This is a genomic window from Pseudomonas oplopanacis (genome assembly GCF_057128725.1).
In genome coordinates this window covers 1-56,557 of the sequence record NZ_JBSKHV010000011.1, presented here as the reverse complement: position 1 = coordinate 56,557, position 56,557 = coordinate 1, and the positions used below count along the sequence as shown (strand labels likewise).

The window sequence follows — 56,557 nt, the reverse complement described above, 5'->3', positions numbered from 1 at the left end:
GCCATTGACCCTGCTCAAGCACTACTTCCGCCAGTACCCGGATCCCTACATTGCGCAACAGGTTTACCTGCAACCGCATCCGGAAAACCTCAGCCTGCGAAACGCGATCTAAATGAAATCCAAACTCGACACCAGCGCCAGCGAAGACCTCGGCGACGACTTTAAAAAGGCGCTGGACGACGGCTGGCTGCCGATCCGCGAGGTGGCGCGCCAGACCGGTGTCAACGCCGTGACACTGCGCGCGTGGGAACGGCGCTATGGCCTGGTCGTTCCGCATCGCACACCCAAGGGCCATCGGCTGTTCTCTGCCGAACACGTTCAACGCATCCTGACGATCCTCACCTGGCTCAACCGCGGCGTTGCCGTCAGCCAGGTCAAGCAACTGCTGGACACGCCGCAAGCATTTAGCGAACCCGTTGAAAACGATTGGCAGGTGTTGCGCCAGACACTGCTGCACGCGGTGTCACACCTGAACGAACGCACCCTCGATGACACCGTCAATCAAGCCATGGCGCTATACCCACCGCGCACCTTGTGCGAGCTCCTGTTGATGCCGTTGCTGGCAGAACTGGACCAGCGCTGGCAGGGTCAATTCGGCGCGCAGATGGAGCGGGCGTTCTTTTATTCCTGGTTACGCAGCAAATTCGGCGCACGCATCTACCATAACAACCGTCAATTGCGCACCGCGCCCCTGTTGCTGATCAATCACTCGGATGTGCCACTGGAACCTCATCTGTGGCTCACCGCCTGGCTGATCAGCAGCGCCGATTGCCCGGTGGAGGTGTTCGACTGGCCGCTCCCCGCCGGCGAACTGGCGATGGCGGTCGAACACCTGCAAGCCCGCGGCGTGCTGCTGTATTCCAGCAAAGCCATGAACCTTTCGCAGCTGCCAAAACTACTGAATGGAGTCAGTTGCCCAAAAATGATTGCCGGACCAACGGTATGCATCCACCACGCCGAGTTGTCCGTAAGAACGACTGAAATCGCTGATTTGTCCTTCGCCGAAGACCCGTTATCGGCGCATCAGGATCTGGTTCAGCGTGGGCTAATTTAATGAAACGTGCGGACTCCACCATGCAATTGATCTGGCTGCGTAGCGACTTGCGCCTACACGACAACACCGCCCTCACGGCTGCCGCGGCTCGCGGCCCTACGGTGGCGGTGTATCTGTTGAGTCCGCAGCAGTGGCTGGAACACGACGATGCGCCATGCAAAGTGGATTTCTGGCTGCGCAACTTGAGCGAGTTGAGCCACGCGCTGGGCGAACTGAACATTCCCTTGCTGATCCGCACGGCATCCCGCTGGGATGAAGCGCCGAAAGTGCTGCTCGAGCTGTGTCAGCAATTGAAGGTCGACGCCGTTCACGCCAACGAAGAGTACGGTGTTCACGAAAGCCGTCGTGATACGGCTGTGGCCCAGGCGCTCCAAGCCAATGGCATCGACTTCCATAGCTACCTTGACCAGTTGCTGTTCAAACCGGGCACCGTGCTCACCAGGACCGGCACTTACTTTCAGGTCTTCAGCCAGTTCCGCAAGGTCTGCTACGACAGACTGCACGGTGCCCTGCCGAGCCTGATCACTGCACCCGCCGTGCAGGCGCCACTGACAATCAACAGCGAGAACATTCCCTCACGCGTCGACGGCTTCGATACACCGAGTGAAAGCCTGCGCACGCTCTGGCCTGCCGGTGAAGCCGAAGCCCGTCGCCGTCTCGACACCTTCGCCGATGCCCAGATCGACTACTACAAAGACGAACGGGACTTCCCGGCCAAGCCCGGCACCAGCCAGCTGTCGGCCTATCTCGCCGCAGGGGTGATTTCCCCGCGCCAATGCCTGCACGCCGCCCTGCAAACCAATCAGGGGGAGTTCGAAAGCGGCAAGGTCGGCGCTGTCACCTGGATCAACGAATTGCTCTGGCGCGAGTTCTACAAACACATTCTGGTGGGTTACCCGCGGGTCTCCCGCCACCGTGCCTTTCGCCCGGAAACCGAAGCCCTTGCCTGGCGCAACGCTCCGGAAGAACTGTTGGCCTGGCAGCAAGCGCGCACCGGACTGCCGATCATCGACGCAGCCATGCGTCAATTGCTGGAAACCGGCTGGATGCACAACCGGCTGCGCATGGTAGTGGCGATGTTCCTGACCAAGAACCTGCTGATCGACTGGCGCGAAGGCGAACGCTTTTTCATGCGGCATTTGATCGACGGCGATCTGGCGGCGAACAACGGTGGATGGCAATGGAGTTCGTCCACCGGCACCGATTCGGCACCCTACTTCCGGATTTTCAACCCGCTGAGCCAGTCGGAGAAATTCGACGCCGAAGGCGTATTTATCAAGCACTGGTTGCCAGAACTGGCCGGGCTCAATAAAAAGGAAGTTCACAATCCGGCCAACCTTGGCGGGTTGTTCGGCGTGGCGGATTATCCATCGCCGATCGTCAACCTGAGTACATCACGACAACGGGCGCTGGCCGCGTTCAAGGACCTTCCATCGCGACAGCAAGCAGGGGGTCTCCATGAGTGATTTCCTGCGGCGTTTTGCCCAGCAGTTTGCGACCCTGGATAAGGACAACCTGCAGCACCTCGATCAGCTCTACAGCGATGACGTGCACTTCACCGATCCACTGCATGAAGTACAGGGTCTGGTGCAGCTGCGCAGCTACTTCACCGAGCTCTATATCAATGTCAGTGATCTGCGTTTCGATTTTCACGGTTTCGATCAGATCCGTGAGGGCGAAGGCTATCTGCGCTGGGTTATGAGTTACCGCCACCCGCGCCTGGCCAACGGCCAGTTGATCCGTGTGGACGGCTGCTCGCACCTGCTTTGGCGCGACAAGGTTTATCGACATCGGGATTACTTCGATGCCGGTGCGCTAATTTACGAACACCTACCCGTATTGGGTCGGGCGATTGCCTGGCTGAAAAGGAGAATGGGATGAGTCTTACACCTCCCCGGCGCTATTGGTTAACCGGCGCCAGCAGCGGTATTGGCGCCTCGCTGGCCGAAGAAATACTGAAAACCGGTGCTCACCTGGCCGTCAGTGCACGCTCGGTAGCGGTGCTGAAAGTCTTGTCCCTGCGCTATCCCGGACAAGTGCTGGTGGTGCCCGGTGACCTGACCAACAGCCAGTGCGTGCGCGAGATCGGCGAGCAGATCGCTGCAGAATGGGGCTCGCTGGACACGGTCATTCTCAACGCGGGCACCTGCGAATACATCGACGTCCAGCAATTTGATTCATCGATTGTCGAACACGTCGTGCGCACCAATTTGCTCGCCAGCGCCTACTGCATCGAAGCGGCGTTACCGTTGCTACGCAAAGGCACAGCGCCGCACCTGGTCGCCGTGGCGAGCTCCGTGACGTACCTGGCGCTGCCGCGCGCCGAAGCTTATGGCGCGTCGAAGGCTGGGCTACGTTACCTGTTTGAATCGCTGCGCATTGATCTCGCTCCGGAAGGCATCGAAGTCACGATCGTCAGTCCGGGCTTCGTCGAGACACCGCTGACGGCCAAGAATGACTTCCCGATGCCGCTCAGTTGGCCAGTGGGTAAAGCGGCACGGTACATCTTCGCCAAACTCAAGAACCGGCCATTGGAGATCGCGTTTCCGGGACTGTTCATGGCGATGCTGTGGCCGCTGTCGAAAATGCCCAACGCGGTGAAACTGGCCATCGGCAAGCGCATGGTGCGCAGCCCTGCGCCGATTCGGGATATCCCATGAACATCGCCATCATCGGCAGCGGCATCTCGGGGCTGACCTGCGCCTACCTGCTTAATCGCAGGCATGCGATCACCCTGTTCGAGGCCAGCGACCGGGCGGGCGGTCACACCCACACGGTCGACGTGTCGGTCGATGGCCAGCACTATGCGGTAGACACCGGTTTCATCGTCTTCAACGACAGGACCTACCCGAATTTCATCCGCCTGCTGGGCCAGCTCGGGGTAGGTTTCAAACCGACTGAAATGAGTTTCTCGGTGACGGACCCGGACACTGGTCTTGAGTACAACGGCAATAACCTGAACAGCCTGTTCGCCCAACGTCGCAACCTGTTGTCGCCAGGATTCTGGGGCATGGTGCGTGACATTCTGCGCTTCAATAAAGAAGCCCAGAGCGACCTGGCCCAAGGGCGCATCACCGCCGACACCACGCTGGACGACTACTTGAAGGCCGGACACTACGGCGAGCGTTTTATCCTGCATTACATCGTGCCAATGGGCGCGGCTATCTGGTCGATGTCCATGGCGGACATGCTCCGCTTCCCATTGCAGTTTTTTGTCCGGTTTTTCAAGAATCACGGGCTGCTGTCCATCAGCAATCGTCCGCAATGGTGCGTGATAGAAGGCGGATCGAATGCCTACCTCGGACCGCTGACCGCCTCATTTCGCGAGAGGATTCGTCTCAACTGCCCTGTGACGCGTGTCGAGCGCGATGACACGGGCGTGGTTATCCACAGCGCCGCGGGTAGCGAACGTTTCGATAAAGTCGTCTTCGCCTGCCACAGTGATCAAGCGCTGGAACTGTTGGCCAGCCCGAGCGATGCCGAACAGGCAATCCTCGGTGCCCTGCCCTACGCCGATAACGAAGTGGTGCTGCACACTGATACGCGCTTGCTGCCCGTGCGCAAACGGGCGTGGGCCAGCTGGAATTATCGCCTCGGGGGCGCCGGTCACACACTGGCCGCCGTCACCTACGACATGAACATCCTGCAAGGTTTGCAAAGCGATACGACATTTTGCGTCAGCCTCAACCAGAGCGCCGGCATCAGCCCGCACAAGGTGCTCGGCACATTCACCTACGCCCATCCGCAATACAGCCTGGCAGCCGTCGCCGCGCAAGGTCGCTGGGATGAACTGGATGGCACGCACCATAGCCATTTTTGCGGCGCTTATTGGGCCAACGGTTTCCATGAGGACGGCGTCGTCAGCGCCTTGCGAGTCGCCCGCTCCTTTGGAGAAGTGCTGTGAACAGCGCCCTTTACAGCGGCTGGATTGCCCACCGGCGGTTTGCCCCAAGGCACCACGAATTCCGCTACCGGATCGGCCTGCTGTACCTGGACCTAGACGAGCAAGACAGCGTGCTCGGCTTGTCGCCCCTGTCCGGCAGCAGCCGCTTTGCGCCTTTCTCGTTTCGCGAATCGGACTACCTGAAAACCTTTACCGGCAAGGGCATGCGCTTGATCGATGCGGTTCGCCAGCAAGTCAGCGAAGCCATCGGCCATGCGCCGCAAGGGTCGATCTGCCTGCTGACACAGGCCCGCAGTTGGGGCCTGTCGTTCAACCCGGTGAGTTTCTTCTATTGCCATGAAGCCGATGGGCAATTGGCGGCGATTGTCTGCGAAGTCACTAACACACCGTGGCGAGAACGCTTTCTCTATGTATTGCCAGCGAGGTCGCCTGAGAACCGGTTCGATTTCCATCAGCATTTCGTGGTGCCCAAGGCGTTTCATGTGTCGCCATTTTTACCGCCGGATCTGGAATACCGAATGAGCTTCAGCCCTGTCGCCAATAAGCTCGCGGTGCACATGGCGGACTGGCAGGGCGAACTGAAACTCTTCGACGCCACGCTTAACCTGCATCGCGAAGCGTTAAACCGCAGCAGCCTGCACCGTTATCTGCGGCAGTTTCCGTGGATGACCGCGAAAACCTGCCTGGCGATTTACTGGCAGGCGCTACGCCTTTTTCTCAAGCGCGCCCCGGTCTTTGCTCATCGGGTTGCCGTTGGCAGCTTTCAAACCGCCACCGCTTCCTCCAAGGATCGCCGTCATGAAATCCCTTAGCATTTTGGCCAAAGCCACTCTACCCGGCACTCACGGCTTGACCGGAGCGTTACTGCGTCGCGGCGTGCTACGACAACTTGCGGCGCTTAAACATGGGCAACTGGTGGTTATCGAAGACAGTGAACGGCATGTCTTCGGCACGCCCGGCAGCCAATTGATGGGGGAGATTCATATCCTCGACGCCGCAGCATGGGGATGGGTAGCGAGCAACGGTTCGATTGGCGCGGGTGAAGCGTTCATCCACGGTTATTGGAGTTCGCCGGACCTGACCGCCGTAGTGCGCGTGTTCGTCAGCAACCTCGACGTGCTGGATGCGCTGGAAAGCGGCCTGGCGAAACTCGGACGACCTTTCGTTCAAGGACTGCACTGGCTCAATCGCAACACCCGCAAGGGCTCGCAGAAGAACATCGCCGCCCATTACGACTTGGGCAATGACCTGTTCGAGCAGTTTCTCGATCCGACCATGATGTATTCCGCCGCGCAATTCCTGAGCCCCGAAGACAGCCTCGAACAGGCGCAGTTAAACAAACTCGAACGGATCTGCCAGAAACTTGCCTTGAAACCCAGCGATCACCTGCTGGAAATCGGCACGGGCTGGGGCAGCATGGCGCTGTACGCCGCGCAGCATTACGGCTGCAAGGTCACCACCACCACGCTCTCCAAAGAGCAGTTCGCGTTTACCGCGCAACGAATCGAAAGCCTTGGCCTGCAAGGCCAGGTCACGCTGCTGCTCAAGGATTACCGCGACCTCTGCGGCCAGTACGACAAACTGGTGTCGATCGAAATGATCGAAGCGGTCGGTCACCGCTTTCTGCCGACTTACTTCAAGCAATGCGCGCACTTACTCAAGAGCAACGGCTTGATGCTGTTGCAGGCCATCACCATTCGCGAACAACGCTACGAACAGGCCAAGGGCAATGTCGACTTCATCCAGCGTTACATCTTTCCGGGCGGCGCCCTGCCCTGCGTGCAAAAAATGCTCGAGATCGTCAGTCGCGACACCGACATGAACCTGCTGCACATGGAAGATTTCGGCTTGCACTACGCCCGGACCCTGCGCCTGTGGCATGAAAACTTTCGACGCGCCCAGGGCCGTTTGAGCGAGTTGGGCTACGACGACTATTTCCTGCGATTGTGGGAGTTTTACCTGTGCTACTGCGAAGGCGGCTTTCTGGAGCGCACCATCGGCACGGCACAATTGCTATTGGCCAAACCGTCGGCGATCACCGCGCCGCTGCTGGGCCGTTTTGATGCTTGAACGCGTGGCGAATGCCGTGTTGTTTCAGCTCGGCTGGTTTGCCTGCGTGCTCGGCGGCAGCGGCCCGTGGTTGCTGGTGGCACTCGCAGTGCTGGTGATTCATCTGCTGTGGATAAGTCACTGGAGCGATGAAGGTCGATTGATCCTCAGCGTGGTGCTGCTGGGCACCACCATCGACAGCACATTGCGCTGGCTGGGCGTATTCGATTTCAACGACGCCGCGCCATTGATTCCGTTTTGGCTGATTCTGTTGTGGGCACTGCTGGCAACGACGTTGCGCCATTGCCTGGCGTGGACCACCAACCCCTGGTGGCTTGGCAGCGTGCTCGGTGCCGTCGGCGGACCACTGGCGTATTACGCAGGCGGACAACTGGCGGGAGTGCAGTTTCCGTATGGACAATGGCCGACCTTGACCGGCATCGGTCTACTCTGGGCGGCGCTGTTTCCTGCACTTCACTTCATGGCCCAGCGGCTAGCCTCAGACACCCGCGACTGAGCGTCCGTCCGGCCTTTAACACAGCATCGGCCCACTGCCTTACACTGCGCGCCATGAAAACCATTCCCCACACGCAAATCGCCGAGCCGGCCGTGACGTGCTCGACCTGCGCGGCTTGCTGCTGTCAGCTTGAAGTGATGCTGATCACCGACACGGGCGTACCCGAACGCTATATCGATACCGATGATTGGGGCGGGGAAGTCATGCTGCGTCTGGACGACGGCTGGTGCGCGGCGCTGGATCGCAACAGCATGATGTGCACCATCTACGAAAAGCGCCCGCTGATCTGCCGGGAGTTCGAGATGGGCGCACCGGAATGCATCGAAGAGCGTCAGGGAATCAGCACGGCGTATCGCTGATTCCAAAATCACCCGAATACACATGTGGGAGCGAGCCTGCTCGCGATAGCGGACTGTCAGTCAATATTGATGCTGACTGACACACCGCATTCGCGAGCAGGCTCGCTCCCACTTGTTTACAACGGCATTGTGTAGTGCAGCGAGTAGCTTTCTACGCCGTCGTTGTGACTGCTCATACCGGCGTTGGAATAGTGCGTCGCACGAATCCCGACTTCATGCCCACCGGTAAAGCGCAGGCCAAATCCGAAACGGTCTTCGAACTGGAAGGCCTGGCCAAGGTTGTTGTCTTCAACTTCAGTGTGGGAGAACACCGCCACACCAATCCCCGCCTCGAGGTAAGGTTTGACGGACTGGCCGGCAAACTCGTAAACGAACACCGGCGAGAACGACAGGCTGTTGTTGCTGGAGCTCTTGTCGCCATCCCAATAGGTGTAGGCGCCACTCCAGTAACCGGTCAGGCGACCCACGTCGCTTTGCCACCAGCTCTGATCCCAATCGAAGACCATGCCCAATCGATAGGTCATGGTTGATTCGGTGGTCTGACCGACCCCGAATTCCACGCCTGCCGCCTGTGCGGTGAAACTTTGCCCCATCAAAGCGGCCGCAATCGCGGCCAAGCAGAATAGTCGCTTCACTAGAAACATCCTTTTCCGAACGATTTCGTATGGTTTTTTTGTAACTCAACGCTATAGAAGTCGACGCTTAATCAGAAGTTCACCCCAATTACCCGCACTGCCCCAACTTTTTAGTCAACGCTCGAAGCTTCTCACAACGCCGGACGTATTCCACAGTATCGGCAAGATATTTCTGAAATGAACCGGATCGGCACTCGTCCAGAACTCGGCGGCACGCGCCGGCCCGTCAGCGAGCAATTCACGCTCGGCCAACAGACGCTGAAGTTGTCGCGCAACAGCCGCCCCCGTGTCGATCAGGCTGATGTCATCCGGGATCATCTGCTTGAGCAAAGGCTTCAGGAAGGGGTAATGCGTACAGCCGAGAATCAAGGTGTCGCAGCCGGCGCCAAGCAGCGGCTCGACATACCTGGCCAGCAACTGGCGCAGTGCCTCGCTGTGCAAATCGCCGTTTTCAATCAGCTCGACCAGGCCGGGGCACGGCTGAGTGATGACGCGCACATCGGTGGCGAAACGGTCGAGCAAGGCGGCGAACTTGGCGCTCTGCAAGGTGCCGGTGGTGGCGAGCACGCCGACCACGCCGCTGCGGGTCGCGGCTGCAGCCGGTTTGACCGCCGGCTCCATGCCGACGATGGGCCAGTGCGGGTAATCGCGACGCAAGTCGGCAACGCCAGCGACGGTCGCGGTGTTGCACGCCAGCACCAGGGCTTTGGCGCCCTGCTGCTGGAAAAAATCGGCCATGACGCTGCAGCGCTGACGGATGAATTCCGGGGTTTTCTCGCCGTAGGGAATGTTCCCGCAATCGGCGACGTACAGCAGCGACTCGTTGGGCAGCAGACGCTGGATCTCGGCCAGCACCGAAAGCCCACCGACGCCGGAGTCGAACACGCCAATCGGCGCTTCACGCATGTGTCGAACCACAGACGCTACAGCCCGGATCACGCTTGACCCGCAATTCACGGAATCGCGAGCCCAAAGCATCGATCAACAGCAGACGCCCCACCAGCGGTTCGCCGAAACCGACCAACAGTTTCAGGGCTTCCAGTGCCTGAAGGCTGCCGACCAGCCCCACCAACGGACCGACGACACCGGCCTCGCTGCACGTCAGTTCGGCTTCACTGCCATGCCCGTACAAACAGTGGTAGCACGGGCTTTCCGGGCGGCGCGGGTCGAACACCGACAATTGCCCTTCGAGGCGAATCGCCGCGCCGCTGACCAGCGGTTTGCGGGCGACGACGCAGGCAGCATTGACCGCTTCGCGGGTAGAGAAGTTGTCGGAGCAGTCCAGCACCAGATCCACCGCGGCAACTGCCGCGGCCAGGGAATCTTCGTCCAGCGCAGTGCGGTGGGCGATCAATTGAATCTCGGGATTGATGGCGGTCAAACGGCGAATCGCCGAATCAACCTTGCTCAGGCCGACGCTATCGGTGTCGTGAACGATCTGGCGTTGCAGGTTGGTCAGGTCGACCGTGTCGAAGTCGGCGAGGTGCAGCTCACCCACTCCCGCCGCGGCCAGGTACAGCGCAACCGGTGAGCCGAGCCCGCCGAGGCCGACGATCAACACGCGGCTTTCTTTCAGTCGCAACTGGCCGTCGATGTCGACGTGCTGCAACAGAATCTGTCGACTGTAGCGCAACAATTCCTGATCATTCAGCACGGCAGGCGCCCCAGGCTGATACGTTCGTGTCCACCCAGATCAATTCGGCTGTGGACATTTTCAAAGCCGCGAGTCAGCAGCAAATCGCGCACGGCACTCGCTTGATCGTAGCCGTGTTCGAGCATCAGCCAGCCGCCCGCTTCCAGATAATCCGGCGCCTGGGCGACGATCAAGCGCAGATCGTCGAGCCCGTCGACACCGGCCACCAGAGCACTGGCCGGCTCGAAGCGCACATCGCCTTCCACCAGATGCGGATCGGAAGAAGGGATGTAAGGCGGGTTGCTGATGATCAGTTGGAAACGCTGACCTGCCAGGGCGCTGAACCAATGACTGCTCAGCACCGTGGCGTTATTGAGGTGCAGGCGCTGGCGGTTGCGCTCGGCCAGGGCCACGGCTTCCAGCACGCGATCCACCGCCGTGACCTTCCAGGCCGGACGCTCGCTGGCCAGGGCCAGGGCGATGGCGCCGCTGCCGGTGCCGAGGTCGAGGACCTTGGCCGGGGTGGCCGGCAACAGCTCAAGCGCGGCCTCCACCAGCAATTCGGTGTCAGGACGCGGGATCAATGTGTGCGGCGCCACTTCCAGGTCGAGCTTCCAGAACCCTTGCTGCCCCAGAATGTAAGCCACCGGCTCGCCGCCACGACGACGCTGCAAATAGCTGGCGAACGTCAGCGCCGCTTCACTGGGAACGATGCGCTCCGGCCAGGTGTGGAGAAAACTGCGCGGCTTGCCCAATGCGGCAGCCAGCAACAACTCGGCATCCAGACGCGCGGTGGGCGAGTCGGGCAAGTCGGCGGCGCGCAATAAACTGGCAATGATCGTCATTTACTCACCTATCGCCGCCAATTGATCGGCCTGGTATTCGGCGAGCAACGGCTCGATTACCGCATCGACCCCGCCGGCGAGAATTTCGTCGAGCGAGTACAGCGTCAGGTTGACCCGATGGTCGGTGACCCGGCCCTGGGCAAAGTTGTAGGTACGAATCCGCTCCGAGCGATCACCGGAACCGACCAGCAACTTACGCTCGCTGGCGATGGCATTGGCCGCAGCGCTGGTTTGCTGATCATTGAGTTTGGCCGACAGCCAGGACATCGCCCGGGCGCGGTTCTTGTGCTGGGAACGTTCTTCCTGGCACTCCACGACAATACCGGACGGCAAGTGCGTGATGCGGATCGCCGAGTCGGTCTTGTTGACGTGCTGACCACCGGCGCCGGAGGAGCGATAGGTATCGACCCGCAGGTCCGCCGGGTTGATCTCGATCGCTTCCTGCTCGTCCGGCTCGGGCAACACCGCCACGGTGCAGGCCGAGGTGTGGATGCGGCCCTGGGATTCAGTGGCCGGCACCCGTTGCACGCGGTGCGCGCCGGATTCGAATTTCAGCTTGCCGTAAACGTTGTCGCCTTCGACCCGGGCAATGACTTCTTTATAGCCACCGTGTTCGCCCTCGTTCTCGGAGAGGATTTCCACCCGCCAGCCGCGACGCTCGGCGTAACGCGAATACATGCGGAACAGGTCGCCGGAGAAAATCGCCGCCTCGTCGCCGCCGGTGCCGGCACGGATTTCGAGAAACACGTTGCGCCCGTCGTTCGGGTCTTTCGGCAGCAGCATGCGTTGCAGGCTGGCTTCGAGTTCGATCAATTGCTCCTTGGCTTCGCGGACTTCTTCCACGGCCATTTCGCGCATGTCCGGGTCGCTGTCCTTGAGCAGTGCCTGGGCACCTTCGAGGTCGCCTTGCACTTTGAGCAACTGTTTATAGGTGCTGACAATCGGCTCGACTTCCGCGTATTCCTTGGAATAGGTGCGGAATTTGGTCTGGTCGGAAATGACTTCGCCATCGCCAAGCAAGGCGGTCAATTCCTCGAAACGGTCCTGGAGGATGTCCAGCTTATTGAGCAGTGAAGCTTTCATTGCGGTTTTTTATCCGAAAAGCTATCCGATGAGCCCTCATTCAGGGCAAAGAGCTCTTGAGCCATGGCCAGCGCATCGAGGCGGCCTTCGGCAGAGAGCTTTTTCAATTGCACGCTGGGTGCGTGCAACAGTTTGTTGGTAAGGCCGCGCGCCAGCTGCACCAGCACGTCTTCGGCGCTGGTGCCGTTGGCTAGCAGCCGCTGGGCTTTCTGTAATTCTTCGTCGCGCATGCGCTCGCTTTGCTGACGATAAGCCTTGAGCACATCCACCGCCGCCAGTTCGCGCAGGCGCACCATGAAATCTTCGGCGCCGACCGAGACCATCTCTTCGGCCGCCTGGGCTGCGCCCTGGCGACTCTTGAGGTTCTCGGCGACCACTTCGTGGAGATCGTCGACGCTGTACAGGTAAACGTCGTCGAGTTCGCCGACTTCCGGCTCGATATCGCGCGGAACGGCGATGTCCACCATGAAGATCGGCTTGTGCTTGCGCAGTTTCAGCGCGCTTTCCACCGCGCCTTTGCCAAGGATCGGCAACTGGCTCGCGGTGGAGCTGATGACGATGTCGCTGCGCACCAGTTCGGCCGGGATGTCCGAGAGCAACACGGCGTGAGCACCAAACTGCTCGGCCAGAATGCTCGCGCGCTCCAGCGTGCGGTTGGCGACGACGATGCGTTTCACACCCAATTCGTGCAGATGACGGGCGACCAGGGTGATGGTTTCGCCGGCGCCGATCAACAAGGCCTGGCTGCGTTGCAGGTCGCTGAAAATCTGTTTGGCCAGGCTGACCGCGGCAAATGCCACGGACACCGGGTTTTCGCCGATGGCGGTGTCGGTACGCACCTGCTTGGCTGCGTTGAACGTCGCCTGAAACAAGCGCCCGAGCAATGGACCGATGGTGCCGGCTTCACGCGCCACGGCGTAAGCGGATTTCATCTGGCCGAGGATCTGCGGCTCGCCCAATACCAGCGAATCAAGCCCGGAGGCGACCCGCATCATGTGACGAACTGCCGCATCATCTTCGTGCACATAACTGCTCGCACGCAGCTCTTCGAGGCTCAAATGGTGATAATCGGCCAGCCAGCGCAACACGATGTCGGCCGAAAGGTGATCCTGCTCTATATAAAGTTCACTGCGATTGCAGGTGGAGAGGATTGCAGCTTCGCGGCTGTCGGTGAGGCGGCAGAGCTGCTGCAAGGCCTCCACCAGCTGCTCAGGGGTAAAGGCCACGCGCTCGCGCACGTCTACTGACGCAGTCTTGTGGTTGATACCGAGTGCAAGGAAGGCCATTCAAGGTCGCTGATGGTGACGTGAAGCCGGCAATTGTCCTACTTCGCCACAGACAGAACAACTACCGCTGACTATTGTCCCAATGTCCTGCCTCTATAAAGGCCTCGATTGAGACTCGGTTATGTTTGGCCGAAGGCTTGTGTCATGATGATCCGACCGCAGGTTAGTCGTCCTCTTCCTATATGAATAGATCTTCCGCGTTGCTCCTCGCTTTTGTCTTCCTCAGCGGCTGCCAGGCCTTGGCACCCTCGTCGCCGGACGGTTCGTCGCCGGTTGAAGACAGCACTCCGGCCCCTGAAAAGCCCAAGGTCTACAGCTCATTCAGTGAAGAAACCGTCTTCAGCCTGTTGAGCGCCGAACTGGCTGGCCAGCGTAATCGTTTCGACATTGCGCTGGACAACTACGTGACCCAGGCCATCAACACCCAGGATCCGGGCATCTCCGAGCGGGCATTTCGCATTGCCGAGTACCTGGGCGCCGATCAGGCCGCCCTGGACACCGCGCTGATCTGGGCAAAAAACGCCCCGAACGACCTCGAAGCGCAACGCGCAGCGGCCGTGCAACTGGCGCGCGCCGGGCGTTATGACGACTCCATGGTCTACATGGAGAAAGTCCTGCAAGGCAAAGGCGACACGCATTTCGATTTCCTTGCCCTGTCCGCGGCCGACACCGACCAGGACACGCGCAACGGTTTGATGAAAAGTTTCGACCGCTTGTTGCAGCGCCATCCGAAAAACAGCCAGCTGATCTTCGGCAAGGCCTTGCTGATGCAACAGGACGGTGACGCCAAAGGTGCGCTGACCCTGCTGGAAGACAATCCGCCAGACGACGGCGAAATTGCCCCGATCCTGTTGCGCGCGCGCCTGCTGCAAGTGCTCAACCGTGGCGACGAAGCCTTGCCGCTGCTGCAAAAAAGCATCAAGAAGTACCCGGACGACAAGCGCCTGCGCCTGACTTACGCGCGGATGCTGGTTGAGCAAGACCGCATGGCAGACGCCAAAGCCGAGTTTTCCAGCCTGGTGCAGCAATACCCGGAAGACGACGAACTGCGTTACTCCCTGGCATTGGTCTGCCTGGAAGCCAAGGACTGGGACGAGGCCAAGAGCCTGCTCGAAGACCTTATCGCCCGCGAAAGCCACGTCGACTCTGCTCACCTGAACCTCGGCCGTATCGCCGAAGAGCGTAACGATCCTCAGGGTGCGCTGATCGAGTACGCCAAAGTCGGCCCGGGTAACGACTACCTGCCGGCCCAATTGCGTCAGACCGACATCCTGATCAACAACGGCAAGACCGGCGAAGCCCAACGCCGCCTGGCCGCCGAGCGCGACGAGCAGCCGGATTACGCGATTCAGTTGTACCTGATCGAAGCCGAAACCCTGTCCGCCAATAATCAGGGCGACAAGGCCTGGGCTGTCCTGGACAAAGCCTTGAAGCAGTATCCGGACGATCTGAACCTGCTGTACACCCGCGCCATGCAGGCGGAAAAACGCAATGACCTGGCGCAGATGGAAAAAGACCTGCGCCTGATCATCAAGCGCGACCCGGACAACGCCATGGCACTCAATGCGCTTGGCTACACCCTGTCCGACCGCACCACGCGCTATGTCGAAGCCAAGGCCTTGATCGAACAGGCCCACCAGATCAATCCGGAAGACCCGGCGGTGCTCGACAGCCTCGGCTGGGTGAACTTCCGCCTGGGTAATCTCGATGAAGCCGAGCGTTATCTGCGCCAGGCACTGGAGCGCTTCCCCGACCAGGAAGTGGCCGCCCACTTGGGTGAAGTGCTGTGGGCCAATGGCAAACAGCGCGAAGCCAAACAAGTCTGGGGCAAATTCCTCAAGGAACAACCCGACAGCCCTACCCTGCGCGGCACCATCAAGCGCCTGACCGGATCAGAGACTCTTTAAGATTATGTTTTTGCGCCACATCATCGTTTTCAGTTTTATCGCCCTGCTCGCCGGTTGCGCGGGCTTCGGCGCTCGTGAATCCGTCGAAGGCCACGGCAACCCGGCCCAATGGCGTGAACACAAACAGCAATTGACCGCCCTCGATGGCTGGCAGATCAACGGCAAGATCGGCATCCGCGCCCCCAAGGATTCGGGCAGCGGCACCCTGTTCTGGCTGCAACGTCAGGATTACTACGACATCCGCCTGTCCGGCCCGTTGGGTCGTGGCGCGGCACGCCTGACCGGCCGACCTGGCAAGGTCTCGCTGGAAGTGGCCAATCAGGGGCGCTTTGACGCACCGAACCCGGAAGTCCTGCTGGAAGAACAACTGGGCTGGAAATTACCGGTATCGAACCTGGCCTGGTGGGTCCGCGGGCTCCCGGCGCCGGACAGCAAAAGCAAGCTGAACCTGGATGCCGACAGCCGCCTGGCCAGTCTGGAGCAGGACGGCTGGCAGGTCGAATACACCAGTTACACGCAACAAAACGGTTTCTGGCTACCTGAAAAGATCAAGCTGCACGGCACCGACCTTGATGTCACGCTGGTGATCAAGGAATGGCAACCACGCAAGCTGGGGCAGTGAACATGACCGCCCCCCGCTTGACGTTGCCCTCCCCGGCCAAACTCAATCTGATGCTGCACATCCTCGGTCGCCGTGAAGACGGTTATCACGAGTTGCAGACGATTTTTCAGTTCCTCGATTACGGCGATGAAATCACCTTCGCCGTGCGCGACGATGGCGTGATCCGGTTGCACACCGAGTTCGACGGCGTTCCCCACGACAGCAATCTGATCGTCAAGGCTGCGAAGCAACTTCAGGAACAATCCGGTTGTGCGCTCGGCATTGATATCTGGATCGAAAAAATCCTGCCCATGGGCGGCGGCATTGGCGGCGGCAGTTCCAATGCCGCGACCACATTGCTCGGCCTGAATCATCTCTGGCAACTGGGCTGGGACGAGGATCGACTGGCCGCGCTGGGCCTCAAGCTGGGCGCTGACGTCCCGGTTTTCGTGCGTGGCCACGCCGCTTTTGCCGAAGGCGTTGGGGAGAAACTGACCCCTGTAGACCCCGAAGAACCGTGGTATGTCGTGCTGGTACCGCAAGTATCTGTAAGTACAGCAGAAATTTTTTCCGATCCGCTGTTGACACGTAACTCTCCTCCCATTAAAGTGCGCCCCGTTCCCAAGGGAAACAGTCGTAATGACTGCTTGCCAGTAGTAGCAAGGCGTTATCCAGAGGTACGTAACGCGTTGAATTTGTTAGGTAAATTTACTGAAGCAAAACTCACTGGCACTGGAAGTTGTGTGTTTGGGGGCTTCCCAAGCAAAGCTGAAGCTGATAAAGTCTCGGCCCTTCTTACAGAGACCCTTACAGGGTTTGTAGCAAAAGGAAGCAACGTTTCGATGTTGCATCGCAAGCTGCAAAGTCTGCTCTAAAGGAACCGATTACTGGGTAATCGTTGCAACAGATACAGGGGCGTCGCCAAGCGGTAAGGCAGCAGGTTTTGATCCTGCCATGCGTTGGTTCGAATCCAGCCGCCCCTGCCATTTTCCTATACTCATCCAGGTTACCCTCAGCCTTCAGGTACTGCGCGTGTCCAAGATGATGGTCTTTACGGGGAACGCTAACCCCGATCTGGCTCGACGTGTCGTACGTCAGCTGCATATCCCTCTCGGTGACATTTCTGTCGGTAAGTTTTCCGACGGCGAAATTACAGCCGAGATCAATGAAAACGTCCGCGGTAAAGATGTCTTCATTATTCAGCCGACTTGCGCTCCGACCAACGATAACCTGATGGAACTGGTAGTGATGGCTGATGCCTTCCGCCGCTCCTCGGCTACTCGTATCACTGCTGTTATTCCTTACTTTGGTTATGCCCGTCAGGATCGCCGTCCGCGTTCCGCACGTGTGGCTATCAGCGCGAAAGTCGTTGCTGACATGCTTACCGTAGTCGGCATCGACCGTGTTCTCACGGTTGATCTGCATGCTGACCAAATCCAGGGTTTCTTCGATATTCCGGTAGATAACATCTACGGCTCCCCGGTTCTGGTGGATGACATTGAAGATCAGCGCTTCGAAAACCTGATGATCGTGTCCCCGGACATTGGTGGCGTCGTGCGTGCACGTGCTGTTGCCAAATCCCTGGGCGTGGATCTCGGGATCATCGACAAACGCCGTGAGAAAGCCAATCACTCTGAAGTGATGCATATCATCGGTGATGTCGAAGGGCGTACCTGTATTCTGGTCGATGACATGGTCGATACCGCCGGCACTCTGTGCCACGCGGCAAAGGCTTTGAAAGAGCATGGCGCTGCCAAGGTTTTCGCCTACTGCACACACCCTGTGCTGTCCGGTCGGGCGATCGAAAACATCGAAAATTCCATGCTGGACGAACTGGTGGTGACTAACACCATCCCGTTGTCCGCTGCTGCACAAGCCTGCTCGCGTATCCGTCAACTGGATATCGCGCCGGTAGTTGCCGAGGCGGTCCGCCGCATCAGCAATGAAGAATCGATCAGCGCGATGTTCCGCTAAGGGCCCTGCCCTTCTCGAATGTCTCGTTGACGAAAAGCGCCCCGCCCCGGCATTCCTGTCGGGGCGGGGCTTTTTTGCCCATATCGCCTTTAGCGCTGGTCGCAAACGCTGGGGCGAATGTGGTTATTTTGGAGATACAACATGAACGATTTTACTCTGAATGCTGAAGTGCGTTCCGACCTGGGGAAAGGTGCGAGCCGCCGCCTGCGTCGTCTCGCAAGCCTGGTACCAGCTGTAGTTTACGGTGGCGAAAAAGCCCCTGAATCCATCAGCATGCTGGCTAAAGAAGTTGCCAAACTGCTCGAAAACGAAGCGGCTTACAGCCACATCATCGAGCTGAACGTTGGCGGCACCAAGCAAAACGTAATCATCAAGGCTCTGCAACGTCACCCGGCTAAAGGCCACGTGCTGCACGCTGACTTCGTTCGCGTAGTTGCCGGCCAAAAGCTGACCGCTATCGTTCCTGTGCACTTCATCAACGAAGCTGCTCCAGTGAAGAAAGGCGGCGAGATTTCGCACGTTGTTGCTGAAATCGAAGTGACCTGCCTGCCAAAAGACCTGCCTGAATTCATCGAAGTTGACCTGGCTAACGCCGAAGTCGGTTCGATCATTCACTTGTCCGACCTCAAAGCCCCTAAAGGCGTTGAGTTTGTTGCTCTGGCACACGGTGATGACAAGGCTGTTGCCAACGTCCACGCTCCACGTGTTGCTCCAGAAGCTACCGAAGAAGGCGCTGCAGAGTAATTTCACTCTGTACGCCGGAGTGATTGGAACATCGCGGACTGGAACGTAGCGAGAAAGCGGGCGAGAACGCGGAGTTTACATAATGGTAAATGAGCAATTTTCGTCCACTTTCGCCGCACACACTGATTGCAGCGATGTCATCCACCACTCCAAGGAAGGGCCCCTATCGTGACTGCCATTAAACTGATCGTTGGCCTGGGAAATCCAGGCGCTGAATACGAACAGACCCGGCATAACGCAGGGGCCCTTTTTGTTGAGCGCATCGCAAACGCACAAGGGGTCAACCTTGTCGCCGATCGCAAATATTTTGGCCTGACCGGACGCTATTCGCATCAGGGTCAGGATGTTCGTCTGCTGATTCCCACTACCTACATGAACCGTAGCGGCCAGGCCGTAGCAGCTCTGGCGGGTTTCTTCCGCATCAAGCCTGAAGAAATCCTCGTGGCGCACGACGAACTCGATCTGCCTCCGGGCGTTGCCAAGCTCAAGCAGGGCGGCGGCCATGGCGGTCACAACGGGTTGCGCGACATCATTGCGCAACTGGGCAATCAGAATACCTTTCACCGCTTGCGGCTTGGCATTGGCCACCCGGGCGTTGCCAGTATGGTTTCAAATTTCGTCCTGGGTCGTGCGCCACGCGCCGAACAGGAAAAACTCGATGCCAGCATCGACTTTGCCCTCGGCGTGCTGCCGGATATCCTCGCCGGTGAATGGAACCGCGCGATGAAAAACCTGCACAGCCAGAAGGCCTGACTCTACTCCGAGGGGAAACACCATGGGATTCAATTGCGGCATCGTCGGCCTGCCTAACGTCGGCAAGTCCACCCTGTTCAACGCCCTGACCAAATCCGGGATCGCGGCCGAGAACTTCCCCTTCTGCACCATCGAGCCGAACACCGGTATCGTGCCGATGCCGGATCCGCGTCTGGATGCCCTGGCGGCCATCGTCAATCCAAAGCGCATCCTGCCGACCACCATGGAATTCGTCGACATCGCGGGCCTGGTTGCCGGCGCTTCGAAAGGTGAAGGCCTGGGCAACAAGTTCCTCGCCAACATCCGTGAAACCGATGCCATCGCCCACGTGGTCCGCTGCTTCGAAGACGAGAACGTGATTCACGTCTCCAACAGCGTCGACCCGAAACGCGACATCGAGATCATCGACCTGGAACTGATCTTCGCCGACCTCGACAGCTGCGAAAAGCAACTGCAGAAAGTCGCCCGTAACGCCAAGGGTGGCGATAAGGACGCCGTGGTCCAGAAAGGCCTGCTGGAGCAACTGATCGCTCACTTCACCCTCGGCAAGCCTGCGCGTACGCTGATGAAGAACATGGGCGCCGACGACAAGGCCGTGATTCGTGGCTTCCACCTGCTGACCACCAAGCCGGTCATGTACATCGCCAACGTCGCTGAAGACGGTTTCGAGAACAACCCGCTGCTGGACATCGTCAAGGCCATCGCCGAAGAAGAAGGCGCCATGGTGGTTCCGGTCTGCAACAAGATCGAGGCGGAAATCGCCGAGCTGGAAGACGGCGAAGAGAAAGACATGTTCCTCGAAGCCCTGGGCCTCGAAGAGCCTGGCCTGAATCGCGTGATCCGCGCTGGCTACGAGATGCTGCACCTGCAGACCTACTTCACCGCCGGTGTCGAAGAAGTCCGCGCCTGGACCGTCCGCGTCGGTGCCACCGCACCACAAGCCGCTGGCGTGATCCACACCGACTTCGAAAAAGGCTTCATCCGTGCCGAAGTGATCGCGTACGACGACTTCATCCAGTACAAGGGCGAAGCCGGCACCAAAGAAGCCGGCAAATGGCGTCTGGAAGGCAAGGATTACATCGTTAAAGACGGCGACGTGATGCACTTCCGTTTCAACGTCTAAGTTTTTCGGTGCGAAGCACCCGCCCAAGAAAAAGCCGCGTTTGATACGCGGCTTTTTTGTGCCTGAAAGATTTACACGCCGCCCCCCCCAACTCCTGTGGGAGCGAGCCTGCTCGCGAAAGCGGTCCAACATTCAACGATGATGTTGGCTGATATTCCGCCTTCGCGAGCAGGCTCGCTCCCACATGGGAATGGTGTGGGATCAGGCCTTTTTGGTTCGCGGCAAGAAGATCGCCAGCACACCCAGCAACGGCAGGAACGAGCACAGGAAGTACACGTATTCAATGCCGTGCACATCCGCCAAATGCCCGAGCAACGCCGCTCCAATCCCGCCGAAACCAAACATCAACCCGAAGAACACTCCGGCAATCATCCCGACATTGCCCGGCACCAACTCCTGCGCGTACACCACAATCGCAGAAAACGCCGAGGCGAGGATAAAGCCGATAATCACGCTCAGGACGCTGGTCCAGAACAGGTCAACGTGCGGCAACAGCAGCGTGAACGGTGCAACGCCGAGGATCGAGAACCAGATCACCGCCTTACGCCCGATCTTGTCGCCAATCGGCCCACCGAAGAAAGTCCCCGCCGCGACCGCGCCCAGAAACAGGAACAAGTGCAGCTGCGAACTGGCTACCGACAGGTCGAACTTCTCGATCAGGTAAAACGTGAAGTAGCTGGTGAGGCTGGACATGTAGAAGTACTTGGAGAACACCAGCATCCCAAGCACCACCAGCGCACTGATCACTCTGCCCTTCGACAGACCGTGAGTCGCCGCCTGGCCTTGCTTGAGTTTGAACAGGTTCAAGTGATTGGCGTACCAGCGGCTGATCCGGTAGAGCACGAACAGCGCGAACACAGCGAATAGCCCGAACCAGGCCACATTGCCCTGACCATACGGGATGATGATCGCGGCCGCGAGCAGCGGACCGAACGCCGACCCGGCATTTCCGCCGACCTGAAAGGTCGATTGCGCCAGGCCAAATCGACCGCCCGAGGCCAGTCGCGCCACGCGGGAGGCTTCCGGGTGAAAGGTCGACGAACCGATACCGATCAGCCCTGCCGCCAGCAGAATCAACGGAAAAGTGCCGACCATCGACATCATCACAATGCCGATCAGCGTACACACCGTCCCGGCAGGAAGCAGCCAGGGTTTGGGATGTCTGTCGGTGTAGTAACCGACCCACGGCTGCAAGAGCGAAGCGGTCAGTTGAAAGGTCAGCGTGATCAGGCCGACCTGGGTAAAGGTCAGGCCATAGTTGGCTTTGAGCATCGGATAAATCGACGGCAGCACCGACTGGATCAGGTCGTTGATAAGGTGCGCCAGCGCCACTGCGCCGATGATGCGCATGACCAAGGGGCTGCTTTGTGAAGTCGCGGGTGCCGACGTCGCGCCGGTCTGAGCGTTGCTGATAGCCATGAGTATTTCCGTACAGCGGATGGGTGCACGCGGGCAGGTGCGTCAATGTGCCATTTTTCGGTGCGAGAGCGCCATCCCCTTAGCCAGCTAACGAACTAATCTTTCATCGGCCGGTAGGTGATAGCGCAACGCCATGGTCTGAATCTTGCCTTGTTTAACACCTTCAACGCGGGCCTCTTACAAAGGGGACCGAGAATGGGAAGTTTCGCTACAGAGTCGGCCTACAGAGCTGGCGAGAGTGAACTTTCGAGGCCTTTTAAAAGGGCACGAGTCGCGGTCGCAACGGCCTCGACGCACGCCGATGGTGCGTGGTGTCCAGAGGAGTCATGGGGCATGTCGTTTTTATCACCGGGGATCGGGTTGCTGGGGCGTTTTGGCTTCGCACGCAAATTTCAGCTGTTGTTCCTGCTGTTTATCCTGCCGCTGGCCGGCAGCCTGTTGATGATCGGCCAGGATTATCGGGCCAAACTCAGCCTCATCTCCGGCGAACGCGCCGGGGTCAGGCAGCTGCTTGCTCTGGATGCTCTGGATAACCTGCTCGCCGCCCAGCGTGACCGCGCGGCTCGCTGGCGCGCCACGGAAACCAATCGCCAACCGACGCCAGCCACCCTCGCCGCCATGGGCGCGTTTGATGCGGTGCAGCCTGCCGTCGCTCAAGCCACCTCGGACCTCGGCAACGCGCTGAAAGTCGAAGGCGCCGAGGGCGAAACGCTTACCCGCTATCAAGCCTTGCAAACGGCCCTCAATGGCCTGGATTCGAAAAGCCTGAGCGGCGTCAGCTGGTGGCCGGACGGATACGACCGTTTCACCAACGCCTTGAGCGCCCTGCAAGCCCTGCGCGAACAGATCGCCATGGACAATCGCCTGACGCTCGCGCCCTGGCTGGAAACCTATTTGCTGACGCAGATTTCCACCCAGCACGCGCCAGACCTGATTGAACGGGTCGGTCGCCTGGCCGCCGTCGGCCAGGCGTCCGTGGTCTCGGGCCAGTTCACCCTGCAAAGCCGCCTGCAATTGCGTGACTTGCGCAGCCGTATCGGCGATGCCCGGGAGCAACTGGTAAAAACCGCCACGCTCCTGGAAGCGCGCCTGCCCAGCGCATTGCAAAGCTGGGCCGGGCAATACCATGACAACCTGAAACACCTCGACGCGAGTTTGAAGGTGCTGGATGACGGCGTATTCGGTGGCAGCATCAGCCTCAAGCCGGAAGAGTTCGAACGCAACCTCGACGGCCTGCTCACAGACCTTGCGGCCCTGCGTCAGCAATCGTTGATGTCGCTGGATCAGCGCCTGGATTACTACCACGACTCGGCGATTCGTCAATTCATGCTGGTGGCGACGATCTTTGGCTGCCTGCTGCTGGCCGCGCTGTACCTGTTCATCTGCCTGCAAGCCTCGATCCGGCGCAGCGCCAGCGGCATCACGCTGCTGGCCGAAGCCCTGCGTGACGGCAATCTGAGCCTGCAAGCCCCCGTACAGGGCCGTGACGAACTGGCGGCCATCAGCACCGCCCTGAACGTCGCTGTGGTGCAATTACGCAACAGCTTGCAGGGAGTCGATCACGAAACCTTGCAGGTGAGCAACGCGGTGCGCACGCTGAACCATCACTCAAGTGGCGCACTCGGCGAAGTCGAGGCGCAACAATTGCAAATCAGCCAGATTGCCGCGGCGGCCACGCAACTGGCGGCGACCTCTCAAGGGGTTGCCCAGAGTTGCGAACAGGCGTCAGGCAGCGCTCAGCACACCCAGCGCATTGCCGCCGACAGCAGCCGAGACAGTCAACGCACCACAGCGAGCATTCAACAGCTTAATCAGCGCTTGAACGACACCGCTGCGGCACTGGGCCGGGTCAGTGAGCAAGGGCAACAGATTCAGCTGGTGGTCGACACCATTCGCGGGGTCGCCGAGCAAACCAACCTGTTGGCGCTCAACGCCGCCATCGAGGCCGCCCGTGCAGGCGAACAAGGTCGCGGTTTTGCCGTGGTAGCCGATGAAGTGCGCAGCCTGTCGCAACGCACCCAATCGTCCACGGCGCAAATTGCCGGCACGGTCGACAGCCTGCGCAACACCGTGAATGAAGCGGTGAGCCTGATGGAAGCGGCCTGTAGCCAGGCACAAAGTGACGCCCAATCCGTCACCGGCCTGGGCGAACGCCTGGGGGAAATCGCCCTCGCGGTTCAGGGCGTGACCGATACCCTGGCGCACATCGCGACCGCCGTGGAAGAACAGGCCAGCACCGCCGATGAAGTCAGCGGCAACATCCAGCAAGTCGATCAGGCGGCAGTCAGGTTGCTCGAAGGCGCACGGGCGGTGAACCTGGCGGCAGACACCTTGAGCCAGGGCAGCAAGGCCTTGAGCGCGAATACCGGGAGATTTCAGCTCAGTTGACGCCCTCCTCCGGCCCGATTTTTCGGGCCAGGAGGATAAGCAGTTGAAAGCGTAGAGAAATATTTTAGATTTACGCTTGACACATCATCGTTCCAAGCCAATAATGCGCGCCACTTGGCTACATAGCTCAGTTGGTTAGAGCATAGCATTCATAATGCTGGGGTCCGGGGTTCAAGTCCCTGTGTAGCCACCAAGTACTAAAAACGGCTTACCGAAAGGTAGGCCGTTTTTTTATGCCTCGGGAAAAGTACCCTGAACCCCACGGGTCCAGGGTGATCCGCCTCAGGTGCGAATCGTCGGCAACGCCGACAACGCTCGCTCCCAAATCTGCCACGTCCGCAGCCACACCATGGCCTGCCAGTCGCTGTCGGCCGGATAGAATTGCTCCAGCAGATTCAGCTTGATTCCCCGCCCCAGCGCATCACTCGGATCGCCATGAAGATGCAGCCAGTGGTCATCGCGCAAATGACGATGCACGTCCGCCCCCGGGTACGTCCCGCACTCAATCACAAACGGCATCAACCGAACCTGCGGCAACGCGTCGATCAACGCCTGCGAGGTGTAGCCAGTCGCGGTAGCCGCCACACCGGTTTCACTTAACGTGTCGGCGCCGGTCAGCAGCGTGTACAGCCACGGCCCGTAAATGGCCTGGGCATCGGGCAGCGCGGGATAAGCAGCCTCAGTGATCGTCAACAGCATCGGATGACCGTACTCGCCGGCCCCCGTGTGCAAGTCGAAACACATGGCCACGTCGGCATGGGCGATGTGCGTTTGCAGGATGGCGTGCAATGTACGGTTCGACCAACTTGGCGCCAGCCCACCGAAAAACAGGCCGTCGGGGTGACTGTGCTGGCCACCCTCGACAATCGACATCACGGCCGGCCAGCCGTGTTCGCGGATCTGCGCGTCGAGCATGGCATCGGCGCGCTCACGCTCAGGACCTTGCAGCTCGGTGCAGGCGTAGATGTCATGCAACGTTGCGTAAGCCTGATTGTCCGGCAACGGCCGTTCGAAATTCAGGTGATTGCGATTCAGGTCGATGTTGTCTTCGTTAACCCGCCGCAGCCAGGCGGTGCCCCAGGGATTGACCAGGTGAATGAACACCACGGCCACATCCGCCGGCAGTGAGCGCTTGCCCAATTCCTGCATCCATTTGATCTGACAACCCGAACCGTAGAAGCCTTCGACGCCATGGGTGCCGCTCAGCGCAATCAGCAACCGCTTGGCGCCAGGATCGCCCAGTACTGCGACATCGGTACTCAAGGGTTCGCCGAAAGGCCCTTTCAGCGGATGCGGGTATTCGGTCAACGTCGCACCGGCCTCGGTGGCGGCCGCGAGGAACAGCTCTCGCTGATGACGGTAACTTGGCTGGGTGGGAAACTCGGTTTGCATGTCTGCCTCTTGTTGATCTTCTGGCCCGTCTATTGCCCTCGACCCTACAGAAAATCCTTCGACTCATGAAGGACAAAAGCAGCTTTACTGTAAGCCCTGGTTTGCACCCTGCCGAGTCGGCCGATAAAGTCCCGGTAACTTTCCCCACGGACGGAGTGCCCCAACGTGTTCTCAGCCTTCCATTTGAGCCGCTATCGCCGCTCGGCCCTGTCGCTGATCGTCGCGACGCTGACCCTCACCGCCTGCAACGCGCCACCCACCTCGACGTTGCCTGTGGCACCCGAAAACGCCTCGGGCTATCGCACCGACCTGCAAACCCGCCACGCCTCCAGGCACATGGCAGCAGCGGCCAACCCGCTGGCGGCCGAAGCCGGGCGGGAGATGCTGCGTCAGGGCGGCTCGGCGATTGATGCCGCCATTGCGATGCAAGCGGTGCTGACACTGGTCGAGCCGCAATCTTCCGGCATTGGCGGCGGTGCATTGATCGTGCTTTGGGATGGCAAGGCAGTGCGCACCTTCGACGGTCGCGAAACCGCGCCGGCCGGCGCCACCGAGAAGCTTTTCCTACAGGCCGACGGTAAACCGATGGCGTTCACCCCGGCCCAGATTGGCGGGCGTTCGGTGGGTACGCCGGGCGTGTTGCGAGCGCTTGAGCTGGCGCACCGCAAACACGGTCGTCTGCCGTGGGCGAAGCTGTTCGAACCCGCCATCAAACTCGCGGAGCAAGGCTTCGCCATCTCGCCGCGCCTTCATCTGTTGATCGCCTCGGATTCGTCCATGCGCAGTTCGCCGGACATGGTGGACTACTTCCTGAATGCGGACGGCAGCCCGAAAGCGGCCGGTACGTTGCTGAAAAATCCGGCACTGGCCGTTGTGCTGAAACGCATCGCCAACGAAGGGCCTGACGCGCTGTACAAAGGCGCCATCGCGCAAGAGATCGTCACCAAGGTTCAGGGCCACGCCAACCCCGGCAGCTTGTCCCTGAACGATCTGCAAGGCTATCAGGCCAAGGAACGCGCGCCGCTGTGCACCGATTACAAACGCTGGCAGGTGTGCGGCATGCCACCGCCATCATCGGGCGGAATCGCCGTGGCGCAGATTCTCGGCACCTTGCAGGCCCTGGAAACCCGCGACCCGCGTTTCGCCCTCGCGCCGCTGAAACCGGTGAAGACGCAAAAACCCGCAGGCACCGAGCCCGCTCCGCAAGCCGTGCACCTGATCGCCGAAGCCGAGCGCCTGGCTTACGCCGACCGCGCGCAGTACGTGGCCGACGCCGACTTCGTGCCCGTGCCGGTCAAAGGGCTGGTAGACCCGGCCTATCTGGCCAGCCGCGCCGCCCTGATCGGTGATCGCAGCATGGGCGTGGCCAAACCCGGTACCCCGCCAGGCATTCAGGTGGCCTACGCGCCGGATCGCTCACCACTGCGCATCTCCACCTCACAGGTGGTGGCGGTGGATGACCAAGGCGGGGCCGTGTCGATGACCACCACCATCGAGTCCGCCTTCGGTTCGCACGTGATGGTCCAGGGCTTCCTGCTCAATAACGAGATGACCGACTTCTCCTTCATCCCCGAAGAAAACGGGCAAAAAGTCGCCAACCGCGTTGAGCCCGGCAAACGCCCACGCTCGTCCATGGCGCCGACCCTGATCTTCGACCGCCAGAGCGGCGAATTCCTCGCCACCATCGGCTCCCCCGGTGGCTCGCAAATCATCGAGTACGTGGCCAAATCCACTATCGGCCTGCTCGACTGGAACCTCGATCCGCAAGCCGCCATCAACCTGCCCAACTTCGGCAGCCGCAATGGCCCGACGGAGCTGGAGCAGGGGCACTTCAGCGCGGAGCTGATCCAGGCGTTGAAGGACAAGGGACACAGCGTCAGCGAAATTGACATGACCAGCGGCACCCAGGCGATTGTTCGGGTGAAGGATGCGCAAGGGAATGCGTCACTGGCGGGCGGGGCTGATCCTCGGCGTGAGGGGGAAGCGCTGGGGGATTGATTCGTACGCGGGAATGAAAAAGGGCTTACCGGGAGGTAGGCCCTTTTTTACAGATATTGCAATCTGATCGGCTGTCGCGTGATGCCATTTCCTACACGCAAAAATATGTTTCTTGAGTAGAGTTTCGCACCAGGTTTGTCCCATCAAATTAGATGTCTGATGCACCTGACCACTAGAGTCGAGCCTACTTCCCCGCCTATCGGTTATGCCTCCACAGACTTGCATCAGTCCCAGCACGGGACTAGGATCGTGCCATGAGAATCATCGCAGTTGGTCAGCTGAAAAAGTTTTGGGGGAAATACCCCGACTCGGAACAATCCTTCCTAGCCTGGATTGACGAGGCAAAAAATGCGAACTGGAAAGCGCCTTTGGATATAAAGGCTCACTTTGCTACTGCCAGTATTCTCAAGAGCTGCAGAGTCGTATTCAACATCAAGGGTAACGACTTTAGATTGGTGGTCGCCGTGGCTTATCGCTTCGGCGCCATATACATAAAATTCGTCGGCACTCACAAGCAGTACGACGCAATCGACGCCGACACCGTCGAGATGGAGTAACCATGAATATTCATCCGATTCACACCGACGAGGACTACCGTGCGGCACTGAAAAACGTGTCGGCACTGTTTGACAACGAACCAGAGCCTGGCACCCCTGAGGGTGATTATTTCGACATCATGATCACGCTTATCGAAGCTTATGAATCAAGAAATTTTCCGGTCGATCTACCCAATCCAATCGACGCCATCAAGTTTCGTATGGAGCAATCCGGCTTATCTGCCTCAGACCTTGCGCCCGCTATTGGCAGGACAAACCGGGTCTATGAAGTACTCAATGGCAAACGCGCCCTGACGCTTCCAATGATCTGGAAACTGCATGAGTTATTCGGAATTCCGGCTGAGAGCCTGATCAAGCCAGTGAAGCAGGCCTGATCAGGCGTTACTCCTCTGAAATCAGGCCGGCACACCCAAAATAATATGCGACGCCTTGATCACCGCCGTCGCGCTCACGCCCGGCGCCAGTCCCAGCTCCGCCACCGCTTCACGGGTAACAATCGAATAAACCTCGCTGCCACCATCAAGCTTGATCACCACCTCAGCGTTCACCGCGCCATCCGTGACGCTGGTGACCTTGCCTTCCAGGCAATTACGCGCCGAGAGACGGATGTCGCTGGATTCGGTCATCAGCATGACCCACGGCGCCTTCACCAGCGCGACTGCATCCTTGCCGACCGCCAGGCCCAGGCTTTTCACGCTTTCCATAGTGACGACCGCGACCAGTTCGTTGCCGCCGGGGAGTTTCAGCGAGACTTCGGCGTTGACCGCACCTGGCTGCAGGTGGCTGATGGTGCCTTTGAATACGTTACGCGCGCTGACTTTCACGTTGTTGTCTCCTTGAATAATAATTTTTGTATACAACTTTACCCATCATTCGGGATAACGCCGTGTGACGCAACGACGCACGTACCTGGCCACGCCTCAACCCGCACGCAAATATTCAGCTTAGCGCGTGATCTTCAACACCTGCCGCGCCTTGTGCTTCTCCAATGCCAGATCGATCAACCGGCTGACCAGTTCGCTGTAGGTCATGCCGGTGGCCTGCCAGAGTTTGGGGTACATGCTGATCCGGGTGAAACCGGGTAGCGAGTTGATCTCGTTGATCAGCACTTCGCCGCTGTCGGTGAGGAACACATCGACCCGCGCCAGCCCGGAGCAGCCCAGCACCTGGAATGCCTCAACGGCCAAAGCCCGAATACGCTCGCTGGACTCGACACTGATGTTGGCCGGTACCACGACCTGCGCCGCCTGGGCGTCGATGTACTTGCTGTCGTAGGAGTAGAAACCACTACTCACCACGATTTCACCACAACCGCTGGCGATGGCGTCTTCGTTGCCAAGTACGGCGCACTCGATCTCACGGCCGCTGACGGCGGATTCGATCAGCACCTTTTCGTCGAACCCCAGGGCCAGTTCCACGGCCGCCTGGTACTCGGCTTCGTCATTGACCTTGCTCACGCCCACGGAAGAGCCCTGGTTCGCCGGTTTGACGAACAGCGGCAGTCCGAGTTTGCCCTGAACTTCGGCGAACCCGGTACGCGCTGACGTGGCGCGGTTCAGGGTGACGAACGGCGTGACCGCCAAGCCCGCATCGCGCAGCAGGCGTTTACTGATGTCTTTGTCCATGCACACCGCCGAACCGAGCACGTCAGAGCCGACAAAAGGCAGGTCGGCAATGCGCAACAGGCCTTGCAGGCAACCGTCTTCACCCAGGGTGCCGTGGACAATCGGGAAGATCACATCGACGTGCCCGAGCAGCTCCTGACCGGAGGTTTCCACCAATTGCTGACTGACTTTGCCCGGCACCACCGCCAATTCACGGTTGGACTGGTTGAGGGCGATCAGGGCTGGATTTTCCTGATTGAGCAGGAAGTTCGAAGGGTCGTTGAGGTGCCAGTGACCCTGTTTGTCGATGCCGATCAGCACCGGCTCGAAGCGCGAGCGGTCCAGCGCATCGACAATGTTTTTCGCCGATTGCAGCGACACTTCGTGTTCCGCCGAACGACCACCAAAAATAATCCCTACCCGCAATTTACTCATGCAAAACACCTCAACGATTGGCCACCAAATGCGCGCCGAACAGTAGATAGCAACTGCCCGCGAAGCGATCCAGCCATGTGCGCGAACGCTCGTAGACGACCGCGACTCGTTGGCTGGCGAACAACAGCGCAACGCTGCAATACCAACTGAATGACAGGCTCGCCATAGTCAGCACGGCCAGCGCGAGCAACATCGGTGGCGGTGAGGCGGGCATGGCGGTAGCAAAAATGGTGGCGACGAACAGCGCAGATTTCGGATTGGTCATGTTCCCCAAAAAGCCTTGGGTATACGCCGACAGCAACGTATGCCCTGTCTCGTTCAGCGCGCCAGCATCACCCGGCGCCGCTGACGGTTTACGCTTGAATTGCTTCAGGCCCAGATAGATCAGGTAACAACCACCCGCAATCTTGAACCCCAGGTACAGCGTCGGTGCTGCACTGAACAACGACTTGATCCCCAGGCCTCCCGCCAGCCCCCAGAGCACGGTGCCCGTCGCCACGCCCAACGCAGCCACCACGCCATGACGGCGTGTGCGACTGGCGGCCAATTGCGCGATGTTGAAGAAATTAGGACCCGGCGTGACCACGGCAACGGTCCATAAAAGCGCCAGCGACAATAGCGGCGCAGCGTAGCCCAGTGAGGTATTTTCCATGATGCGGGGTGCCTTCTTGGCCTCGATAATGCTCAACACCTTGCAACATTTACCCCGGCTTTTCTACCCGTCCAACGGGTTTATCGGGCAGCGCACAGGTGACTGGGTTACCGTGTTCTGCATTGATTTCACGACTACAACGCCATGGCCAAGCAAACGCCTCCCATCGACTGGTTCCACCGCGCGCCCGACGTGGGCGGCCTGCAACGTTTCGAAGCGTTTTTTGCGGGTCACGGCTACGACCTTCATCGTCACGACACCTACGCCATCGGCCGAACCCTGGCCGGTGTGCAGAGTTTTCAGTACCGCGGCGGATGGCGCCACAGCCTGCCGGGCGGGACGTTGGTGTTGCACCCGGACGAAGTCCACGATGGCGAGGCCGGCACCGAGGCCGGGTTCAAATACCGAATGATGTACATCGAACCGGCGCTGATCCAGCAGATGCTTGGCGGACAACCGCTGCCGTTCATCAAGAACGGACTGTCGACTGACCCTCGCCTGTTCGCCGCCACCGACGTGTTGCTGCGCAGTCTGGATTGCCCCCTCGACCCTTTGGAGGAACAGGACGCGCTGTACGATCTGGCGCAGGCCCTGAGCAGCGTTTCGGGAACACCTTTCGCCCGCCACCAGAGCTTCGACTACGTGGCGGCGGAGCGCGCGCGGGAGTTCATTCACAGTGCGCTGGATCGCACCGTGACGCTGGAGGAGCTGGCGCACCACAGCGGTCGTGATCGCTGGAGCCTGTCACGGGACTTTCGCCTGTTGTTCGGCACCAGCCCTTATCGATACCTGACCATGCGGCGCCTGGACCTGGTGCGCTCGCTACTGATCCAGGGCCAGTCACTGGTCAGCGCTGCGCTGATTACTGGCTTCACCGATCAAAGCCACATGACCCGGCAATTCAGCAAAACCTACGGTCTGTCGCCGGCCCGCTGGATGAAAATGCACCGTCGCTAAGCGACGCACAATCGTACAAGAAGCAGACCTGAGCGCTGGTTATCGTGGGTTCAAGATCAACTACGGGAGCTGCTGCATGAACGCTTACAAAAGCCTGAACTTCGCTGAAAAAATCGCCCGGATCGATGCGCACTGGGCGCCCCGGGTCATCGCCGAAATGAACGACTACCAGTTCAAGGTGGTGAAGCTGCTGGGGGATTTCATCTGGCACGATCATCTGGAAACCGACGAAACCTTCATCGTGCTCGAAGGCCAGCTGCGCCTCGATTTTCGTGACGGTTTCGTATTGGTCAACGCCGGCGAAATGTACGTGGTGCCCAAAGGGGTCGAGCATAAACCCTCTGCCGAGCAAGAGGTGAAGCTGCTGCTGATCGAGCCCAAGGGTGTGCTCAACACCGGCAGCGAAGGCGGCGAACGCACGGCGGTCAATGACGTGTGGGTGTGAGGCGTTACGCCAAGGTCTTGCCGTCCACCGGGTCGCCAATCATCAGGAAATGCCCGCCCGCGACATGGTGCAAGGTGCGCAGTGCGTCATGCCCCTCGAAGTGCCAACGGCCGTCGCTGAAGACCCGCTCATCTGCCTGGGCGGCAATCACCTCGGCCAGGAACAGATCGTATTGCTGATGATTGCTGGGCTCTGGCAGCAGTCGACATTCCAGCCATGCCACGCAGCCCTCGAGCAAAGGGGCGTCGATCAGCTCACCGCTAAACGTTTGCAAACCATACGCCTGGAACTTGTCCTGACCTTGGCCCTGGGTCAATTCCAGGCCTGATGTCGAGCCAACGGTCTGGGTGATATCGGCTTGAGCGACGCAGGGCACGTTCAGGACGAAGGTGCCCGAGGCTTCGAGCAGTTGCCGGGTCCAGGTGGACTTGTCCAGCACCACGGCAATTTTCGGCGGTTCGAAATCCAGCGGCATGGCCCAGGCAGCGGCCATGATATTGCGCTGGCCGTCATGGGCGGCGCTCACCAGTACGGTCGGCCCGTGATTGAGCAGGCGATAAGCCTTGGACAAAGGAACCGGGCGGCGGTGGGAAACGCTCATGGTGTCTGCTCCTGGGAAAAGAGCCGATTGTAGCGATTTCCACCGCGAGGGCGGGTATCAAGTCGCCAGTTGATTGGCAAACTGGCCGACCGCGTTCACCACTTTCTGCGCACCGTCCTGAATCTCGACGATCACCGTACCGGCTTCCGCAGCCAGCGCCAGGCCTTGTTCCGCCTGAAGCTTGCCGTCGGTCATCAGAGCCACGGCATTACGCGCCATCTCCTGGTTCTGCCGCACGACACCGACGATCTCATCAGTGGCCTGGCTGGTGCGAGACGCCAACTGCCGGACTTCGTCCGCGACCACGGCAAAGCCCCTGCCCTGTTCACCTGCCCGAGCCGCCTCGATGGCCGCGTTGAGCGCCAGCAAGTTGGTCTGCTCAGCGATGCCGCTGATGGTTTTGACGATGGTGCCAATCACCAGCGATTGCTCGTTCAAGGCCTCGATGCCATCGCCAGCGGTTTGCATGTGCTTGGCCAGGTCGCGCATCACGTCCACCGCCTGAGTCACCACGGCCGTTCCGCGCTGGGCACTCTGGTCGGTTTGCTGAGAGGTGCTGTAGGCAATGTTGGCCGCTTCGGCCACGGCGTTTTCCTGGTTGACCTGATCGGTGATCACGGTGGCGAACTTCACCACTTTGTAGAGCTTGTTGTTAGCGTCGACCACCGGGTTGTAGGACGCTTCCAGCCAGACCAGACGACCATGGCTGTCGACGCGTTTGAAACGGCCGGCGACAAACTCACCGGCGTTCAGGCGTCGCCAGAAATTCTGGTACTCAGCGCTGCTGGCCTCCTGCGGTTCACAGAACGTACGGTGATGTTTGCCCTTGATCTGCGCGAGGCTGTAACCCATGCCGCTGAGGAAGCGGTCGTTGGCCGCCAGCACATTGCCATCGAGGTCGAACTCGATCACCGCGGTCGAACGCACCAGCGCGCCAATCAGATTCTCATGTTCACGGGACGCTTCGATGGTGCGGGTCAGGTCGCTGGAGTAAATCGAGAAATGCTTGATCCGGCCATCCGCCGAACGCACCGGCTGCAAAATCGAACGCAACCACGCTTCCTTGCCATTGCCACGGAGCAAACGCACGGCCCCGGCGAAATGCTCGCCACGGCTCAGCGCGTTCTGGAAGCGACGGTGGAATTCATCGGATTTGACATGAACCGGGACGATCTCGTCGATGTTGCGGCCGGCCAGGTCGCCGCTCTTGTAGAACATTTCACCCAGGAAGTTCTGGTTGGCCGATTGAATCCGGCCATCGGGATCAAGGGTCAGGACCAGCATCTCGCTTTCCAGACTGTCCTTCACTTGCTGAAGGCTGGAGAGTTCTTCGCGAAGAGCCGACAGCTCCTGCTTCAAGCGTTTGTTGAACATGGGAAAGCACCGATGGACTGGATGGAAAGCGGCATACAGCCTAGCCATCGGCGGTGCAGGTGTTTTCTGAAGACTGATTCAGGGTTGTCCTACAAAAATAGTTGCCGTATCCCCCGGCGATTACATCGCGCCAGCGGCCGCGCAATGGCCGGCTCTGGGCAGGCGTGCGCCAAAATACGCCGCGCTGCCCACACCCACCGCGCCCATGACCGCACAGAAGATCACGCAGATCCACGGGCTCCACGGCATCAGACCAATCAACAACAGCGGTGTGATACTCGCCCACGCGGCGTAGGCAATGTTGTAGGTGAAGGAAATTCCCGAGACGCGTACCCGTGCCGGGAACAGGCTGACCATCACTGACGGCACCGCGCCGACCACCCCGCAACTCAGACCGGCAATCGCATAGGCCAAGCCTATCCAGTGGCCGCCAGTAATCAGGCAGGTATAGAGCACGCCAATCCCCAGCGGCAGCAGCAGGCTATAGAGCATGACCGTGCGCCAGCCGCCGATGCGGTCGACCAGCAACCCGGCGAGCACGCAGCCGATGTTCAGGAACACGATGCCCAACGCACTCAGGGCAAAGGTATGGCTGGCGGTCATGCCGAAGGTTTTCTGCATCATGGTCGGTGTGATGACGACAAACACCACCACCGCCGAGGTCAGCACACAGGTGAGGATCATCGCCGGCAACATCGCCAGACGATGCTCACGCAAGACCGTGCGCAATGGCAATTCGACGGCGGCATCGCGCTGGGCCTGCATCGCCATGAATACCGGGGTTTCACTGAGCCAGCGGCGCAACCAGACGCCAATCACCCCGAACACACCGCCCAGGAGGAACGGATAACGCCAGGCGAAATCGAGAATTTCCGCCGGGGTGAACGCCTGTGCGAGGAAGGTCGCCGTCAGTGCGCCAATCAGGTAGCCAAAGGTCAGCCCGGCTTGCAGGAAACCGAGGGCATAACCGCGATGCCCGGCCGGCGCGTGCTCGGCGACGAACACCCAGGCACTCGGCACTTCACCGCCCACCGCCGCGCCTTGCAGGACACGTAGCGCCAACAGCAGCAGCGGCGCCCAATAGCCGATTTGCGCATAGGTCGGCATGATCCCGATCAGCAGGCACGGCAGCGCCATCATCAGGATGCTCAGGCTGAAGACTTTCTTGCGCCCCAGCCGGTCGGCGAAATGCGCCATCAGAATCCCGCCCAATGGGCGCGCCAGATAACCGGTGACGAAGATCCCGAAGCTTTGCAGCAGGCGCAGCCATTCGGGCATTTCCGGCGGGAAGAACAGTTGGCTGAGGGTCAGGGCGAAGAACACGAAAATGATGAAATCGTAGATTTCCAGCGCGCCGCCAAGGGCCGCAAGGCCAAGGGTCTTGTAATCCGAGCGGGTAAAAGGCGTCGGGCGCGAAGGGGTGTTGGCAGTCATGAAAAAGAACTCTGCAGCCGGTAAAAAACCAAGGCGCCCATGGTCTACGCAAACGCGCCCATGGACAAGCCGTTAGACCATAGTCCTGTTTTGGTAAAGTTTCGTCACAAATCAGCAGCGGTTGATTTACTGTTGGCATCTGTCCAGACGGGCCTTTGCGGCCCGAAAGACCACAACAAACATAAAAATTCGAGGTACACCCGTGGCCGCTGATATCGAAGATACCCGCTCCGCCCGCTTTGCCCTGCGCTGCTCAAGTTTTGCCGAACGCTGGTTCCCCGATTCCTGGGTATTTGCCGCGCTGGCGGTGATCATCGTCGCCGTCGCCACGCTGTTCATGGGCGCCAAACCGACTGACGCCGCGATGGCGTTCGGTGACGGATTCTGGAGCCTGATCCCCTTCACCATGCAGATGGCATTCGTGGTCATCGGTGGCTATGTCGTCGCCGCCTCGCCACCCGCCGTGAAACTCATCGACCGCTTGGCGCGCATTCCGAAAAACGGGCGCTCGGCCGTGGCGTGGGTCGCGTTGATTTCCATGACTGCCTCGCTGCTGAACTGGGGTTTGTCGCTGGTGTTCGGCGGTTTGCTGGTGCGCGCCCTCGCCCGCCGCGTCGATCTGAAAATGGACTACCGTGCCGCCGGTGCAGCCGTCTATCTGGGCCTCGGCGCTGTGTGGGCCCTGGGCCTGTCGTCGTCCGCTGCACAACTGCAGGCCAACCCGGCCAGTCTGCCGCCGTCGATCCTGGCGATCACCGGGGTCATTCCCTTCACCCAAACGATCTTTCTGTGGCAGTCCGGCGTGATGCTGCTGACGCTGATCGTGGTTTCGCTGATCATTGCCTACGCCACCGCACCAGGCCCTAACACCGCCCGTGACGCCAAGGCCTGCGGCGTCGACCCGAGCTTCAATCTGCCGCCACTGCAACCACGCACTCGTCCCGGCGAATGGCTGGAGTACAGCCCGGTGCTGACCCTTTTGCTGGTGGCACTCGCGGCTGGCTGGCTGTTTCACGAGTTTTCGACCAAACCGGCGCTTACTGCCATCTCCGGGCTGAACACCTACAACTTCCTGTTCCTGATGCTCGGCGCGCTGCTGCACTGGCGCCCGCGCAGTTTCCTCGATGCCGTGGCCCGCGCAGTCCCGACCACCACCGGCGTGCTGATCCAGTTCCCGCTGTACGGCTCGATCGCTGCGCTGATGACCACAGTCAAAGGCGCAGATGCTCAGACCCTGGCGCACCACATCTCGACCTTCTTCGTCAGCATCGCCACCCACGATACCTACGCGCTGCTGATGGGCGTGTACTCGGCGATTCTCGGTTTCTTCATCCCGTCCGGCGGCGGCAAATGGATCATCGAAGCGCCGTACGTCATGCAAGTGGCCACGGACCTGAACTACCACCTGGGCTGGGCCGTACAGATCTACAACGCAGCCGAAGCGCTGCCGAACCTGATCAACCCGTTCTACATGTTGCCGCTGCTGGGCGTGCTCGGGTTGAAGGCGCGGGACTTGATCGGGTTCTCGTTCGTGCAATTGCTGGTGCACACGCCGCTGGTGCTGTTTCTGCTGTGGGCGCTGGGGACGACGCTGACGTATACGGCGCCGGTGATGCCTTAAAATCGACTGGTTGCACCTGTTCTAGAGCAGGTGCAATCAAGTTTGGTCGTTGGGTAAAACCTTCAATAGCTGCGGCAAGGCTGACTGACTCTTCTTTGCTCAACCCCTCGACGAAGACAAGTGCATCACCAGCGGCTTGTCGCATATGGTCAAGTAGTCGCCGAGACGGTTGACGGTCATACAGGCCGCGCCTGTTCCAGCACCTGCTGACGAAACTTCAACGGAAGGTCTCCCGGTGTCAGCAGATCGACACTGACCCCCAGCAAATCTTCGAGCTCAACCTGAAGACCGCCCAGATCGAACAGCGTGGCACCCGGGAGCGCATCCACCAGTAAGTCCAGGTCACTCCCCTCTTGATCGGTGCCCAATAATGCGGAGCCGAATACACGAGGATTGGACGTGCGAAAACGGCCTACGACCTCGCGCACGGCGGCGCGTTTCAGATCCAGTGCGATTGAAGGTTTCATGATTGACCTTTGCCAAGTCCAGTATTGCGCCAGTCTAGCAGTGCTTGGGACAGGGAAACACCGCGTCACTTGTAACCCTTCTGTCACATCCCGCTGCTAGCGTCCGCCGAAACATACTGCAACAAACTCAGCTAAACGGGACGTGGCATGACTGACGATAAAGACAACATCGACGCTCCTTCTCCCGACTCAGACGCCCCCACCGACACCAGTCGCCGGCGCTTTCTGGGTGGTGTCGCAGTGCTGGGTGTCGGCGCAACGCTGAGTGCTTGTGGCAATCAGGGGGATGAGCCGGGCAAACCTGTCGAACATCCGTTGTCCCCGGCGGAATTGGACAAGGCCCTGCACGACCAGGTGAAAACCGTGGTGGTGATCTACGCCGAGAACCGCAGTTTCAACAATCTGTTCGGCAATTTCCCCGGCGTCGAAAAACCGCTGTCATCGCTCCAGCCTGCCGAATATCAACAGCGTGATCGCGATGGCAGTCTGTTGCAGACGCTGCCACCGGTGTGGGGCGGGGTTTTGCAGATCGGCCCGCAAACCCTGGATGGCGTGACGTACCCCAGTGAAACCCAGTTTCAGGAGCAACTGCCCAACGCGCCGTTTGCCCTCAAAGGCCCGAACGCTGAGGACTTGCCGTTCGGCTTGGTGACTCGCGATTTGTGGCACGTGTTCTATCAAAACCAGATGCAAATCAATGACGGCAAGAATGATGGTTTTGTCGCGTGGGCCGACTCCGGCGGCCTGACCATGGGCCATTACGCGCAGAGTCGTTATTCCCTGCGCTTGTGGGACGTCGCCCAGGAGTTTGTGCTCTGCGATAACTTTTTCCAGGGCGCTTTCGGCGGTTCGTTTCTCAATCACCAGTACCTGATCAGCGCCACCGCGCCGTTTTATCCCGACGTCGCCAACTCCGTGGCCAAGGCGCAGATCGCAGTGCTGCAAAGCGATGATCCGGCGGACCCGCGGCTCAAACCTTTGGAGAAATCCCCGGCCAGCGCCATGACCGGTCCACCGCAGTTCGGCCCCAGCGCATTGACCCCGGATGGCTACGGCGTCAACACGCTCGCGCCGCCGTACTGGCCGACGTGGATTCGCGACCCGGACCGTCCGGCCTACGCCAAACCGGACCTGCCGAACGTGATGGTCCCGCAGACCCACGAGCACATCGGCGACAAGCTCTCCAAAAAGAACATCGACTGGGCCTGGTACGCCGGCGCCTGGCAGGCGACGCTGGATCAGTTCAAGGACTCCGGTGGCATCCCCAAGATTCCCAACTTCCAGTATCACCACCAGCCGTTCAACTACTTCAAACAGCTGGGTCCGGAAAATCCGGCCGAACGCAACAAACGTCTGCGCGACGCCGGCCTGGGTGATGAGTCGAACACCAACAAGTTCTTCGCCGATGCCGAGGCTGGCAAGCTGCCGGCGGTGAGTTTCTACAAACCCCAGGGCAACCTGAACATGCACGCCGGTTACGCTGATGTGGCGTCCGGCGATCGGCACATCGTGCGCGCCCTGAAAGTGCTGCGCGAAAGCCCGCAATGGAAAAACATGGTGGTGGTGGTCACGGTCGATGAAAACGGTGGCTGGTGGGATCACGTTGCACCGCCCAAAGGCGATCGTTGGGGGCCGGGATCGCGGGTGCCGGCGCTGGTGGTCTCGCCCTTCGCGCGCAAAGGCACAGTGGATCACACGGTCTATGACACCGCGTCGATTCTGCGGTTAATCACTCGGGTGTTCGGGCTGGAGAAGCTCGACGGGCTCAAGCAGCGTGAGGAGGCGATGGTCGCTCGGGGTCAGAAACCCATGGGGGATTTGAGCAACGCATTGAGCTTCGCAAAATAATAGCCCAGTGCCACCATTTTCCTTTGCCCCTCCACTGCTCCGGTAATATCCTTGGGCGGATATTAATTGTTTCAGTTTTTTGCAGACCGGAAAGGGAGTTCACTTGATGATCGTAGGGATTGACCTGGGCACCACCAACAGCCTCATCGCCATCTGGCGGGGAGAGTCCAGCGAGTTGGTGCCCAATGCGCTGGGCCAGTTCCTGACCCCCAGCGTGGTCGGTCTCGACGATCAGGGCCGAGTGCTGGTCGGCCAGGCTGCCCGTGAGCGATTGCACACCCACCCGCGCCAAACCACCTCACTGTTCAAACGTCACATGGGCAGTGCCACCGAAGTGCGCCTCGGCGACCGGACATTCCGTCCCGAAGAGCTTTCGGCGCTGGTGCTCAAGAGCCTGAAGGAAGACGTCGAACGGGCTTTCGGCGAAACGGTGCATGAAGCGGTCATCAGCGTCCCGGCCTATTTCAGCGATGCCCAGCGCAAAGCCACGCGCATTGCCGGGGAACTGGCCGGGCTGAAGGTTGAAAAACTGATCAACGAACCGACGGCGGCAGCGCTGGCGTACGGACTGCACCAACGGGACAAGGAAACCTCGTTCCTGGTGTTTGACCTCGGTGGCGGTACGTTCGACGTGTCGATCCTGGAGCTCTTCGACGGAGTGATGGAAGTGCGCGCCAGCGCCGGCGACAACTTTCTGGGCGGTGAAGATTTCGACAGCGTGCTGCTCGAACACTTTCTGGATCACCATCGCAACACCGACAACTTCCCCGACCGCAACAGCGTCATTCAGCCGCTTCGTCGCGAAGCCGAGCGCGTGCGCAAAGCCCTGGGCCATGACGCCAGCGCCGACTTCAGCTTGCGGGTGGATGGCCAGCAATGGACCCAGACGATCACCCAACAGCAATTGGCCACGCTCTACACGCCGCTGCTTGAGCGCTTGCGCACGCCGATTGAACGAGCGCTGCGAGACGCGCGCATTCGCGTGAGTGATCTCGACGAAATCCTGTTGGTCGGTGGCACGACACGCATGCCGCTGGTGCGCAAACTCGCGGCGGGCCTGTTTGGTCGCTTCCCGTCCATCAGCCTCGATCCAGACGAAGTGGTGGCCCACGGCGCAGCCATTCAAGCGGCGCTAAAAGCACGCTCTGCCGCGCTGGAAGAAGTTGTGCTGACGGACGTCTGCTCTTACACATTGGGCATCGAAACCTCGACGCAGGTGGGCGGGCAACGCGAAAGTGGCCATTACCTGCCAATCATCGAGCGCAACAGCATTGTGCCAGTAAGCCGGGTCAAGACCGTTTACACCGTCCATGACAACCAGGAACACGTGAAGCTGAATATTTTTCAGGGCGAAAGTCGCCTGGTCAAAGACAACGTGGCATTGGGTGAACTGGAGATCAAAGTACCCAAGCGCAAGGCCGGCGAAGTGTCGCTGGATGTGCGCTTCACCTACGACAACAATGGCTTGCTGGAGGCCCAGGTGGTCGTGCCGTTGACCGGCGACCTGCACTCTCTGGTGATCGAGAACAATCCCGGCGTGCTTACCCCGGAGGAGATTCAAGCGCGTTTGCAGGGTTTGGCGCTGCTGAAAATTCATCCTCGCGATCAGCAGGTCAACACCGTGTTGACCGCACGTCTTGAGCGTCTTTATCAGGAAAGTCTGGGGCAGATGCGCGAACAGATCGGTCACTGGGCCCAGCAGTTCCAGAGCGTGCTTGAGTCCCAGGATGAACGCCGGATCCGTGAAGCGCGCAGCGAGCTGACGCAGCAACTGAGTACGCTGGACAACGGCGTCTGGCAGTAAGGAGCCGCACATGGATTGCTGGTCTCTGCTGGAACTGGCCGAAGACGCCGACGCACGCACTATCAAGCGCAGTTACGCGCGGTTGCTGAAAACCTACCGGCCCGATGAAGACCCCGAAGGCTTTCAACGCTTGCGCGAAGCTTATGAGCAAGCGCTGGGGGTTGCCCAATGGCGGGCTGAATTCGCGGCTGACAACGTTGAAGTGGCGACCGCCGAAGTCGTCGAACAACCGCATCAGGCCAATCTCCCGGCGTGGTCCGAGACGCTCGAACTTCGACCGCTGAACATCGAAAGCCCACGCGTGCTTCACCCGCTTGGCATTGAACGTCCACGCGCGCTGCATTCGCTGAACCTTGCCCCCTCAATTCCCCCGCCCCTGCACGTTTCACCGGACGAGCAAGCTGCACGGGCGCTTCTGGACGGGCTCACGGATCAGAACCTCGCCGAGCGTTGGGAGCAGGCGCAACAACAGCACTGTGCCCAGGTGTTTGAACAGTTGCTGCTGCAACTATGCTTCGATCATCCAGGCTTGCGCAGTTCGATTGCCAGTTGGGCCGTGCAGCATCTGGACTGGCTGGCACCCTGGCAAAACATCGTCATGACCGATGGGCAGCGAGATGCCCTGGCCAGTGGTTTGCTGCAGGACTATCGGCAGGTGTTGCAGGAGTTGCTTGAAGCTGGCAAAGAACGAGAATTCCTCACTCAGCTGAAAAGTGACACCGCTCAACCCTGGCTTCAGGTGTTCGATCGACGCCAGGAATGGCAGCGAATCATCCTGCAACTGTTCAACGACACCGAATGGAGCCTGCCGCTGTTCGACCGCGTTGGACAGGTATTTGGCTGGGACGACCAAAAAGGCATTCACCCGGAACCGGCGTCGACCTGGCAGGCCTTGATCGAGCGCTGCAATCAGGAAAGTTTCTACGAAAACCTGCAGGCCAAGGCGCAAGACAGCCGGGTATGGGCGGCCGATGTACAGGCCGCGCATCTGCTGATGAATCCAATGCGGCCCGGACAACAGAAAAAACTGACCGATGGCTTTGGCCAGAACGAATGGCAGGCCTGCCATGACCTTGCGCACACGCTCAAGTGGCGCTATCCGCATTTGCTCCTGCGCCTGCCGCGCACCGATGTGTTTTTCTGGCGGCGTTTTTTGCCACGCCCGATCGCCGCCGAAACCTGGCTGCTAGTCTGGGCGGGCTTCGCCTTGGCGCTGTATTTGTTTTTTTTCCCCTCCAACCATAACTCCCTCGGTTACAGCATCGGCATACCGTTGATTCTCGCTCTCGCTCCGTTCTCGTTTTGTCGCTTCGCGCTGAGTTGGTGGGTGGTGATCACCTCCCACTTTATTGTCCAGGACCTGCGGCTGACAGAAGAAGTGATTCCGCGACGCTTGAACCCGGAAACGCGCTGGTTGCTGATCCGCCACGGCGGACCACAGGCCGTCATGCTGATGCTGTTTGCGCTGCTACAGGGTTGGTTCGGGATCGTGACGTACGTCGGTTTTATGCTGATCGGTTTCTTGCACACACGGCGCATCGGCGAACTCGACCCTGAACTTCGTGCACGTCGTCCATGGCTGACGGCGCTGCATTGGGCGCATTTGAGCCCGCTGCAAGTGGTGTTCTTGCTGGTGATGGTCGGCCTCGACCTGGCGTGCCAGATTTACTTTCCTGACTATCACCTGACTCAACTGCGTTTCAGCTAAACGACGACCGGCCGATCTGCTTTAGTACGGTGGCCCGCGATGCACGCGGGCCCACGCTGAAAAGGATCTGAGCATGCTGAAACTCACAGGACTCACCTTTGCCGCCCTCGCCCTGAGCGCCGCCGCCCACGCCGATGTCGATCTGAAACTGGGCAGCACCGAACGCGTCACCCGGCTTTTCGCCTACCCCAACAACTGCAATGTGATCTGCTTTCGCAACTGGACGCTTGAGCAAACCGTCGAGCATTACCTGACCCAAAGCGTGCAACGCGATGGCTACAGCACTGCGAAAGTGCGCGTCAAAACGGACAACCATCAGCTTTACGCCGACATCAGCGGCGTGCCAAAGGGCTATGAAAAACCGCTGGCCGCACTGCTCGATGCCGGCGATCTGGCCTACACCGGCGCCAAAAAACTCAATGCCGACAGTAAATGGGCCTACAACTGGTACTTGTTCCTGCCGTTGGGCATGGCCCTGGAAAACCGCAAAAGTGTCGAGCTGCTGCACTTCCCGCCGGATTATTCCCTGACCCACGCCCAGGATTACCTGCGCTCCGCGACCACGGATCGCTGGGCCACGTTGCTGACGGATAACGGCATCCCCGCCGTCCAGACACCGGGTTATCAGACCATCATCGACATCGCGCCCATTGCCGCACCGGCCAGCGCCGGCAAGGATCTGGAGGGTGTCTACGGCTACTTCACGGATTACCAGACCACCATGGTCAAGGAAATCAGCCAGAACGCCAAAGGCGCTGCGCTGCCGATGGTCGCCTTCGGCGCGCCAGTGCGTAACTGGATCAAGCAGCAATATGGTGTGACCGTCGACGTGCTGGGTCTGGCCACCATCAGCCCGAAGAAAGGCCTGAACGTGCCGGTATTGGGCTCGAACCATCCGAGTTACATCTGGTACGCCGCCAACCCGGACAGCTACACCGGCGACGATGCTCAGGCGAAAGCCGATGCGGCGGGCCTGACCGTCATGGGCCAGGACTTGAGCGCCGCGTGCTGGCAGGCCGGCATGGGCAGCACACCGGGCAGCGACCCTGCTGCCCAGCTGAAAAGCTGCACGCAAACCTGGCAAGTGACCCAGAAAGAAAAAACCTGCGAGTTGTTCTACACCTCGATCCGCAACCTGCCCCCTGAACTAGCCGTGGCCAAGTGCGCGACAACCCCGATCAAGGCCCAGCTCCAACAACTGCAATCCCCGGCGCCCGCAACAGCGATTCCGGCACCTGCGCTGTAATCACCTTGCGCGTCAGTCAAGGCTGACGCGCAAAAGCGCACATCCCACTGTCAGTTTTGACAGTAGACCCATCGTTTCATATGCGAGATCGTGAGGTATACCCGTGTTGCAGGGCTGACAGGCTCGTCAGTTTGGGAAGTCGCAACGCACTGCCGACAAGGATCGTTATGAAAACTCATCCCGTGCACCACACTTCAGAACACCCGCCGGATGGCGTTTATCCGTTTCCAGAGCTGCCGGTCAGCCGTGGATTTCCAGCGCTGGCCGATTTCGAAATCATCTGCAACGCCGATGGTTCAGCGGTAGCCGTCGCAGCACTGCGCGAATTTCCACGGATCAGTCGAATCTGCCGGGTGTCGGGGCATTTGCTGCCTTATCGCACTCGACACACGCGGCAACTGGCGTCCGGGATTCACGTCTATGACCCGCTCTTCAGCGGCCTGCTGCGGCATTCCTGTGACCCCAACGTGTTTTTCGACATGAGCGAACTGTGGTTGTGGGCGCTGAAGGACATCAAGAAAGGCGACAGCCTGACGATGGACTTCGCGGCAACGGAAGACAAACTGCTGCGCCAGTTTGCCTGCCAGTGCGCGTCGCCTGAGTGCCGAGGCTGGATCACCGGTTACGATGAACCGCCGAACGCCGACGGCCAGTTGTTTTATCACCACTTGCGTCGGCGCGGTCTCTGCTAGACGGTTTACAGCTTCTCGACCGGGCGCAGACGGTATTGCGGCGGCAGTTGCTCAAATCCGCTGATGGTCGTGTTCAGGCTCTTCCAGCGACCGTCCTTGATCCCGTAGATGCAACCATGGATCGACAGCGGCTGCCCACGGTGCCAGGCGTTTTGCACGATGCTGGTATGGCCGACGTTCGCCACTTGCTGGATCACGTTGAGCTCGCAGAGACGATCGACCTGTTCTTCTTCGGTCGCCAGCTCGGCCAGTTCTTCGCGCTTTTCGTAATAAAGGTCACGGATCGAGCGCAGCCAGCCGTCGATCAGGCCCAACTGACGATCCTGCATCGAAGCGCGCACGCCGCCACAGCCATAGTGGCCGGTGACCAGGATGTGTTTGACCTTGAGCACGTCCACCGCGTACTGAATCACCGACAGGCAATTGAGGTCGGTGTGCAGCACCACATTGGCCACGTTGCGGTGCACGAACAGGTCGCCCGGCAACATGCCGACGATCTCGTTGGCCGGCACCCGCGCGTCGGAACATCCAATCCACAAGTATTCCGGCGTCTGTTGGCGCGCCAGCTTGGAGAAGAAGTCCGGATCTTCCTGTTTGATCGCTTCAGCCCAGCGTTCGTTGTTATCAATCAGATCTTGTAATTCGTTCATGCTGTAAAGCCTCAAGAATGATGCGCTGGTTTGACAGACAACCACCCGTCGGGGTCACGCGCTTGATGCAAGTTAGGCCGGTGGAATTCTCAGGAGCCCAGTGGGTCCACCCTAGTAAGGCCCACAGTATGAGGAATTGCCATGACTGAATCACGACGTCCGTACGATGCGGCGCAACCTGAGCCGATCGACGACAACGAAGACCGCATGGGCTCGATGCATGAGCTGGATTTCGATGAGGAAGAACCCAGCGCCAAAATCGGTGACGAACTGCCGGAGACCGAACGCGAACGGCTGATGCCTCGCGAGCGTGTGCGCGAAGCCGGTATGACGGGGGCTTCGACCGATGATCACGAGTCTACCGATGATGACATGAGCCCGGAAACGTTGATCCATGAAGATGGTGCGCGGGATGCTCACGAAGCGGGTGAAGGCGATCAGGCGGATTGGGATTTGAGCATTGTCGATGAGGACGACATTGGCGGGGGAAATGGGCTGGATGAAGCGGAGATGGCGCGGCGGGATCCGCTGGATAAGGATCGGTGATCTTCAGCGCCTGTTAGGTCGCCTTCGCGAGCAGGCTCGCTCCCACAGGTTTTATGTACGACATAAATTCATTGTGGGAGCGAGCCTGCTCGCGAAGCTTTTAAAAAGGATCAGTCGACCAGGGTGCAGGCCATGACCACCGCATCTTCCCGACCACCAACAGCCGGATAATAATCCCGACGTCGGCCAATTTCGTTAAAGCCATACCGCTCATACAAGCGAAACGCCGAGCGGTTGCTGTCGCGAACTTCCAGAAAGCACTCCCGCGCCTCAGCCTTGTAGGCAATCGACATCAAATGCTCCAGCAGCGTCAAACCCAGGCCACGGCCCTGATTTTCCGGTTTGACGGTGATATTGAGCAGATGTGCCTCATCCAGAATGATCTGCACCACGCCATGGCCGACCTGCTGCTGCCCTTCGAACATCAGTAAGATCTGGTACTTGCCCAGCCCGTCGAGAAAAATCCCGCGGGTCCAGGGATGGCTGTAGGCCGCGTATTCGATTTTCAGTACAGCGTCCAGGTCCGCCTCGGTCATCGGGCGAAACGATACAGCGTCACTCATTTGATTCTTTCCAGCGCGCCATCAGCCGACGCATGGCTTGCCAGACATCAGCCTTACGCTGTGGCTCTTCCATTAATAATTCCAGACCCGGCAGGGCCCAGACCGAGCCCAGGCCTTCGACCTGGAGTTCGCGGTTGAATGATTCGGCGTTGGCCTCACCGGCAAAACGCACCGCTGGCAGGCCGATCAGCCACACGCAGACGCACGGCGCGTCTTCGATGCGCGCCGAGAGAAAGCCTTGCACGAAGTCGCGCGCCGCTTCCGGGCCTTGATCCATGGTGCCGCGAGCCAGCAGCGGCCAGCGTACCGGTTCGCCGACAATCTGCGGGCTGTCCGGCAGACCGGCGGCGCGCAGCATGTCCTTGAGCAGCAGATAGGCAGGATCGCGGGTCTGGAACGTTTCGCCTGTGGGTAACTCCACCAGCAGCAGGCAGCGACCGGCGCGCAGCAATTGCAGGGCGAAACGCGGTGGCGGCACCTGCACAACCTTGGCGACGACCGGAACCGCCTCTTCTTCGACCTTGGCGTTGGTGCGCGTACTGGCCAACGAAGGACGCGGCACTTCGATCTTCACCCGTTCGGCCGGTTTGACCAGCGGTTCCACGGGCGAATCCGCCACAGGCGCGGGCGCAACCGGAGCCATCGGCGCGACGACCAACGGCTCAGGCATCTCCAGCAGCTCGGGGCGCGAGGGCGCGGCAAAGGGCAATTCGGTGCGCGGCAGCCAGTTAACCACCTGCATGGCGGTCAAATAAGCGCGGCGACGGGACTCGATAAGCAAAGGTCGGCCACTTGTGGATAACTAAAGTGCGGTGATTCTACCGCCCTTCGCTCAAGATCGCCCGCGCTTGATCGATAGAAACCCTACAGTCCGTCCCGAGAGTGAATCGACACGCCCGCGATGCAGTACAATCGCGGCTTTTAATCGCCAACCAGCCGGCCATTCCGATGATCGAACCCAAGCGCGTCTTGCGCGCCCTCGCTGAACACTGGGCACTTCTGGAGCCACTGTGCGAGCACTTCGACCAAGGCACATTGAGCCTCAACGAACTGCGTTCACAGTTGGCCGCCCAGCAACTCGACAGTACGCCGCAGGACATCACCAGCCTGCTGGACGTGTGGATCCGCCTCGATATTCTGGTTCCTGTGGCGAAAAGCCCGAACCGCTTCGAGCTCAATGCGCAGATCCATGACTTCCTCGCCTACCTGCGCCGTGAGCACCGTCTGGGCCTGTGCCTGGAAATCGAAGCCTATTTGCGTCACCTCGAGCGCCTGGCCGGTTACATCCAGGATGCGTTCGACATTCGCGATGGCCATGATCTGGCTCGCCAATTGCGCTTGCTCGATATGCGCGTACGCGACGTATTGAAGAAGCTCGACAACGATGAACAGGCGCTGGTAGCCGTCGCCGAACGGGCGAAAACCAGCGATCGGCAGATTCCGTTGCGTCAGCGTTACGCTGAAGTGCTGGCGACCTGGGACGAATACGTCGAACCGATGATTGACCTGGTGAACGCCGACGGCGCCTTCGAACAAGGCGTTCGCAAGGTCGAAACCGTGCTGCTGAAGATGCTCAGCGAGCAGCAACGCCTTGGCCATCTGGTCGACGACGACATGCTGCTGCGCACCCACGCGCGCATCCTTGAAATGCAGACCAGCGCTCAATTGACCCTGCGTCATGCCCGCGAACTGTTGCTGCCATTGCGTGAAGAAGCTCGTCGCCACAATGCCGTGACCCGTGGCGCGGCGCTGGCCCTGTCAGCCATTCGTCGCAAAGGCATCGACGCCGTACCGCAAGCCGCGATGCCAATGTTCACCCGCCCGCAAAGCACCTTTCTCGGCAGTGCCAGTCAGGTCGAAGCCTACGTGTATGCGCTGGCCCGTTTCGAACCGAAACCAGCGCGTTTCCCCAAGGCTCACAAGACCCAGAAAGGCGAAGCCCCACGCGCGCCACGTACCGTTCGCGAAATGCTCGAACGCTGCGAAGACGCCCTGCCGATGCCGGACCTGATGACTTGGCTGCTGGAGCAAGAGCCGGACGGCGCGACCGACGAGTTGCTGTACTGGTTCTCGCGCCTGTCTCGCGAGAAACGCTTCAAACGCGAGCGTCTGGAACGCCGCGAATACCACACTCATGAGCATCAGGTCAGCCTGCGCTCCTTCGCCCTGCTCTCGGCCGGCGACACCGCCGCCGAGGATTCTGCGAGCATCCCAAATGCATCTTGATCTAAACGAATTGTCCCAGCTGGCGCCGATCTTTCGCGAGCTGTTCAAGGGCTACCACGTCAGCCGCCGCGACCCTGAGCTGTATGCGCAACTGTCGAACTTCCAGGACCAGTACCGCACGCTGTTCAAGGCGCTGGGGTTTGAGCTGGTGTGCGACACCCGTGGTTTCTACTACTTCGTGCCGGACCTCGCTGCCGCCGCGGTGAACAAAACTGCACAACGACTGGCGCTGTTCACCTTCATCCTCGTCGAGCACCTGGCGGATCAGGGCCGTGACCCGGTTGCCGTGCTCGACGGTGGCAGCCTCGGCCGCGATGAATTGCCTTCCTTGCTGGAAAAGTACCGCGACCTGTTCATCCAGGCCGAAGTGCAGACCGTCGAAGAGCTCGAAGAAAAAATCATGCGCCGCATGACCCAGCTCGGTTTCGCCGGCGAAGAAAACGGCATCTACCGTTTCCTGCCGCCGATGCACCGCTTCCTCGATGTCTGCCTGTCGGTTCAGCAGGACCGTGATCTGGCGGCCAGCCTGCACAGCGTGTTGCCATTGCCAGTTCCGGTATTGATCGATGACGACAGTGACGAAAAGCTGTTGGAAACCGATGACCCGCTGGATTTGAGTGCCTTTGAGATAGAGAGCGAAGAAGAAAGTGAAGAAGACGCCATGGCCCGCGCCATCGCCGAAGAACAGGAGACCGACGCATGAGCAAGGAACGCTACGGCATTCGCCGCTTTGCCCTTTTGAACACCGCCGGTTACAGCCTCGGTCTGTTTCCGCTGGAAGAGCCGCTGTCGGTCTACGGCGCGAACAACCTCGGCAAATCCGCCTCGATCAACGCCTTGCAGTTCCCGATTCTGGCGCGCATGTCGGACATGAGTTTCGGCAAGTACAGCCTGGAACAATCCCGGCGTTTCTACTTCGCCTCGGACACCAGTTACATCCTGGTTGAAGTGTCGCTGCCCCACGGCCCGCACGTGATCGGCGTGGTCGGTCGCGGCCCGGGCGGTGGTTTCGGTCACCAGTTCTTTGCCTATGCCGGCAAACTGGATCTGGCGCACTATCAGAAGAACGACACCTGCCTGCGCCAGAAAGAACTGTTCACCAACCTTGAGCGCGAAGGCCTGAAAGCCTACGAATTGAAGCCTGATGAGCTGCGTCGCTTGCTGGTTGGCGGTCACACCTCGATTCCGCTGGACCTGACGCTGATCCCGTTGCGTTCCACCAGCGAGCAGAGCCTGAAGACCTTCCGCGCGTTGTTCATCAACTTGCTGCACATGCGCGAAATCACCGCGGCCAAGCTCAAGCAATTGTTCCTCGATGCGTTCGAGCACAGCCTGCGTTCCGGCAGCGTCGATTACATCGCCGCGTGCGAAGAAGCCTTCCGCGATGTACGCCGCATGGAGCAGGACTACAACTCGCTGGTGACCGCCGGCCCGCTGGTTGAAGCACTGGCCTCAGGCGTGGCTCAGCGCAATATCCTGCGCGGTAAATTGCACCGGATCTCGCCACTGCTCGACTCCCTGCTCGGCACCTGGTCGGACTACGCCAGTGCGCGCAAGGAAGAGCTGACGATTCAGGCCGAGCATTACCGCAACGAGCAAGACGCACTGCAAAACGATCAGCGTGGTGGCACGCAAGAGCTGATGCGCCTGGAGCGGGAAATCACCGGCATCCAGCGCTGGCTCGGCGAGTTGTCGGTGCTCAAGCATCGCTTCGCGTTGGTCGATGACGTCAAAGTGCTGGAGCAACAACTGCTCGCGGCCAAGGACGCGCACGATGAACTGGCCGGTGCGCTGGCACAGTCGCGGCAGTTCTCTGCCGAAGACCTCGAAGAGCGTCTGCGCGATCTGGAAAAACGCCTGAAGTCGGTCAAGCAACAACTCGATCACGCCGACAACAACAGCTACGCCCGACTGCGCGAAGAGTTCTCGCAACAGGACGTCGAACGTCTGATGCGCCTGTTCAACAGCGCGCTGTTCAGCCTGCCGCTGGGCGAGCATGGGATTACGCTGGACGAGGACGGTCAGTGGGTCAAATCCATGGAACTGATCCTCGACGGTTTCAAAGGCGAGCGCTTCGAAGTACCGGGCCTGTCCATCGACATCTCGAACATCGAGCCGCCAGCGCTGCAAGCGTTGGCTGACCGCGCGGCGTTGCGCGATCAGAAAGAGCGTCTGGACAAAGAACTCAAGCAACTGAAGACCCAACAAGCCGTCGCCGCCGACCGCGCCGCGAGCAAGACCCAGACTGAAGCGCTGTACCAGCAAGTGCTGGATGCGCAGAAAGCCCTGGAAGACTTCCGTCGCGCGCAAACCTTGAGCGCTGAAGAAGGCGACAAGCTTGAGCAATTGGCGCAGATGGAAGCGGCGCAGGACGAATTGAAACGCTCCAGCGACGCCTTCACCGAACGCGTCCAGCAACTGTCGGCCAAGCTGCAACTGGTCGGCCGTCAGATCGGCGACATGGAAGCCAAGCAACGCACCCTCGACGACGCCCTGCGCCGCCGTCAGCTGTTGCCGGCAGACCTGCCGTTCGGCACGCCGTTCATGGACCCGATCGACGATTCCATGGACAACCTGCTGCCGCTGCTCAACGACTATCAGGACAGCTGGCAGGGATTGCTGCGCAGCGACGGTCAGATCGAGGCGCTGTACGCCCAGGTTCGCCTCAAAGGCGTGGCCAAGTTCGACAGCGAAGACGATATGGAACGTCGCCTGCAACTGCTGATCAACGCCTACGCGCACCGCACCGACGAAGCCCTGACGCTGGGCAAGGCACGCCGGGCGGCGGTCACCGACATCGCCCGGACCCTGCGCAACATTCGCAGCGACTACGACAGCCTCGAACATCAACTGGCGCTGTTCAACCGCGAGATCAACAAGCGTCAGGTGTCCAACCTGCAAAGCTTCCGCATCGTCCTCGCGCCGAACAAGGAAGCGCTCAAGCACATCGACCAGATCATTCACAGTGCCGGCCAATACGAAGAAGGCGAAACCCTCTCCGTGTTCGACCTGAGCCAAAGCGCCGAGCAGGACAACAAGAACGAAGAAGCCAAGGAATATCTGGCACGGCTGGTGGCGGCCAACCACAACCAGCTCGGCCTCAAGGACTTGTTCGAACTGGCCTTCGAGATCACCAAGGTCAACGGTCAACCGGTTATCCACACCGACATCGACGGCGCCGCGTCCAACGGCACCACGATGACCATCAAGGCGCTGACCAACATGTACTTGTTGCTGCACTTGATGGACCGCGACCAGGCCGGTCGCGTGCGCCTGCCGTACTACCTCGACGAGGCGGCGGACATCGATGAGAAGAACCAGGCAGCGCTGCTGGAAACCAGCCTGCAATTGGGCTTCGTGCCGATCCTGGCAAGTGTGAAGCCGCAGGTTTGCGCCAGTGTTGCGATTGACCTGGAAGGTGGCAGCGGGCCGAACGGGATCTACATCGATGAGGCGGACTGGAAGTACATTCGCCGTCATGATGAGGTGAAGGCGGTTGTTGTTGCGCAGGCCGATGAACCGGAGCTGGATGCGGTTTGAGTTAAACCGCTAGAAACGAAAAGGCCGCGATCCAATGGATCGCGGCCTTTTTTGTGGGCGCCTTTCAGTGTGTTTGAGGGCCTCTTCGCGAGCAGGCTCGCTCCCACAGTGGTTCGGTGTGTACACCGGATTCAATGTGGGAGCGAGCTTGCTCGCGATGGCGACATCACAGACACCAATAAACTATTTGCCGATCGAGATCTTCGGCGCCCAGGTCAGCCATTCATCTTCAAACTTGTCGAACAGCGGGAAGGTTTGCTCAGCTCGCGCCGGGCTACCCATGCGATCGCCTTCCGGGGTGGCGAAGGCAATGCCGCCCTGAATCAGCGTCTCCAGCGACTCAGTGCGTACCGTTGCGCCTTTGAACAAGCCGTAGTCAAAACCAAAACCGCTGCTGTTCCAGAAACGCGTACCGCTGCGCACCAACGGCGCGTATTTCGGTTCGATCAGAATGTGCACCAGCACACGATCTGCCGTCTGCCCAAGTTCGTAGGCCGTGACCTTGCCGACAGTAATTTCACGATACGTCACCGGCACACCGGTTTTCAGCGATCCACGGCGCGCGGCACTCAACACCAGACTCAAGCCGGCTTCCTGCTTGGCCGTCTCTGGCGGGTTGGCCAACGCGACGAAATTCTTTTGCGGACCGAGGTTCTTCGGTGCAGGTTGTACTTCGATGTATTGACCGGTCACCAGCGTTTCCAGATTGCGGGTCTTGATCAGCCCCAATTCAGGCTTGACCACCCAGAACTGGCTGCCGACGCGGGCAATGCGCTCCGGTACTTCGGTGATACGCGCGGTGAGCATCACCGATTGCAGATCATCGGTGAGGTCAACGTCTTCGATCTTGCCGACGTCCAGCCCTTTGAATCTCACCGGCGTGCCGTTACGCAAGCCATCAGCGCGCTCAACCTTGATGGTCACCACGGTGCCTTTCTGATTGGCCTCCTCATGGTTGGCGAACAGGCGGAAACGCGGGATCTTCTTTTGCAGCGGGGCTTTGGCTTCCGGTGTCTCAAAGGCGATGCCACCGGCCATCAGGCTTTGCAACGATTCACTTTTGACCTGTATCCCGCCCGTCAGCCCGCCCGTGAGCGTGATGCCGCTGGCATTCCAGAATCTCGTCGAGGCGTTGACCAGCCCTTCGTATTCCTTCTCGATGTGAACACCAATCACCAGCTGTTTCTTTTTCTTGGAGAACTGATAGCTCTGGACCGAACCGACCTTGACCTGCTTGTAGAGAATCGGGCTGCCGACTTCCAGCGAGCCGAGGTTTTCAGTGAATAACACCAGGTGCAAGCCTGGGGAACGCAGGTCAAGCGGCGGAGCCTTGGGCCGTGCCACGAATTCGCGTTGTGGTGCGGAGCCTTTATCGCCAGGGCGCACGGCGATGTAGTTACCTTTGACCAACGCTTCCAGCCCCGTGATGCCCGCGAGGGAAATCGACGGTTTGACCACCCAGAATTGAGTACCGGTGACCAGGTAATCTTCGGCCAATGGATCGAGAGTCAGTTCGGCGGTGGCACCGGACAGGTCCGGATCGATCTTCAGCGCTTTCAGGTTGCCGACCTGGATGCCTTTGTACATCACCGGCGTACGGCCAGCCTGCAAGCCTTCGAAATCGGTGAGCTTGACCTTGACCCGAATACCGGCGGCGGCGGCGTCAAAGTCTTCGTAGAGACGGAACGGCAGGCTCGGGTCGGTGGGCGGGCTATCCTTGCGGTTCTCCGGCGTAGCGAACGCAATACCCCCGGCGACGATGCTGGCAAGTGACTCACTGCGAATTTTCACACCGGACAGATTGGCGTCGATGCTGATGCCGCTGGCGTTCCAGAAACGTGTGTGTTTGCGCACCAGATTGGCGTAGGTGGGTTCGATGAATACTTTGAGCTCGACCGTACTTTGGTCTTCCGAGAGCACATAGCTTTTGATCTGGCCGACTTTGATCTGCTTGTAGAACACGGGGCTGCCACGGTTCAGCGAGCCGAGGCGATCAGCCTTGATGGTCAAGTGCAAACCCGGTTTGGCGTCGGACAGAGGCGGCTCTTCTGCCAGCGCCTTGAACTTGCGAGTGGGCTCGCCTTCACCAGGGCTGATCGCCACGTAATTGCCCGACACCAGGGTTTCCAGACCGGTGATACCGGCCAGCGTCACGCTCGGTTTGACCAGCCAGAAGCGGGTGCTGGTCCTGAGGTATTGCTCGACATCCTTGTTCATCTCGACGGTTGCGATCACGCCTTTGGAAGCGCCTTCGTCATCGAGTTTCAGAGCTTTCACCTTACCGACGGACATGCCTTTGTAGACGACTTCAGTCTTGTTGGCCTGAATGCCTTCGCCGCTTTCGAACCGCACCTGAACTTCGATGCCGGTCTCGTTATAGGCACGCCAGCCGAGCCAGCCGCCGATGATCAACGCGACCAGGGGCAGGATCCAGATGGCGGACCAGTTCGAGGCCGGTCGGGTTTTCGCTGTAGGCAAATCAGTCATGGTCGTCGTCCGACTCCGTGTTATCCCAAATCAGTCGGGGATCGAAAGAAACTGCGGCAAGCATCGTCAAAATCACCACACTGGCGAAGGCGATGGCGCCAAGATTGGCTTCGATGCTGGCAAGCCGTCCAAAATTCACGACCGCCACCAGGATGGCGATCACAAAGATATCCAGCATCGACCAGCGGCCGATGAACTCGATAAAGCGGTACATCCAGATTCGTTGGCGAGCCGAGAGTGGCTGGCGGCGCTGTATCGAAAACAGCAGCAAGCCGATGCCCACCAGTTTGAACGTCGGCACTAGAATACTGGCAATGAACACCACCGCCGCGATGGGAAACATGCCGTAATGAACCAGGTCAATCACGCCGGACATGATGGTGCTGGGGGCGCCCTTACCGAGTGAGTTGATCGTCATGATCGGCAGCACGTTGGCCGGAATGTAGAGAATCGCCGCGGTAATCAACAGTGCCCAGGTGCGTACCAGGCTGTTCGGGCGACGGGCATGAACCAGCGCACCACAACGGGTGCAGACTTGCTCATCGGTGTCAGCGTCCTGCTTGTTCAACTCATGGCATTCCGCACAAATCAGAATGCCTGCATCAATCGCCCGCATGGGCATCCTCTCCTGATAAAGCCTGCCAGATCTGATGAGGCGACATCACAACCTCCAATCCGACCTGAACCAACAGCAAACTGATAAAGCACACCAGACCGAGACCTACGCTAATGGCTGCCATATCTGCCAGTTTTACGAACGCGACCAGTACGCCCATGAGGTAAACCTCGAGCATTCCCCAGTCCCGTAGATGGTGATAGATGCGATAGAGCAGCAAGCCGTAACTGCGTCCGATATCAAAGCGAATGCTCAACAAGACTGCCAATTGGCAGAGCAGTTTGAGCAAAGGGATTCCCATGCTGCACAGGAACACAATTACCGAGACGCTTTGCATGCCAGTGTCGAACAAAGCCACAACGCCGCTCCAGACAGTGTCCTTTGAGGATTGTCCGAGTAGATTGAGCTCCATAATGGGTAAAAAGTTCGCCGGCACGTACAACAATAAAGCGGCGATAACCAAAGCGAGACTGCGTTGTACGACATTATGCCGATGGGCGTAGAGCTCATAGCCGCAGCGCGGACACAGCGCTTTCTCGCCATGGCCGAGTTCGGGTTTGCGCATCAGCAAGTCGCACTCATGACACGCGACCAAATCGTCTAGCGGTAATTCTGACAGCCTTGTGGCGTCAACCGGATCTGACATAAAGGCTCTGTTCCGAAAAAGTTGGTCCTATTCTAGAGGCATGAGTCAAAAATAACTGCGCCAATTTGTGCCTCAAGATGGAGTACTTTTTCGCAGACAAAACAAAACCCCAACTGCTTTCGCAATTGGGGTTTCGGAATTTAATCTTGACGATGACCTACTCTCACATGGGGA

53 protein-coding genes, 2 tRNA genes and 2 pseudogenes (1 of these 57 cut by a window edge) are annotated in these 56,557 nt (G+C 59.6%); 35 read left to right on the top strand and 22 right to left on the bottom strand.

The annotated features are described in order from the left end of the window. The 10 genes in view from ACWKV5_RS20805 to ACWKV5_RS20760 are tightly spaced (at most 53 nt apart) and all read left to right on the top strand, a layout consistent with a single transcriptional unit that may run on beyond the window. Positions 1-112, top strand: the 3' portion of a protein-coding gene (locus ACWKV5_RS20805; protein ID WP_483842813.1) for a YbgA family protein. 851 nt of this gene lie to the left of the window's left edge; the window shows 112 of its 963 coding nt (coding positions 852-963); its start codon lies beyond the left edge, outside the window; it ends in the stop codon at positions 110-112. Then, positions 113-1,054: a MerR family transcriptional regulator gene (locus ACWKV5_RS20800; RefSeq protein ID WP_483842812.1), complete on the top strand. Its 942-nt coding sequence runs from the start codon at positions 113-115 to the stop codon at positions 1,052-1,054. A gap of 20 nt (positions 1,055-1,074) precedes the next feature. Then, positions 1,075-2,520: a deoxyribodipyrimidine photo-lyase gene (phrB, locus tag ACWKV5_RS20795; RefSeq protein WP_483842811.1), complete on the top strand. Its 1,446-nt coding sequence runs from the start codon at positions 1,075-1,077 to the stop codon at positions 2,518-2,520. Beyond that, on the top strand, positions 2,513-2,935 hold the full coding sequence (locus tag ACWKV5_RS20790; RefSeq protein WP_483842810.1) for a nuclear transport factor 2 family protein: 423 nt from the start codon (positions 2,513-2,515) through the stop codon (positions 2,933-2,935). Before phrB ends, ACWKV5_RS20790 begins: the two co-directional genes overlap by 8 nt. After that, entirely contained in the window at positions 2,932-3,714 is a 783-nt protein-coding gene (locus ACWKV5_RS20785; RefSeq protein WP_483842809.1) for an SDR family NAD(P)-dependent oxidoreductase, read from the top strand. The genes ACWKV5_RS20790 and ACWKV5_RS20785 overlap by 4 nt, the downstream gene beginning before the upstream one ends. Continuing rightward, entirely contained in the window at positions 3,711-4,958 is a 1,248-nt protein-coding gene (locus tag ACWKV5_RS20780) for an NAD(P)/FAD-dependent oxidoreductase (RefSeq protein ID WP_483842808.1), read from the top strand. The genes ACWKV5_RS20785 and ACWKV5_RS20780 overlap by 4 nt, the downstream gene beginning before the upstream one ends. Further along, a complete protein-coding gene (locus tag ACWKV5_RS20775; protein WP_483842807.1) occupies positions 4,955-5,770 on the top strand; it encodes a DUF1365 domain-containing protein in 816 nt (271 codons plus the stop codon). The genes ACWKV5_RS20780 and ACWKV5_RS20775 overlap by 4 nt, the downstream gene beginning before the upstream one ends. After that, positions 5,757-7,028, top strand: coding sequence for a class I SAM-dependent methyltransferase (locus ACWKV5_RS20770; RefSeq protein WP_483842806.1), 1,272 nt, complete (start codon positions 5,757-5,759; stop codon positions 7,026-7,028). The genes ACWKV5_RS20775 and ACWKV5_RS20770 overlap by 14 nt, the downstream gene beginning before the upstream one ends. After that, positions 7,021-7,524, top strand: a complete 504-nt coding sequence (locus tag ACWKV5_RS20765; protein ID WP_483842805.1) for a DUF2878 domain-containing protein — start codon at positions 7,021-7,023, stop codon at positions 7,522-7,524. The genes ACWKV5_RS20770 and ACWKV5_RS20765 overlap by 8 nt, the downstream gene beginning before the upstream one ends. A 53-nt stretch (positions 7,525-7,577) precedes the next feature. Continuing rightward, a complete protein-coding gene (locus tag ACWKV5_RS20760) occupies positions 7,578-7,883 on the top strand; it encodes a YkgJ family cysteine cluster protein (protein ID WP_483842804.1) in 306 nt (101 codons plus the stop codon). Between the two features lie 116 nt (positions 7,884-7,999). Here ACWKV5_RS20760 and ACWKV5_RS20755 read toward each other — a convergent pair whose 3' ends face one another. From ACWKV5_RS20755 to hemA, 6 genes are all read right to left on the bottom strand, one after another. Beyond that, positions 8,000-8,518 carry an acyloxyacyl hydrolase gene (locus tag ACWKV5_RS20755; RefSeq protein WP_483842803.1) on the bottom strand — a complete coding sequence of 173 codons (519 nt, stop codon included), beginning with the start codon at positions 8,516-8,518 and terminating at the stop codon, positions 8,000-8,002. 114 nt (positions 8,519-8,632) lie between these two features. Then, a complete protein-coding gene (murI, locus tag ACWKV5_RS20750) occupies positions 8,633-9,424 on the bottom strand; it encodes a glutamate racemase (protein ID WP_483842802.1) in 792 nt (263 codons plus the stop codon). Beyond that, a complete protein-coding gene (locus ACWKV5_RS20745) occupies positions 9,417-10,172 on the bottom strand; it encodes a molybdopterin-synthase adenylyltransferase MoeB (protein WP_123435125.1) in 756 nt (251 codons plus the stop codon). Before ACWKV5_RS20745 ends, murI begins: the two co-directional genes overlap by 8 nt. Further along, the gene (gene prmC / locus ACWKV5_RS20740) at positions 10,166-10,996 is read right to left on the bottom strand and encodes a peptide chain release factor N(5)-glutamine methyltransferase (RefSeq protein WP_483842801.1); all 831 of its coding nucleotides are present in this window, start codon (positions 10,994-10,996) and stop codon (positions 10,166-10,168) included. The genes ACWKV5_RS20745 and prmC overlap by 7 nt, the downstream gene beginning before the upstream one ends. Next, on the bottom strand, positions 10,997-12,079 hold the full coding sequence (gene prfA, locus ACWKV5_RS20735; protein ID WP_483842800.1) for a peptide chain release factor 1: 1,083 nt from the start codon (positions 12,077-12,079) through the stop codon (positions 10,997-10,999). Then, positions 12,076-13,365 (bottom strand): glutamyl-tRNA reductase, encoded by a 1,290-nt coding sequence (hemA, locus tag ACWKV5_RS20730; protein WP_123435128.1) that lies wholly within the window; start codon positions 13,363-13,365, stop codon positions 12,076-12,078. The genes prfA and hemA overlap by 4 nt, the downstream gene beginning before the upstream one ends. A gap of 182 nt (positions 13,366-13,547) precedes the next feature. Here hemA and ACWKV5_RS20725 point away from each other — a divergent pair, with 182 nt between their 5' ends. The 8 genes from ACWKV5_RS20725 to ychF all read left to right on the top strand — a co-directional run bounded on the left by ACWKV5_RS20725 (position 13,548) and on the right by ychF (position 20,467). Then, positions 13,548-15,272 (top strand): tetratricopeptide repeat protein, encoded by a 1,725-nt coding sequence (locus ACWKV5_RS20725; RefSeq protein ID WP_483842799.1) that lies wholly within the window; start codon positions 13,548-13,550, stop codon positions 15,270-15,272. Between the two features lie 4 nt (positions 15,273-15,276). Continuing rightward, on the top strand, positions 15,277-15,894 hold the full coding sequence (gene lolB, locus ACWKV5_RS20720; RefSeq protein WP_483842798.1) for a lipoprotein insertase outer membrane protein LolB: 618 nt from the start codon (positions 15,277-15,279) through the stop codon (positions 15,892-15,894). A 2-nt stretch (positions 15,895-15,896) separates the two neighbouring features. Next, on the top strand, positions 15,897-16,748 hold the full coding sequence (ispE, locus tag ACWKV5_RS20715; protein ID WP_483842797.1) for a 4-(cytidine 5'-diphospho)-2-C-methyl-D-erythritol kinase: 852 nt from the start codon (positions 15,897-15,899) through the stop codon (positions 16,746-16,748). Between the two features lie 36 nt (positions 16,749-16,784). Further along, a tRNA-Gln gene (locus ACWKV5_RS20710) sits at positions 16,785-16,859 on the top strand. A 46-nt stretch (positions 16,860-16,905) separates the two neighbouring features. Beyond that, positions 16,906-17,847 carry a ribose-phosphate pyrophosphokinase gene (locus tag ACWKV5_RS20705; protein WP_003208392.1) on the top strand — a complete coding sequence of 314 codons (942 nt, stop codon included), beginning with the start codon at positions 16,906-16,908 and terminating at the stop codon, positions 17,845-17,847. Between the two features lie 141 nt (positions 17,848-17,988). Further along, the gene (locus ACWKV5_RS20700; protein ID WP_123435132.1) at positions 17,989-18,591 is read left to right on the top strand and encodes a 50S ribosomal protein L25/general stress protein Ctc; all 603 of its coding nucleotides are present in this window, start codon (positions 17,989-17,991) and stop codon (positions 18,589-18,591) included. Positions 18,592-18,759: 168 nt separating this feature from the next. Next, positions 18,760-19,344 carry an aminoacyl-tRNA hydrolase gene (gene pth / locus ACWKV5_RS20695; protein ID WP_046030136.1) on the top strand — a complete coding sequence of 195 codons (585 nt, stop codon included), beginning with the start codon at positions 18,760-18,762 and terminating at the stop codon, positions 19,342-19,344. Between the two features lie 22 nt (positions 19,345-19,366). Next, positions 19,367-20,467, top strand: a complete 1,101-nt coding sequence (ychF, locus tag ACWKV5_RS20690; protein WP_007942650.1) for a redox-regulated ATPase YchF — start codon at positions 19,367-19,369, stop codon at positions 20,465-20,467. A 201-nt stretch (positions 20,468-20,668) separates the two neighbouring features. Here ychF and ACWKV5_RS20685 read toward each other — a convergent pair whose 3' ends face one another. Next, positions 20,669-21,886, bottom strand: a complete 1,218-nt coding sequence (locus ACWKV5_RS20685) for an MFS transporter (protein ID WP_483842796.1) — start codon at positions 21,884-21,886, stop codon at positions 20,669-20,671. Positions 21,887-22,219: 333 nt separating this feature from the next. Here ACWKV5_RS20685 and ACWKV5_RS20680 point away from each other — a divergent pair, with 333 nt between their 5' ends. Together ACWKV5_RS20680 and ACWKV5_RS20675 are read left to right on the top strand one after the other, a co-directional pair. Next, positions 22,220-24,274, top strand: a complete 2,055-nt coding sequence (locus ACWKV5_RS20680; protein ID WP_483842795.1) for a methyl-accepting chemotaxis protein — start codon at positions 22,220-22,222, stop codon at positions 24,272-24,274. A gap of 116 nt (positions 24,275-24,390) precedes the next feature. Continuing rightward, positions 24,391-24,467: transfer RNA gene (locus ACWKV5_RS20675), tRNA-Met, on the top strand. An 89-nt stretch (positions 24,468-24,556) separates the two neighbouring features. Here the strand turns inward: ACWKV5_RS20675 and ACWKV5_RS20670 are convergent. Next, entirely contained in the window at positions 24,557-25,666 is a 1,110-nt protein-coding gene (locus ACWKV5_RS20670; RefSeq protein ID WP_483842794.1) for a DUF2817 domain-containing protein, read from the bottom strand. A gap of 165 nt (positions 25,667-25,831) precedes the next feature. Here ACWKV5_RS20670 and ggt point away from each other — a divergent pair, with 165 nt between their 5' ends. The 3 genes from ggt (at position 25,832) to ACWKV5_RS20655 (ending at position 28,595) form a co-directional block, all read left to right on the top strand. Next, positions 25,832-27,664 (top strand): gamma-glutamyltransferase, encoded by a 1,833-nt coding sequence (ggt, locus tag ACWKV5_RS20665; protein WP_483842793.1) that lies wholly within the window; start codon positions 25,832-25,834, stop codon positions 27,662-27,664. Positions 27,665-27,918: 254 nt separating this feature from the next. Then, a complete protein-coding gene (locus tag ACWKV5_RS20660; RefSeq protein WP_483842792.1) occupies positions 27,919-28,221 on the top strand; it encodes a type II toxin-antitoxin system HigB family toxin in 303 nt (100 codons plus the stop codon). Positions 28,222-28,223: 2 nt separating this feature from the next. Next, a complete protein-coding gene (locus tag ACWKV5_RS20655; protein ID WP_483842791.1) occupies positions 28,224-28,595 on the top strand; it encodes a helix-turn-helix domain-containing protein in 372 nt (123 codons plus the stop codon). 21 nt (positions 28,596-28,616) lie between these two features. On the opposite strand, the gene ACWKV5_RS20650 is transcribed toward ACWKV5_RS20655, so the two are convergent. From ACWKV5_RS20650 to ACWKV5_RS20640, 3 genes are all read right to left on the bottom strand, one after another. Then, positions 28,617-29,045 carry a TOBE domain-containing protein gene (locus tag ACWKV5_RS20650; protein ID WP_483842790.1) on the bottom strand — a complete coding sequence of 143 codons (429 nt, stop codon included), beginning with the start codon at positions 29,043-29,045 and terminating at the stop codon, positions 28,617-28,619. Between the two features lie 120 nt (positions 29,046-29,165). Next, positions 29,166-30,260, bottom strand: coding sequence for a D-alanine--D-alanine ligase (ddlA, locus tag ACWKV5_RS20645; RefSeq protein ID WP_483842789.1), 1,095 nt, complete (start codon positions 30,258-30,260; stop codon positions 29,166-29,168). Between the two features lie 10 nt (positions 30,261-30,270). Further along, a complete protein-coding gene (locus ACWKV5_RS20640; RefSeq protein WP_483842788.1) occupies positions 30,271-30,912 on the bottom strand; it encodes a LysE family translocator in 642 nt (213 codons plus the stop codon). A 144-nt stretch (positions 30,913-31,056) separates the two neighbouring features. Between ACWKV5_RS20640 and ACWKV5_RS20635 the strand changes: the two genes are divergently transcribed. Both ACWKV5_RS20635 and ACWKV5_RS20630 read left to right on the top strand, forming a co-directional pair. Beyond that, positions 31,057-31,869, top strand: a complete 813-nt coding sequence (locus ACWKV5_RS20635; protein WP_483842787.1) for an AraC family transcriptional regulator — start codon at positions 31,057-31,059, stop codon at positions 31,867-31,869. Positions 31,870-31,945: 76 nt separating this feature from the next. Further along, positions 31,946-32,314, top strand: a complete 369-nt coding sequence (locus tag ACWKV5_RS20630) for a cupin domain-containing protein (RefSeq protein WP_483842786.1) — start codon at positions 31,946-31,948, stop codon at positions 32,312-32,314. A 4-nt stretch (positions 32,315-32,318) separates the two neighbouring features. Here the strand turns inward: ACWKV5_RS20630 and ACWKV5_RS20625 are convergent, their stop codons facing one another. From ACWKV5_RS20625 to ACWKV5_RS20610, 4 genes and pseudogenes are all read right to left on the bottom strand, one after another. Further along, a complete protein-coding gene (locus ACWKV5_RS20625) occupies positions 32,319-32,915 on the bottom strand; it encodes a flavin reductase family protein (protein ID WP_483842785.1) in 597 nt (198 codons plus the stop codon). Positions 32,916-32,972: 57 nt separating this feature from the next. Continuing rightward, positions 32,973-33,410: pseudogene (locus ACWKV5_RS20620) on the bottom strand (methyl-accepting chemotaxis protein); the annotation flags it as partial. 102 nt (positions 33,411-33,512) lie between these two features. Further along, a pseudogene (locus tag ACWKV5_RS20615) lies at positions 33,513-34,199 on the bottom strand (PAS domain-containing protein); the annotation flags it as partial. A 210-nt stretch (positions 34,200-34,409) separates the two neighbouring features. Then, complete coding sequence (locus tag ACWKV5_RS20610; protein WP_483842784.1) at positions 34,410-35,723, bottom strand: MFS transporter; 1,314 nt, start codon at positions 35,721-35,723, stop codon at positions 34,410-34,412. A gap of 202 nt (positions 35,724-35,925) precedes the next feature. Between ACWKV5_RS20610 and ACWKV5_RS20605 the strand changes: the two genes are divergently transcribed. Further along, positions 35,926-37,344, top strand: coding sequence for a short-chain fatty acid transporter (locus tag ACWKV5_RS20605; protein WP_483842783.1), 1,419 nt, complete (start codon positions 35,926-35,928; stop codon positions 37,342-37,344). Between the two features lie 176 nt (positions 37,345-37,520). Here the strand turns inward: ACWKV5_RS20605 and ACWKV5_RS20600 are convergent, their stop codons facing one another. Next, the gene (locus ACWKV5_RS20600; RefSeq protein ID WP_483842782.1) at positions 37,521-37,811 is read right to left on the bottom strand and encodes a nucleotidyltransferase family protein; all 291 of its coding nucleotides are present in this window, start codon (positions 37,809-37,811) and stop codon (positions 37,521-37,523) included. 147 nt (positions 37,812-37,958) lie between these two features. Here ACWKV5_RS20600 and ACWKV5_RS20595 point away from each other — a divergent pair, with 147 nt between their 5' ends. The 5 genes from ACWKV5_RS20595 to ACWKV5_RS20575 all read left to right on the top strand — a co-directional run bounded on the left by ACWKV5_RS20595 (position 37,959) and on the right by ACWKV5_RS20575 (position 45,109). Continuing rightward, a complete protein-coding gene (locus ACWKV5_RS20595; RefSeq protein ID WP_483842781.1) occupies positions 37,959-39,659 on the top strand; it encodes an acid phosphatase in 1,701 nt (566 codons plus the stop codon). A 106-nt stretch (positions 39,660-39,765) separates the two neighbouring features. Beyond that, positions 39,766-41,463: a molecular chaperone HscC gene (locus ACWKV5_RS20590; RefSeq protein WP_483842780.1), complete on the top strand. Its 1,698-nt coding sequence runs from the start codon at positions 39,766-39,768 to the stop codon at positions 41,461-41,463. Between the two features lie 10 nt (positions 41,464-41,473). Continuing rightward, positions 41,474-43,171 (top strand): J domain-containing protein, encoded by a 1,698-nt coding sequence (locus ACWKV5_RS20585; protein WP_483842779.1) that lies wholly within the window; start codon positions 41,474-41,476, stop codon positions 43,169-43,171. A gap of 73 nt (positions 43,172-43,244) precedes the next feature. After that, positions 43,245-44,417 (top strand): hypothetical protein, encoded by a 1,173-nt coding sequence (locus tag ACWKV5_RS20580; protein WP_483842778.1) that lies wholly within the window; start codon positions 43,245-43,247, stop codon positions 44,415-44,417. Positions 44,418-44,584: 167 nt separating this feature from the next. Next, the gene (locus ACWKV5_RS20575) at positions 44,585-45,109 is read left to right on the top strand and encodes an SET domain-containing protein-lysine N-methyltransferase (RefSeq protein ID WP_483842777.1); all 525 of its coding nucleotides are present in this window, start codon (positions 44,585-44,587) and stop codon (positions 45,107-45,109) included. A gap of 5 nt (positions 45,110-45,114) precedes the next feature. On the opposite strand, the gene can is transcribed toward ACWKV5_RS20575, so the two are convergent. Then, complete coding sequence (can, locus tag ACWKV5_RS20570) at positions 45,115-45,759, bottom strand: carbonate dehydratase (RefSeq protein ID WP_027925919.1); 645 nt, start codon at positions 45,757-45,759, stop codon at positions 45,115-45,117. Positions 45,760-45,900: 141 nt separating this feature from the next. On the opposite strand from can, the gene ACWKV5_RS20565 reads away from it, so the two are divergent. Further along, the gene (locus tag ACWKV5_RS20565) at positions 45,901-46,305 is read left to right on the top strand and encodes a serine kinase/phosphatase (RefSeq protein WP_483842776.1); all 405 of its coding nucleotides are present in this window, start codon (positions 45,901-45,903) and stop codon (positions 46,303-46,305) included. Positions 46,306-46,415: 110 nt separating this feature from the next. Here ACWKV5_RS20565 and rimI read toward each other — a convergent pair whose 3' ends face one another. Both rimI and ACWKV5_RS20555 read right to left on the bottom strand, forming a co-directional pair. Continuing rightward, positions 46,416-46,868, bottom strand: coding sequence for a ribosomal protein S18-alanine N-acetyltransferase (rimI, locus tag ACWKV5_RS20560; RefSeq protein ID WP_483842775.1), 453 nt, complete (start codon positions 46,866-46,868; stop codon positions 46,416-46,418). Beyond that, entirely contained in the window at positions 46,861-47,610 is a 750-nt protein-coding gene (locus ACWKV5_RS20555) for an energy transducer TonB (protein WP_483842921.1), read from the bottom strand. The genes rimI and ACWKV5_RS20555 overlap by 8 nt, the downstream gene beginning before the upstream one ends. 206 nt (positions 47,611-47,816) lie before the next feature. Between ACWKV5_RS20555 and mksB the strand changes: the two genes are divergently transcribed. From mksB to mksF, 3 genes are read left to right on the top strand one after another with little or no spacing between them, the layout of a single operon-like run. Beyond that, positions 47,817-49,094, top strand: a complete 1,278-nt coding sequence (mksB, locus tag ACWKV5_RS20550) for an Mks condensin complex protein MksB (RefSeq protein WP_483842774.1) — start codon at positions 47,817-47,819, stop codon at positions 49,092-49,094. After that, positions 49,084-49,797: an Mks condensin complex protein MksE gene (gene mksE / locus ACWKV5_RS20545; RefSeq protein WP_483842773.1), complete on the top strand. Its 714-nt coding sequence runs from the start codon at positions 49,084-49,086 to the stop codon at positions 49,795-49,797. Before mksB ends, mksE begins: the two co-directional genes overlap by 11 nt. Further along, positions 49,794-52,634 carry an Mks condensin complex protein MksF gene (mksF, locus tag ACWKV5_RS20540; protein WP_483842772.1) on the top strand — a complete coding sequence of 947 codons (2,841 nt, stop codon included), beginning with the start codon at positions 49,794-49,796 and terminating at the stop codon, positions 52,632-52,634. The genes mksE and mksF overlap by 4 nt, the downstream gene beginning before the upstream one ends. 183 nt (positions 52,635-52,817) lie before the next feature. On the opposite strand, the gene ACWKV5_RS20535 is transcribed toward mksF, so the two are convergent. From ACWKV5_RS20535 to ACWKV5_RS20525, 3 genes are read right to left on the bottom strand one after another with little or no spacing between them, the layout of a single operon-like run. Further along, positions 52,818-55,121 (bottom strand): PqiB family protein, encoded by a 2,304-nt coding sequence (locus tag ACWKV5_RS20535; protein WP_483842771.1) that lies wholly within the window; start codon positions 55,119-55,121, stop codon positions 52,818-52,820. Beyond that, a complete protein-coding gene (locus ACWKV5_RS20530) occupies positions 55,114-55,737 on the bottom strand; it encodes a paraquat-inducible protein A (protein ID WP_483842770.1) in 624 nt (207 codons plus the stop codon). The genes ACWKV5_RS20535 and ACWKV5_RS20530 overlap by 8 nt, the downstream gene beginning before the upstream one ends. After that, positions 55,724-56,383, bottom strand: coding sequence for a paraquat-inducible protein A (locus ACWKV5_RS20525; RefSeq protein ID WP_483842769.1), 660 nt, complete (start codon positions 56,381-56,383; stop codon positions 55,724-55,726). Before ACWKV5_RS20525 ends, ACWKV5_RS20530 begins: the two co-directional genes overlap by 14 nt. Between the last annotated feature and the right edge of the window lie 174 nt (positions 56,384-56,557).

Bases quoted from the DNA above. Each gene is read 5' to 3' on its own strand.
- ACWKV5_RS20595 (WP_483842781.1), top strand. From the start codon at position 37,959: ATGACTGACGATAAAGACAACATCGACGCTCCTTCTCCCGACTCAGAC.
- lolB (WP_483842798.1), top strand. From the start codon at position 15,277: ATGTTTTTGCGCCACATCATCGTTTTCAGTTTTATCGCCCTGCTCGCC.
- ACWKV5_RS20585 (WP_483842779.1), top strand. From the start codon at position 41,474: ATGGATTGCTGGTCTCTGCTGGAACTGGCCGAAGACGCCGACGCACGC.
- ACWKV5_RS20600 (WP_483842782.1), bottom strand. From the start codon at position 37,811: ATGAAACCTTCAATCGCACTGGATCTGAAACGCGCCGCCGTGCGCGAG.
- ACWKV5_RS20610 (WP_483842784.1), bottom strand. From the start codon at position 35,723: ATGACTGCCAACACCCCTTCGCGCCCGACGCCTTTTACCCGCTCGGAT.
- ACWKV5_RS20625 (WP_483842785.1), bottom strand. From the start codon at position 32,915: ATGAGCGTTTCCCACCGCCGCCCGGTTCCTTTGTCCAAGGCTTATCGC.
- ACWKV5_RS20555 (WP_483842921.1), bottom strand. From the start codon at position 47,610: ATGCAGGTGGTTAACTGGCTGCCGCGCACCGAATTGCCCTTTGCCGCG.
- mksF (WP_483842772.1), top strand. From the start codon at position 49,794: ATGAGCAAGGAACGCTACGGCATTCGCCGCTTTGCCCTTTTGAACACC.
- ACWKV5_RS20785 (WP_483842809.1), top strand. From the start codon at position 2,932: ATGAGTCTTACACCTCCCCGGCGCTATTGGTTAACCGGCGCCAGCAGC.
- ACWKV5_RS20635 (WP_483842787.1), top strand. From the start codon at position 31,057: ATGGCCAAGCAAACGCCTCCCATCGACTGGTTCCACCGCGCGCCCGAC.
- mksE (WP_483842773.1), top strand. From the start codon at position 49,084: ATGCATCTTGATCTAAACGAATTGTCCCAGCTGGCGCCGATCTTTCGC.
- ACWKV5_RS20530 (WP_483842770.1), bottom strand. From the start codon at position 55,737: ATGCGGGCGATTGATGCAGGCATTCTGATTTGTGCGGAATGCCATGAG.
- ACWKV5_RS20660 (WP_483842792.1), top strand. From the start codon at position 27,919: ATGAGAATCATCGCAGTTGGTCAGCTGAAAAAGTTTTGGGGGAAATAC.
- ispE (WP_483842797.1), top strand. From the start codon at position 15,897: ATGACCGCCCCCCGCTTGACGTTGCCCTCCCCGGCCAAACTCAATCTG.
- ACWKV5_RS20535 (WP_483842771.1), bottom strand. From the start codon at position 55,121: ATGACTGATTTGCCTACAGCGAAAACCCGACCGGCCTCGAACTGGTCC.
- ACWKV5_RS20725 (WP_483842799.1), top strand. From the start codon at position 13,548: ATGAATAGATCTTCCGCGTTGCTCCTCGCTTTTGTCTTCCTCAGCGGC.
- ACWKV5_RS20655 (WP_483842791.1), top strand. From the start codon at position 28,224: ATGAATATTCATCCGATTCACACCGACGAGGACTACCGTGCGGCACTG.
- ACWKV5_RS20525 (WP_483842769.1), bottom strand. From the start codon at position 56,383: ATGTCAGATCCGGTTGACGCCACAAGGCTGTCAGAATTACCGCTAGAC.
- ACWKV5_RS20800 (WP_483842812.1), top strand. From the start codon at position 113: ATGAAATCCAAACTCGACACCAGCGCCAGCGAAGACCTCGGCGACGAC.
- murI (WP_483842802.1), bottom strand. From the start codon at position 9,424: ATGCGTGAAGCGCCGATTGGCGTGTTCGACTCCGGCGTCGGTGGGCTT.
- can (WP_027925919.1), bottom strand. From the start codon at position 45,759: ATGAACGAATTACAAGATCTGATTGATAACAACGAACGCTGGGCTGAA.
- prmC (WP_483842801.1), bottom strand. From the start codon at position 10,996: ATGACGATCATTGCCAGTTTATTGCGCGCCGCCGACTTGCCCGACTCG.
- ACWKV5_RS20700 (WP_123435132.1), top strand. From the start codon at position 17,989: ATGAACGATTTTACTCTGAATGCTGAAGTGCGTTCCGACCTGGGGAAA.
- ACWKV5_RS20685 (WP_483842796.1), bottom strand. From the start codon at position 21,886: ATGGCTATCAGCAACGCTCAGACCGGCGCGACGTCGGCACCCGCGACT.
- ACWKV5_RS20680 (WP_483842795.1), top strand. From the start codon at position 22,220: ATGTCGTTTTTATCACCGGGGATCGGGTTGCTGGGGCGTTTTGGCTTC.
- ychF (WP_007942650.1), top strand. From the start codon at position 19,367: ATGGGATTCAATTGCGGCATCGTCGGCCTGCCTAACGTCGGCAAGTCC.
- ACWKV5_RS20760 (WP_483842804.1), top strand. From the start codon at position 7,578: ATGAAAACCATTCCCCACACGCAAATCGCCGAGCCGGCCGTGACGTGC.
- rimI (WP_483842775.1), bottom strand. From the start codon at position 46,868: ATGAGTGACGCTGTATCGTTTCGCCCGATGACCGAGGCGGACCTGGAC.
- ACWKV5_RS20780 (WP_483842808.1), top strand. From the start codon at position 3,711: ATGAACATCGCCATCATCGGCAGCGGCATCTCGGGGCTGACCTGCGCC.
- ddlA (WP_483842789.1), bottom strand. From the start codon at position 30,260: ATGAGTAAATTGCGGGTAGGGATTATTTTTGGTGGTCGTTCGGCGGAA.
- ACWKV5_RS20590 (WP_483842780.1), top strand. From the start codon at position 39,766: ATGATCGTAGGGATTGACCTGGGCACCACCAACAGCCTCATCGCCATC.
- prfA (WP_483842800.1), bottom strand. From the start codon at position 12,079: ATGAAAGCTTCACTGCTCAATAAGCTGGACATCCTCCAGGACCGTTTC.
- ACWKV5_RS20630 (WP_483842786.1), top strand. From the start codon at position 31,946: ATGAACGCTTACAAAAGCCTGAACTTCGCTGAAAAAATCGCCCGGATC.
- ACWKV5_RS20770 (WP_483842806.1), top strand. From the start codon at position 5,757: ATGAAATCCCTTAGCATTTTGGCCAAAGCCACTCTACCCGGCACTCAC.
- ACWKV5_RS20790 (WP_483842810.1), top strand. From the start codon at position 2,513: ATGAGTGATTTCCTGCGGCGTTTTGCCCAGCAGTTTGCGACCCTGGAT.
- ACWKV5_RS20765 (WP_483842805.1), top strand. From the start codon at position 7,021: ATGCTTGAACGCGTGGCGAATGCCGTGTTGTTTCAGCTCGGCTGGTTT.
- ACWKV5_RS20670 (WP_483842794.1), bottom strand. From the start codon at position 25,666: ATGCAAACCGAGTTTCCCACCCAGCCAAGTTACCGTCATCAGCGAGAG.
- hemA (WP_123435128.1), bottom strand. From the start codon at position 13,365: ATGGCCTTCCTTGCACTCGGTATCAACCACAAGACTGCGTCAGTAGAC.
- ACWKV5_RS20580 (WP_483842778.1), top strand. From the start codon at position 43,245: ATGCTGAAACTCACAGGACTCACCTTTGCCGCCCTCGCCCTGAGCGCC.
- phrB (WP_483842811.1), top strand. From the start codon at position 1,075: ATGCAATTGATCTGGCTGCGTAGCGACTTGCGCCTACACGACAACACC.
- ACWKV5_RS20640 (WP_483842788.1), bottom strand. From the start codon at position 30,912: ATGGAAAATACCTCACTGGGCTACGCTGCGCCGCTATTGTCGCTGGCG.
- ACWKV5_RS20575 (WP_483842777.1), top strand. From the start codon at position 44,585: ATGAAAACTCATCCCGTGCACCACACTTCAGAACACCCGCCGGATGGC.
- ACWKV5_RS20565 (WP_483842776.1), top strand. From the start codon at position 45,901: ATGACTGAATCACGACGTCCGTACGATGCGGCGCAACCTGAGCCGATC.
- mksB (WP_483842774.1), top strand. From the start codon at position 47,817: ATGATCGAACCCAAGCGCGTCTTGCGCGCCCTCGCTGAACACTGGGCA.